This is a genomic window from Bradyrhizobium campsiandrae, from assembly GCF_014529705.1.
Lineage (GTDB): Bacteria > Pseudomonadota > Alphaproteobacteria > Rhizobiales > Xanthobacteraceae > Bradyrhizobium > Bradyrhizobium campsiandrae.
On the sequence record NZ_JAANIH010000014.1, the window covers coordinates 112,272 to 157,352 of the forward strand.

Genomic DNA, 45,081 nt, shown 5'->3' on the forward strand with positions numbered 1-45,081 from the left:
CTACGCCGATCGGACCGATCGCGCCGTCGAGAATGCCAGCGCCTGATTTCCCGGCGCTGGAACGCTTCCTATCGTCTTGATCGTTGCGGCTGCGGAAGATGTATTCCGCAGCCGGATTGCGTCGCTTGCCCACGTGCGTAAGCGCCTGATGGCGCGTGTTTTTCAATGACTTGACACCCCCCCTGTCGATAGCCACCTAATGTCGGCGGCGAGCGAGAATTCCGTTCAAGATTCGCCTCAGTTCCGATCCGGCAAGCCCGGTCCAACCTTTCAATGGTAGGCCGGTTTTGTGGATCACCTCGGCACCTTGTGGCGGTTGCGCACCACGCGGATCGCGTGCGAGGGGGCAAAGCAAAAGGAAAAGGCCATGACTAATCCAAAACCCCGGCCAACCATCGTCCATGGCGAAACGCACGCTTACCCCGTGTTGCCGTTGCGCGATATCGTCGTCTTCCCGCACATGATCGTCCCGCTCTTCGTCGGTCGCGAGAAGTCGATCCGTGCGCTCGAAGAGGTGATGAAGAACGACGCGCTGATCATGCTCGCGACGCAGAAGAACGCGTCCGACGATGATCCGGCGCCCGATGCCATTTACGAGACCGGTACGCTTGCCAGCGTGCTGCAGCTCTTGAAGCTTCCTGATGGCACCGTGAAGGTGCTGGTCGAGGGGCTCGAGCGCGCGCGCGTGTCGAAATACACCGATCGCGCCGACTATTATGAAGCGACCGCCGTCGCGCTCGCCGACACCGATGCGAAGTCGGTCGAAGCGGAAGCGCTGGCGCGCTCGGTCGTGTCCGACTTCGAGAGCTATGTGAAGCTCAACAAGAAGATCTCGGCCGAGGTCGTCGGCGTCGTGCAGGCGATCACCGATTTCGCCAAGCTCGCCGACACGGTCGCTTCGCATCTCGCGGTCAAGATCGCCGATCGCCAGGGCATCCTGGAGACGCTGTCCGTCACCACGCGCCTGGAGAAGGTGCTGGGCCTGATGGAGAGCGAGATCTCGGTGCTGCAGGTCGAGAAGCGCATCCGTTCACGCGTCAAGCGCCAGATGGAGAAGACCCAGCGCGAGTATTACCTCAACGAGCAGATGAAGGCGATCCAGAAGGAACTCGGCGACGACGACGGTCGTGACGAGCTCGCCGATCTCGAAGAGAAGATCTCCAAGACCAAGCTCTCCAAGGAAGCGCGCGACAAGGCGCAGCATGAATTGAAGAAGCTGCGCCAGATGTCGCCGATGTCCGCGGAAGCGACCGTCGTGCGCAACTACCTGGATTGGCTGCTGTCGATCCCGTGGAACAAGAAGTCCAAGGTGAAGAAGGATCTGGAGCAGGCGCAGGCCATCCTGGATTCCGATCACTACGGGCTGGAGAAGGTCAAGGAACGCATCGTCGAGTATCTGGCGGTGCAGTCGCGCGCCAACAAGCTGACGGGCCCGATCCTGTGCCTCGTCGGACCTCCCGGCGTCGGCAAGACCTCGCTCGGCAAGTCGATCGCGAAGGCCACGGGCCGCGAGTTCGTGCGCGTCTCGCTCGGCGGCGTGCGCGACGAGGCCGAGATCCGCGGTCACCGCCGCACCTATATCGGCTCGATGCCTGGCAAGATCATCCAGTCGATGCGGAAGGCGAAGTCGTCCAATCCGCTGTTCCTGCTGGACGAGATCGACAAGATGGGCGCCGATTTCCGCGGTGATCCGTCCTCGGCCCTGCTCGAGGTCCTGGACCCCGAGCAGAACGGGACGTTTGCCGACCACTATCTGGAGGTCGACTACGATCTGTCGAACGTCATGTTCATCACGACCGCGAATACGCTCAATATTCCGGGCCCGCTGATGGACCGCATGGAGATCATCCGGATCGCCGGCTACACCGAGAACGAGAAGGTCGAGATCGCGCGCAAGCATCTGATCCCGAACGCGGTGTCCAAGCATGGCCTGGACTCCAAGGAGTTCTCGATCGACGACGACGCGCTGCTGCTTCTGATCCGCCGCTACACCCGCGAAGCGGGCGTGCGCAATCTGGAGCGTGAGCTCTCCACACTCGCCCGCAAGGCGGTGAAGGAGCTGATGATCTCCAAGAAGAAGTCGGTCAAGGTCACCGAGAAGACTCTGGAAGAGTTGCTCGGCGTGCCGAAGTACCGCTTCGGCGAGATCGAGAGCGAGCCGCAGGTCGGCATCGTCACCGGCCTTGCCTGGACCGATGTCGGCGGCGAGCTGCTGACCATCGAAGGCGTCATGATGCCCGGCAAGGGCAAGATGACGGTCACGGGCAATCTGCGCGACGTGATGAAGGAATCGATCTCGGCGGCGGCGTCCTATGTCCGCTCGCGGGCGATCAATTACGGCATCGAGCCGCCGATGTTCGACAAGCGCGACATCCACGTGCACGTGCCGGAGGGCGCGACGCCGAAGGACGGCCCGTCCGCGGGCGTCGCCATGGCCACCGCGATCATCTCGGTCATGACCGGCATCCCGGTCCGCCACGATGTCGCGATGACCGGCGAGATCACGCTGCGCGGCCGCGTGCTGCCGATCGGCGGCCTGAAGGAGAAGCTGCTGGCTGCGGCCCGTGGCGGCATCAAGACGGTGCTGATCCCCGAGGACAACGCCAAGGATCTCACGGAGATTTCCGATGCGATCAAGGGCGGCATGGAGATCATCCCGGTCTCTCGTCTCGACGACGTCATCGCCAAGGCGCTGGTGAAGAAGCCCGTGCCGATCGTCTGGGAAGAGGACACCAAGGTGACCGTGAAGCCCGACGGCGACGAAGCCGCCGGCGGCCTGACCGCTCACTGAGATCGCAGCTTGAAAAGATGATAGAACGGCGCCTTCGGGCGCCGTTTTTGTTTTGGGAAGGGGACGCGATGCAGGTCGACGGACAGTGCCATTGCGGCAAGATCGCTTTCGAAGCCGAGGTCGACCCCGAGGCGGTCTCGGTGTGCCACTGCACCGACTGCCAGACGCTCACCGGCTCGCCGTTCCGCGTGACGGCTGCCTGCTCCGGGGCGGATGTGCGCCTGACCAGCGGCACGCCCAAAATCTACGGCAAGCGCGGCGATAACGGTCGGATGCGCTTCCAGCATTTCTGTGCCGATTGCGGTTCCCCGCTGTTCACCAGCGGCGAGGGCGGGGAGGCCGACGATTGGGGCATCCGCTGGGGTTCGATCCGCCAACGCGACAAATTGCGCCCGGTCAGGCAGATCTGGTGCCAGTCCGCCGCCGTCTGGATCGATGCGGTGCCGCTGCTGCCAGGGCGGCCGGGAGATTGAAGGCGGGAGGGCCGTTCCGTACTTGCCCCTACGGGGCGGGTGGGGATAAAGAAGCGCCGTGGGGCGGTTAGCTCAGCTGGTTAGAGCATCTCGTTTACACCGAGAGGGTCCGCGGTTCGAATCCGTGACCGCCCACCAGCCTTCGCTCGCTTCGCGAGCTTCGGCTGGGCAGGCCAGCCTCCGAATTTATCGACGCGAAGCGAGCGAAGGCGGGCGATATCGAGCGACAGAGGCGCCTATGCAACAGCTCAGCGGACACGAGCAGAACGCCGACCAGATCGCCTATTGGAATGGCCCGAGCGGACAGCGCTGGGCCGATCGTCATACTGCGCAGGAGAGCCTGCTCGGGCCCATCGCGGACGTGCTGATCGACCGCGCCCGGCCGAAGCGAGGCGAGCGCGTTCTCGATGTCGGCTGCGGCTCGGGGGCGACGACCTTTGCGTTCGCAAAGGCCGTTGCGCCTGATGGCCTTGCGCTCGGCCTCGACGTGTCCGAGCCGATGCTGTCGCAGGCCCGCGCGTTTGCGCCGAAGGGCCTGCCGCTCAATTTCGTGCTGGCCGATGCGACGGTCTATCCGTTCGAGCCGGCGAGTTTCGATCTGCTGGCCTCGCGCTTCGGCGTGATGTTCTTTGCCGATCCGATTGCATCCTTCACCAATCTTCGCCGCGCCCTGAAGCCGACGGGACGGCTCGCTTTCGTCTGCTGGCGTGAGCCGAAGGAAAATCCGTGGATGATGGCGCCGCTGATGGCGGTCTACAAACACGTGCCGAAGATGCCGCCGGTCGGGCCGGAGGAGCCGGGCCCGTTCGCGTTTGCGTCCGAGGAACGCGTCACGCGGATTCTGGAAGGTGCAGGCTTCGTGGATGTGGCAATGGAGCCGCACAATCTGCCGATGGACATCGCCATCGGCGGCGGTCTCGATGCCGCCGTCGACGGCTCGCTGCAGATCGGCCCCGCCAGCCGCGCGCTGCAGGGCTATCCGCCCGAGACAGTCGTGGCGGCCAAGGCGTCGATCCGCGAGGCGCTCGCGCCGTTCGTGAAGGGGCAGAGCGTAGCGCTGCCGGGCGCGATTTGGATCGTGACCGCGAAGGCGGGGTGAGGCGGCCGCCGCTCTCGCCGCCGTCATTGCGAGCGTAGCGAAGCGATCCAGACAGTCTCCGCGGAGGCACTCTGGATTGCTTCGTCGCTTCGCTCCTCGCAATGACGATGTGGAGGCAAAGTGCCTAGACCACATCGTCCGGTGCCAGCGCACAGCCATTATCCGGATGCGTCTCGACCTGGAGCGTGGTGTGGCCGATGCGGAACGTTGCCTTCAGCATCTGCGCGGTCTCCACCAGGAACGCATCCGCGGTGCCTGACGGCATCACGAGATGACAGGTCAGCGCGGTCTCGGTGGTCGAGATCGGCCAGACGTGGAGATCGTGGATCGCTGACACCCCGGGGCGTGCCAGCAGGAACGCCTTGATGGCGGCGAGATCGGTGCCCTTCGGCGCTGCCGCCATCGACATATCGATGGAGCCGCGCAGCAGACTGGTCGTGCTCCACAAAATGCTCGCACAGATGACGAGGCTGGTGACGGGATCGAGCCAGAGCCAGCCGGTCCAGAGGATCAACGCCGCCGAGATCACGACGCCGAGCGAGACCGCGGCATCGGCGGCCATGTGCAGATAGGCGCCCTCGATGTTGATGTCGTCCTTGCGGCCGCTCGCGAAAAGCAGCGCCGTGAAGCCGTTGATGAGGATGCCGATGCCGGCGACCACCATCACGGTGACGCCCGCGACGGGCTCGGGTTCGCGCAGGCGCAGGATCGCCTCCCAGCCGATCGCGCCGGTGGCGACCAGCAGGAACACGGCATTTGCCAGCGCGGCCAGAATCGTGGAGGCGCGAAAGCCATAGGTGAAGCGGCCGCTCGGCGCACGCCGCGCCGCGACCGAGGCGCCCCAGGCCACGACCAGGCCGAGCACGTCGGAGAGATTATGGCCGGCATCGGCGAGCAGGGCGGTGGAATTGCCGAGATAGCCGTAGATGGCCTCGGCCACGACCAGCGCGGTGTTGAGCGTGATGCCGATCGCGAACGCCTTGCCGAAATTGGCGGGCGCGTGGACATGCGCGTGACCGTGGCCGTGACCATGGGAATGGTCGTGGTCATGCCCATGATCATGCGTGTGGCCGTGGCCATGGTGGTGATGACCGTGATGGTTGTGGTTGCCCAAACCTAGCGCTCCCCGGCTTCAGCCAAATCAGGCGACATTGTAGGCGTTCCGTCCGCGCCGTCACGCCGGAACAGCACGTAGAGCGCCGGCAGCACCAGCAATGTCAGCACGGTCGAAGAGATGATGCCGCCGATCACGACGGTCGCGAGCGGCCGCTGCACCTCGGCACCGGCGCCAGTCGCCAGAGCCATCGGCACGAAGCCGAGGGAAGCGACCAGGGCCGTCATCAGCACCGGGCGCAGCCGCGTCAGCGCGCCCTCGCGCACGGCCTCCGCGATGGGGCGTCCCTCGCGTCGCAGACGCTCGATGAAGGCGATGATGACGAGCCCGTTGAGCACGGCCACCCCCGACAGCGCAATGAAGCCGACGCCGGCGCTGATCGACAGCGGAATGCCCCGCAGCAAGAGCGCCGCGACGCCGCCGGTGAGCGCCAGCGGCACGCCGGAGAACACCAGCGCGGCGTCCGCGGCCGACCCCATGCTCATGAACAGCAGCAGGAATACCAGCGCGAGCGCGACCGGCACGACGACGGTCAGCCGCTTGCTGGCGGAGACCAGCTGCTCGAACTGGCCGCCCCAGCCGATCCAGTAGCCCGGCGGCAGTTTCACTTTCTCGGCGATGGCGGCTTGCGCCTCCGTGACGAAGGAACGCAAATCGCGCCCGCGAACGTTGGCCATGACGACCACGCGACGCTTGCCGTTCTCGCGACTGATCTGGTTGGGGCCCGGCGCGATCTCGATCGCGGCGACCGACGACAGCGGAACGTAGCGGAGCGCCGCACCCGATGGGCCGGACCAGGCGGTCCTGGTGGGCGTCGTTGCATCCTCGGCCGGCGGCAAGGGGATCGGCAGCGATTTGATCGCGTCAGGGTCGGCGCGCAGGCCCTCCGGCAGGCGGACCACGATGTCGAAGCGGCGGTCGCCCTCGAACAGCTTTCCGGCCGGCTTGCCGCCGATCGCGATCTCGACGAGGTTTTGCACCTCGCTGAGGCTGAGGCCGTAACGCGACAGCGCCTGGCGGTCGAGCTTGACGGTGAGGATCGGCAGGCCGGCGACCTGCTCGGTCTTGACGTCGGCAGCGCCCCCGATGCCGCGAATGACGCCGTTGACCTGTTGGGCAACGCCCGCGAGCACGTCGAGGTCGTCGCCGAAAATCTTGACGCCGACGTCGCTGCGGATGCCGGCGATGAGCTCGTTGAAGCGCATCTGGATCGGCTGGGTCATGCCGTAGGCGGTGCCGGGCAGGGTGTTGGCGGCGCGTTCGATCGTCTCGATCACCTCGTTCTTCGGCTTGGCCGGATCGGGCCATTCCGCGCGCGGCTTCAGCGTGACATAAGTGTCGGCCGCATTCGGCGGCATCGGGTCGTTGGCGATCTCGGCGGTGCCGATCTTGGAGAAGATGGTCGCGACCTCCGGGACTTGCTTGACCGCCTTCTCCAGGCGAAGCTGCATGTCGACGCTCTGGGTCAGGCTGGTGCCGGGAATCCGGATGGCTTCGATGGTGATGTCGCCCTCATCGAGGCTCGGGATGAATTCGCCGCCCATGCGCGTTGCGGCAAACAGGCTGCCGGCGACGATCAGGACGGCCCCCAATGCAACGGTGCGGCGATAGCGGATGGCGCGGTCCAGCAGCGGCACATACACCCGCTTGGCCGCGCGCATGAAGATGTTTTCGGTTTCAGAGACCTTGCCGGTGACGAAGATCGCCACCGCGGCCGGAACGAAGGTCACCGACAGCAGCGCGGCGCCGGCGAGCGCCATCAGCACGGTCAGCGCCATCGGCGTGAACATCTTGCCCTCGGTCCCCGTCAGGGTCAGGACCGGGAGATAGACGACGGCGATGATCAGCGTGCCGAACAGGCTCGGCTTGATCACCTCGCTGCTGCCGTCGCGGATGGTCTGGAGGCGTTCGTCCAGCGTCAGCAGGCGGCCACGGCGATGCTGCTCGGCCGCCAGCAACCGCAGGCAGTTTTCGACGATGATGACGGCACCGTCGACGACGATGCCGAAATCGATGGCGCCGAGACTCATCAGATTGGCGCTGACCTTGCTCTCCACCATGCCCGTGATCGTGAACAGCATCGAGAGGGGGATGACGCAGGCCGTGATCAGCGCGGCGCGGATGTTGCCGAGGATCAGGAACAGCACCGCGATCACCAGGGCCGCACCCTCGACGAGGTTTTTCTCGACGGTCTGGATGGTGGCTTCCACCAGATGGGTGCGGTCGTAGACCACGCGCGCGATCACGCCGTCGGGCAGCGATTTCGCGATGTCATTGAGCTTTGTTGCGACGCGCTGGGCCACCGTGCGGCTGTTCTCGCCGATCAGCAGCATGGCCGTGCCGAGCACCGTCTCGCTGCCGTTCGCCGTTGCCGCACCGGTGCGGAGGTCCTGGCCTTCGCTGACGTCGGCGACATCGCGAATGCGAACCGGCACGCCGCCGCGTGAACCGATCACGATGTCCTTGATATCGGCGATGTCAGCGACCTGGCCCGGCGCCCGTACCAGATATTGCTCGCCATTGCGCTCGATATAGCCGGCGCCGACATTGGCATTGTTGGCGGCAAGCGCGGTCATGATGTCGCGGAAGCCGAGCTTGTAGGCCATCAGCCGGCCGGGGATCGGCAGCACGTGGAATTGTCGCTCATAGCCGCCGATCGAATTGATCTCGATCACGCCGGGAATGGTGCGCAGCTGCGGCTTGATGATCCAGTCCTGGATCGTGCGGAGTTCCGTCGACGTGAAATCAGCGCCATCAGGGGATTTTGCGCCGGCCCTGGCTTCGACCGAATAGACATAGATCTCGCCGAGCCCGGTCGAGATCGGTCCCATCGTCACCTCGGTACCGGCCGGCAACTGATCCTTCGCCTGCTGGATACGCTCGCTCACGAGCTGCCGCGCGAAATAGATGTCGGTGCCGTCCTGGAACACGACGGTGACCTGGCTCAGGCCGTAGCGCGAGATCGAGCGGGTGTAATCGAGCCTGGGCAGGCCGCTCATCGCGGTCTCGATCGGGAAGGTGATGCGCTGCTCGGCCTCGAGCGGCGACAGGCCCGGTGCGCGCGTGTTGATCTGGACCTGAACATTGGTGACGTCAGGCACGGCGTCGATTGGAAGGCGGGTGAAATTCCAGGCGCCGAGGGCGCTGGCCGCAAGCGCGAGCAGCACCACCAACCAGCGCTGGCGGACCGAGAAGGCGAGCAGCGCGTCAATCATGATCGGCATCCCCCTTGCCCATCTCCGCCTTCACCACAAAACTGTTTTCGGCGACATAGCGCTCGCCGGCGGAGAGGCCGGCGCGGATCTCGACGAAGCCGGGATCGGAGTCGCCAAGCTCGACCGGGCGCGCCTCGATCTTGTCGTTGTCCTCGCGGACGAACACGATGGTCTTGTTCTCCAGCGTCTGGATCGCACTTCTGCGTACGGCGACTGCGACATTGCGAGCGGCAAGAATGAGCCGCGCGGTGACGAACAGGCCGGGTCGCAAGCGCCCCTCGGAGTTTGGCAGCACCACGCGCGCGAGCGCGGTCTGGGTCTCGCTCGAGCCGATCGGCGCGATGTAGGAGATTTTGCCCTTGATCTCGCCGCGGCCATCATCGGGATCGATCAGCACGGCGTCGTCGAGGCGGACGCGTTTGAGGTCCTGTCGGTAGATCGAGAGGTCGACCCAGATGGTGGAGAGGTCGGCGACGACGAAGGCCGGCTTCTGCTCGGAGGCATATTCGCCAAGCGAGATCTGCCGCTCGATGATGGTGCCCGCGATCGGCGCCTTCAGCTCATAGACGGTCAGGCTCTGGTTGCTCTCGATGGCGGCGAGCAGATCGTCCTTGCCGACCTTGTCGCCGATCCGCTTCTGGATCGATTTTGCCACCCCCGGAAAGCGCGGTGTGACCTGCACCACGGTTTCCTGGTTGGCGCGCAAGATGCCGTTGAAGGACAGCGTATCGGTCAGCGTGGCGCTCGCAGCTTCCGCCAGCGTCACGCCGGCAGCGGCCAGCTTGACGTCGGAGATGCGGATGCGGTCGGCGCCGTGCTCGTCCTGCTCGACGTGGTCGTTCGGCTTTTCCGGCTTCTTGTCCGCGGCCTGCTCGGTTGACGCGACCTTGACCGGCGCGAGCATGGAATAGCCGTAGGCGCCGAGCGCGGCAGCAATGACGGCAATGATAAGGGTCGACGATGTCTTCATCGCGCGCTCTCCCGGGCCAGCGCAAAGGGATTGCCGACGAGGCCTTCGATGGTGGCAACGCCGGCATGGAAGTTCTGCAGCGCCTCCTGCTCGCGCAGCCGCGCTTGCGTCACGCTGGCCTGGGCGTCGAGCACTTCGAGCAGGGTGAAGCGTCCCTGGCCGTAGCCTTGCGCGATCGCCTCGGAAGCTTCGGTGGCCTTCGGGATCGCGGTTTCGCGCAGCACGGCCAGCTCGCGCAGCGAGCCCTGGAGGGAGTCGTAAGCGCGGCCGGCGACGACGATCAGCGTGTTGCGATTGGCCTCGCGCTCGGCCGTCGTCTTGGCGAGGCTCTCTTGCGCCGAGAGGATGTTGCCCTGGTTCTGGTCGAACACGGGGATCGGCACTGAGACCGACAGACGTACCGCATCGTCATTGGTCTCGTTGAAATGACGCCAGCCGGCGGCGATCCGCACGTCCGGATAAGGCTTGAGCCGCGCCATCAGCAGCTCGGCGTTGCGCTGGGCGTACACGGCGGTCCAGCGCACCAGTTGGGGATTGGCATCGATCGCAGCGACCACCGACTGGAAGGTCGGCGGTCGTCCGGTGGTGTCGAGCCGGCCGGAGACCTCGCCGAACTTCGCCGAGGCATCGCCCATCAGCACCGCAAGCTCGCGCCTTGCGCTCGCCAGCGTCGCCTTGAAACGCTCTCGGTCGGCCTTCACCAGGGCGGAGGCGACCTCGGCGCGGCCGGTTTCGGCCGGCGAGGAAGCCCCGGCCTCGACGCGGCGGCGCAGCAGCGGCGTCAGTCTGTCGATGGCCGCGATCTGCTCGTCGAGGATCTGGATGCGCCGCTGCGCGCCGAGCACGCCGAGGAAGGCGATCGCGGTCTCCGACAGCACTTCCAGTCTAGTCGCCTTGCGCTGGATCGCCGCAACCTCGATGCCGGCCGCTCCAGCCGCGATCCGCGCCTCGCGCTTGCCTGATAGCTCGAAGGCCTGGCTGATTTGCAGTGTGGTCTCGGCCGATCTGGTGCCGCGATAGATGCCCGACCCGAACGAATTGTCCTGCTCGTAGGACAGTTCGGGATTGAGCAGGGCGCCGGCCTGGATGCGCTGGCCGGTGGCGATGCCGACATCGCGTTCCGCCGCCGTCAGGCGCGGGCTCGCGGCAAGCGCGCGCGAGAGCGCGGCGCGCATCGTCAGGGTCTGGGCGTGTGCGTGCTGCGCCAGCCAGGGGCTGGCGATAACAGCCATCGCGCACGCAAAGCGCGCGGCAGTCGATTTGAAAGGCATAGGGGGTGACCTGTGAACAATAGCGTCGAAGGCGCAAGGCAGCGCCCGGCTGATCGGTTCAGGTCAGGTGTTTGGGCGGCGGGGAGTCAGTATCGGGTGCAATTCCGATCAGCGCAGGCGCGCGCTGCCGGACCGGCGCGGCAACGATGTCGGCGATGGCCTCGGAGTGAAGCGGTTGCGCGACGGCGACCGAGAAACAGCCATGGCAATGATGGCCCCCCAGCGCCTTGTGATCGCCGTGGCCATCAAAACCATGGTCGAGCACCGATGCGATCTCCGATCCGCCCGTGGGGCTGGTGACATCGATGTCGTGCGCGCCATGCAGCATGCCCGAGAGCAGATACATGGCTGCCACCAGCACAGCCACGAGCCCGCGCCAGTTGCGCAGCGTGCGAAAGCTGTAAGGGCGGTGGATCGCGGTCACTGTTGAGGCTCGGTTCCTGATCCGCTCCCGGTAGCACGACGGCCGGAACAGTGTCGACCCGCAACATTGTTACGTGTGGGGAACTCGATGTCGCACCGTCGATACGGAAAGGCCCCAGCCGGGCTGGCGGCTGAGGCCTTTGTGCTCACAATCTCTATCCTTGGGACTCGAACAGACAATTCGCATCCCTCGGATTCGTTCCCGCCCATCGCTGAATTTTGGAACGTTCGCCGGCCCTTCTCATTACCGCCCCGGAGCATTTGAGGAGGACGGACTATGGACGGACTGATCTATCTGATCGGCCTGATCGTCGTGATCATGGCGATCTTGTCGTTTTTCGGCCTGCGCTAGCGAGGCCGCAATGACCATCGAAACTCTCGTGCAGGAAGAGGACGTCATGGCGGGCGGCGTCGTGGCCGCGGAGGATCGCCGGATCCTCCAATGGAGCTCCGTCATCGCCGGTGCTTTCGCCGCCGGCGCGATGTCATTCATCCTGGTCAGCTTTGGCGTCGCGATCGGCCTTGGCGTCAGCTCGGCCTCGCCGACCTGGCGCGATGCCTCCTCGGCGCTGGCGCTGTTGTCGGGGCTGTATCTGATCATCCAGGCGATCGTCAGCTTCGGCTTCGGCGGCTACATTGCCGGCCGGACCGCGCAGCCGGCGCCCGCCCTGACGACGGTGGAGGATGACGACGAACGGCGCGACGGGCTACATGGGCTGACGTCCTGGGCACTCGCCGTGCTGATCGGTGCTGCGCTGCTGGCGATCATCGGTGCATCGGCGATCGAACGCTCGCCGATGCGAAGCTCGAGCGGCAATGCGACCTCGGCCGAGCCGCTGCTCAGCTATGAGCTGGACAAGCTGTTCCGCGCACCGCGGCGGCCTGTTAACACCGATATGCGGGAAGCCCGTGCAGAAGCGGGCCGCATCCTGATGACGACATCGAGCCACAGCGGCATCAGTGTCGACGATCGCAACTATCTCGTGCAGCAGGTCGCTGCGCTGACGGGATTGGGCGCGCCCGACGCCGAGAAGCGTGTCGACGCATCGATCGTCGACGCCCATGCCGCGATCAATCGCGCCAGGCGCAATTCGGTGATCGTCGCCTTCTCGGTGGCAGCAGCGGCCTTGATCGGCGCCGCCGTGGCTTGGGCTGCGGCTGTCGCCGGCGGACGTCATCGCGATGGCGAGCCGCTGCCGAACTGGATGGCGAGCTCCAACCGATTCCATCGGAGCCGGCGCGCGATGCCGGTGCCGTAAAGGGAGAAGGCTTTAAGCCTTCTCCTCCCAGATCATCGCGAGATGCACGATGGTCTGCACCGCCTTTTCCATGTCCTGCCGGCTCACCCATTCCAGCCGCGAATGGAAGGCGTGCTCGCCGGCGAAGATGTTGGGGCAGGGCAGGCCCATGAAAGAGAGGCGCGAACCGTCGGTGCCGCCGCGGATCGCGGTGCGCATCGGCCGCAGGCCGGCACGGCGGATCGCCTCGATGGCGTATTCGAGAATGTGCGGGTGGCGGTCGATCACCTGCTTCATGTTGCGATATTGCTCCCGCACCTCGAATTTGTAGGTCGAGCGCGGGTATTGCTTCATCACGTCCTTGACGATGTCCTCGAGCAGGACCTCCTTCTCCTTCAGCCCTTCCTCGGTGAAATCGCGCACGATGAAGGAGAGCGTCGCCTGCTCCAGCGCGCCTTCGATCCCGACCGGATGCAGAAAACCCTGCTTGCCCGACGTCGTCTCCGGCGAGCAACCTTCCTTGGGCAGGCGCTCGACGATGGCGGCCGCGATCTTGATCGCGTGCTCCATCTTGCCCTTGGCATAACCGGGGTGGGCGCTGACGCCGGTGATGGTGATGGTGGCGCCATCGGCCGAGAAGGTCTCGTCCTCGACGCTGCCGGCGCTCTCGCCGTCCATCGTGTAGCCGAAATCGGCGCCGAGCTTCTTGATGTCGACATTGTCGACGCCGCGGCCGATCTCTTCGTCCGGCGTGAACAGGATCTTGATGGTGCCGTGTTTCACATCGGGGTTGTTGATGAAGAAATGCGCGGCATCCATGATCTCGGCGACGCCGGCCTTGTTGTCGGCGCCCAGCAGCGTGGTGCCGTCGGTGGTGATGATGTCGTTGCCGATCTGGTTCTTCAGCGCGGGATGCTCGTTGAAGCGGATCACCTGGCTAGTGTCGCCCGGCAGCGTGATGTCGCTGCCGCGATAGTTCTTCACGACCTGCGGCTTGACGTCCTTGCCGGTGACGTCGGGCGAGGTGTCCATGTGCGAGCAGAAGCAGATCACCGGCACCTTCTTGTCGGTGTTGGCCGGGATCGTTGCGTAGACATAGCCGAAATCGTCGAGATGGGCGTCCGCGACGCCCATGGCCTTGAGCTCGGTGACGAGCACGCGGCCGAGATCCTTCTGCTTTTCTGTCGACGGCGAGGCCGGCGAATTCGGATCGGACTGGGTGTCGATGGTGACGTAGCGCAGGAAGCGCTCGGTCACGGTATGCGCGAAGGTCAGGGACATGTCTGGTCAAACCGCCGGGTCTTTGGGGGAGGCTGTCAGTATATCAGAAAAGCGGGCCGGGTTGCGGCGGGGCCGGCGCGGATCAGGCTTAACGAAGCGTAAGTGCTCAGATCGCCTCTTTCAGCTCCTTGACCGGGCGGAACGCGACCTTCTTGCTGGCCTTGATGTGGATGGCCTCGCCGGTCGCGGGATTGCGGCCGGTGCGGGCGGCGCGCTTGCGGACCTGGAGGATGCCGAGCCCGACGATGCGGACGCGGTCGCCTTTCTTGAGGTGCTTGGTGATCAGGTCGACCATGTCGGTGAGGACCGCCTCGGCACGCTTTTTCGACAGATCCTGGCTTTCGGCGATGTCGGCCGCGAGGTGCTTGAGCGTGATCGTGGCTGGAGCAGCCGTCTTTTTCGCCGAATCCTTCTTAGCCATGTCTGGCCTCCTCATGCAGGGGAAACCGAAGCAAAAGCATGGGGTTCCCGCCAAGCCGCTGCAGACCTAGACGATTCGGGGGCAGGCTGACTATGCCATGAGTTCCCGCCGGACGCCGGCGTCAAAGGCATCGAAGTCTGGGCTAAGGCTATGGAGGGATTGCCAAAAATGGCGCGAGAGACGGGGCTCGAACCCGCGACCTCCGGCGTGACAGGCCGGCGCTCTAACCAACTGAGCTACTCCCGCGTGACGCGTTGATGTCCGCGCGGAACGAGGGGGGACTTAAAGGGGGGACATGGTGAAGTCAAGGACGTTGCGTTCACGGGAAGCAAACGCCTGGGCGAGCCTGTGGAGCGTGTCGTCGGCAGCCAAACGCTGCCGCTTCGTCCCCGAATCAAGCATTGGTGCTACAAGCTCGACAGGCAATTTCCGGGGACAATTGGCTTGACCGTCGGCTCGCGCGCCTTCCAGAGGGAAAGACTCCAAAAGAAATTCAAGAAGGAGGCGGAGGCCCTGCTGGCGGCGGCCTGCCAGGCCTATGGCAAGGGACAGCATGCCGAGGTCGAGGCGATTTGCCGGCGGATCCTCGAGGTCCTTCCCGATCATTTCGATACGCTGCATCTGTTCGGGGTCTTTCTCAGCGACGTCAAGCGACCCGAAGAGGCCGAACGGGTGCTTCGCGCCGCGGTGGCCGCCAGCCCGCGCTCGGCCAACGCATATTGCGATCTCGGCACCGTGCTGTTCGAGCTCAAGCGCTACGAGGATGCGCGTCCCATCCAGGAGAAGGCCGTCGCGCTCAATCCGAATTTTCCGATGGCGCTCACCAATCTCGGCAACACCCTGATGCATCTCGGGCGGCACCAGGAGGCGATTGAGCTGCACGACCGGGCCATCAAGCTGAAGCCGGACTATGCCGACGCCTATTGCAATCGCGGTATGGCGCAGTTGGCGCTCGATCAGGCGGAGCAAGCCTTGCAGAGCTTCGAACGGGCCCTGTCGCTCCAGCCGACGCATCAGGAGGCGATGGCTGGCCGCGGCATGGCCTGGGTTGAACTGCGAAACTATCCGGCCGCCGAAACAGCCTTGAACACGGCGCTCGCACTCAGGCCGGGCAATGAGAGGGTGCTGGCCCATCGCGGGCGGCTCAATCTGATGCTTCGGCGGCTCGACCAGGCCAACGCCGACGTCGACGCCGCGCTGGCCGTCACCCCCACGCTTGCCCTCGCATTGCGGACCAAGGCGGCCACCAGCCTTCTTCTGCACAACCCAACGCAGGCGATGTTGGCGAGCAAGAAGCTGCTCGAACAAAATCCGAACTCCATGATCGCCATCAACCTGATCGGGGTGTGCTTTGCGAGCTATGGCGATGCTGCGAGCGCCATCGAATACTATGACCGGGCTCTGCAGATCTATCCGGCTTACGAGGACGCCATCGGCAACAAGATCTTCGCGCTGGACTTCCTGCCGGGCGCGGATTTCGCCATGCAGCAGGCGGCCCGCAAGGATTGGTGGGATGCGATCGGAGCGGTGCAGCCGCGGCAAAGCCTCGCGCCGCGGTCACTCGATCCGGACCGGCGGCTGGTGGTCGGCTATGTCTCCGCGGATTTCCGGCGGCATTCGGCCGCCTTCATCTTCATGCCCGTCTTCCGCCATCGCAATCGCGCCGATTTCGAGATCGTCTGCTACTCCAACTCGCCGTTGCAGGACGAGGTCACGGGCGAGCTTCGCACCTTTGCGGATCGCTGGGTCGACGTGGTGGCGCTGACCGACGAGGAGTTGGCGGATCGCATCGCGGCCGACCAAGTCGACATCCTCGTCGACCTGTCCGGCCATTCGTCTGGCAATCGCCTCAGGGTGTTTGCACGCAAGCCTGCCCCGATCCAGGTGTCGGCCTGGGGCGCGCCGACCGGCACGGGTCTCAGGACCATGGATTACGTCCTGGCCGACCCGGTCGCGATTCCGGAATCGGTGCGGCACGTCTTCGCCGAAAAGATCCACGACCTGCCTTGCGTGCTGACCATGACCGAACCCGCGCCGGGCTTGTACCGGCCGGACTTGCCGATGCTGCGCAACGGCTATGTCACCTTCGGCAGCTTCAACCGGATCGACAAGATGTCCGATGACGTGCTGGCGGTGTGGTCGAGGCTGCTGCAGGCCTTGCCCGGATCGAAGATCGTCCTCAAGCACACCGCGCTTGCGGATGCCGGATTGCGCGATGCCCTGGTCGCCCGTTTCGTGGAGCGAGGCGTCGCCCAGGAGAGCGTGGTTTGCCTGGGGCCGAGCGTGCGCGAACAACATATCGCCGAGTACGCGAACATCGACATCTCGCTCGATCCGTTCCCGCAGAACGGCGGCGCCGGCACCTGGGAATCCCTCCACATGGGCGTCCCGGTGGTGACCAAGCTCGGCCTCACGACGTCGGGGCGGGCTGCCGGCAGCATCCTGAAGTCGATCGGGCTCGACGACTGGGTGGTGGAGGACGATGAAGCCTACATCGCGGTCGCCAAGCGGTTCGTGGCGGACCCGGCCGGGCTGGCCGCATTGCGCCGGGAGCTTCCGGACAGGATCGCCGCTTCGGAGGCCGGGAACGGCGCGAGCTATACGCGCCAGGTGGAAGCAGCCTACCGCCGGTTCTGGCGGGAGTACTGCGCAGCCCAAACCCGCTGACTTAAGAGCTTAGATTCAAAGGACTTGGCTGGATGTCTTTCAGCTCTGCCAAAAGCAAAAGGCCGCCCCAGGGCGGCCGTTGCGTCTCAAACCGGTCCTTTTCCCGTGCTTAGCGGATCTCCGAGGCCCCCGAGCTTGTGATCGCCACCGGCTTGCCGGCCTTGATCACATGGGTCGATTGGGCGGTCTGGCTGTAATCGGCATTGGTGCGGGCTGCGATCCCAAAGGCGGCGACTGCGATGCCGGCCACCAGCGCCACCACCACGATCTTCAGGTGGGTCCCCCGATCAGCAGAGTGAATTGAGTGGTTCATCGAAGCCTCCCGACGGGCTTTGGCGCCGTCTGTAGGCTGATGTCTTAAGGAACATCTGTTTCCGGATCGTTTCGCCGGTTCCGCAAAATGGTTTCATCTGGCGGTTTGGCTGGCTTCGCCACGAGTCCCGGCACGGATGCTGGGAAACCCGGCCTGCCGCGGATTTGGCAGTCCGCTTGATTGGCAGTGGTGGCACCATGAACCTGGATATCTCCAGGTGCATTGGAGCGCTTCTAAGAGCTGCTCTAAGAGTCCTTCTAAGAGCCTTTCAATTAGGGATATCGCGCGCGCTCCCCTAAGCGTCGCCCCATCGCATGCCGTGCAGGGACCAGCGGCATGACGAAGCAGATGCACATCGGGGTGGCGCGTTGAACAGTCTTGGAATGCTGCGGTCGGCCGTGTTGGCGACCGCGTCCGCTTGGGTTTTGATGCCGCAGGCATCGCTTGCACAATCCTCGGCACAAGGGGGCGCGCAGAGCCTGCCGCCGGTGACGGTTGCCGCGCCGGAACAACGCCGCCGCGCAGCAGCACCTGCACCGCGCCGGGCGCAGCGCGAGGCTCAGACCGCCAACAGCCGGACGCCGCAGCCGCAGCGCAATGTCGGTGTCGTCGAGAGCCCGCGCGGCCCGGTGCAGGGCTATGTCGCCAGGCGCAGCTCGTCCGGCACCAAGACCAACACGCCGATCATGGAGACGCCGCAGGCGGTGTCGGTGATCGGTGCGGATCAGATCCGCGACCAGAAGCCGAACAAACTCGACGAAGTGCTGCGCTACACCGCCGGTGTGCGTGCCGGCACCTTCGGCGCCGATACCCGTAACGACTGGTGGCTGATCCGCGGCTTCAAGTCCGACGATGTCGGGCTGTTCCTGGACGGCATGCAGCTATTCTACACGTCCTATGCGAGCTGGAAGCTGCAGCCCTCCAACATGGAGCGGGTCGAGGTGCTGCGCGGCCCGTCGGCCGTGCTCTATGGCGGATCGAGCCCGAGCGGCATCGTCAACGCCATCAGCAAGACGCCGCCGGCCGAGCCGGTGCGCTATATTGAGACCGGAATCAACAATTTCGGCAACGCCTATGTCGGCTTCGATGTCGGCGGTCCCGTCGCCATGCAGCCCCAGGACGGCAAGAAGGATGGCAAACAGGACGGCGAGCTGTTCTACCGCGTGGTCGGCCAGGTCCAGAATGGCGGCACGCAGGTCAACTTCACGCCCGACAACAATTACTTCATCGCACCGTCCGTCACCTGGAAGCCGGATGCCGACACGACCCTCACGGTGCTGGCCTCGGCCTCGAAGCAGGACACGCGCGGCATCAACTTCCTGCCTTATCAGGGCACGGTGACCAACGCACCGTTCGGCAAAATTCCGACCAGCTTCTTCGCCGGCGATCCCAGCGTCGACAAGTTCACGCGCGAGCAGGAGATGCTCGGCTACCAGTTCGAGCGCAATCTCACCGACGAGCTGACGTTCCGGCAGAATGCGCGCTTCGCGCATATCGACCTGACCTATCGCGGCTTCGTCGGCAATGGATGGGACAACATCAACACGGCCATGATGGGCCGCTACAATTGGTATGCGAAGAACACTGCCAACCAGGCCAATCTCGACAACCAGTTGGAGTACCGCTTCGGCACCGGTCCGGTGCGCCACACCATGCTGTTCGGGGTTGATCTGAAGGGTTATCAGATCGACGACTATCAGGCGTTCAACTTCGGCACCGTGCCGTCCATCAACGTCTTCAACCCCGCCTATGGCCTCGACATCCCGCTCACCGGCGCGCCGTTCCGCAACTTCCTGATCACGCAGAAACAGGCCGGTACCTATCTCCAGGACCAGATGAAGCTCGGCAATTTCACGCTGGTGCTGAGCGGCCGCAATGACTGGGTCGAGACGACGCAGGCCGCGCGCGACACCGGCGCAAATGTCGCCAGCCGTGACGACAGCAGGTTCAGCGGGCGCGCCGGGCTGATCTATAATCTCGACAACGGCATTGCGCCCTATGTCTCCTATGCGACGAGTTACAATCCGATCATCGGCCTCAATGCGTCGAACCAGCTGTTCCTGCCGGAGACAGGCCGGCAGGCCGAAATCGGCGTGAAAGTCGCGCCCCAGGGATTTGACGGCTATTTCACCGCTTCGCTGTTCGACCTGAAGCGACAGAATGTGGCGACGACCGATCCTACCAATGTCCTGCTGCAGAACCAGACCGGCGAGGTGACCTCGCGCGGCATCGAGCTCGAAGCTGTGGCCAATGCCACCAAGGAACTGAAGCTGATCGGCGCCTTCACCGCGTATCATCTGTTCACCAGCAAGGATCTCGATCCGACGCTGATCGGCAAGACACCGACCAACACGCCGGAGCTGCTGGTCTCGGGCTGGGCGGACTACACGTTCAAGGACGGACCGCTGGAGGGTTTAGGTTTCGGGGGCGGCGTACGTTATGTCGGCTCATCCTGGGCCGACACTGCCAACACGCTGGAGGTTCCCGCCGTCGTGCTCGGCGACCTCGCGGTTCACTACGAACGGCAGAACTGGCGCACCGCCATCAACGTGATCAACCTGACCGACAAGATCTACGTCGCGAGCTGCGCCTCGGCCTCGTCCTGCTTCTACGGCGATCGCCGCCGCGTCACCGCCAGTGTCTCGTACAAATGGTGAGGCAAGTGAAAAGGCGCGGCGGGGGGAGGGGTTTGTGAAGGCGCGCACGGTCAGGCTCTGGTCGGTGGTCCACACCTGGACCAGTCTGGTCTCGACCCTGTTTCTGCTCTTGCTCTGCCTGACCGGCCTGCCGCTGATCTTTCATCACGAGATCGATGAGCTCCTGGGCTACGCCCCCCAGCCCGAAGCTCATCCGAGCGCGGCGCGCGCGACGCCCCAAGTCGTCGCAGACGCCGCGCTCGCCGCCGATCCCGGCAGGGTTCTGCAATATGTTTCCTGGGACAAGGACGAGCCCGGTATCGTGATGGCCTTCACCAACAGCGCCCCTGATGGTGCGCCCGACAATGCGACCGTGCGTGCCTTCGATGCGCTCTCGGCAAAACTGCTCGGGCCGGTTGGCGTCGGGCCGATGCTGATCGTGCTCAAGCTGCACACGGACATGTTCGCCGGCCAGGCCGGAAAGCTGTTTCTCGGCGCGATGGGGTTGTTGTTTGCCGTCGCGATCGTCTCCGGCGTGGTGCTGTACTGGCCGTTCACCCGCCGCCTGCGCTTTGCCACCATCCGCGACGGCGCCTCGCGCCGCGTCCGCTGGCTCGACTGGCACAATCTGGTCGGTGTGGTGACGGTGGCCTGGGCGCTGGTGGTGGGCTTGACCGGCGTCGTCAATACCTGGGCCGAGCTGATGCTGAGCCAGTGGAAGGCGACCGAACTCGCCAGCATGGTTGCGCCCTATGCCAGCAAGCCGCCGCCGGCCCATCTTGCCTCGCTCGACGATGTCGTCGCGCGCGCGAAGCGGGCCGCGCCCGGCATGGAGGTTGCCTTCGTCGCCTTTCCGGGGACGCCGTTCACGTCCTCGCACCATTTTGCCGCCTTCATGCGCGGCGACACGGCTTTGACCGCGCGGCTGCTGAAGCCGGTCCTGCTCGACGGCGAAACCGGGGAGGTGACCGACGCCCGCGCGCTGCCGCTCTATCTCCAGGCGCTGCTGATCTCGCAGCCGCTGCATTTCGGCGATTATGGCGGGATGCCGCTCAAAGTGATCTGGGCGGCGCTTGACGGGCTCACCATCGTCGTGATCGGCAGCGGGCTCTATCTCTGGTGGGCACGGCGGCGGAAACGGGCACCTCTCCGCGGCGGCCCATTCGCCGGACGGGCCCGGGTCCCGTCGTGATGCATGGCTCCTCTGACCGTGCGTATCTGTGGATCCGTGTCTTTGCGGCACCTGGCCTGCTCGCGGCCGCGACCATCACCGGCCTATTGGCTGCGCTGCTTTGGGGAAATGTGGGCCAGCATGTCGCCTGGGTGACAGTGGGGGCCCCGGTCGCGGTCGTTGCCTGGGTTTGGGTGCGTCGCCGCACCGGAAAAACCGGGCCATTTTTGCCGCCGATCGGCGGCAAAAAGCGCCCGTAGCAGCTTGGCTGCGATCTCAGAACTGCTGCCCTGCAAAACCATGGCCGCCCTTGTCGGGTCAGGCGATCTGCTTCATACCAGCCGCGGGGTGATTCCGGGATTTCCATCGGTCTGGGAGCAGCAAAGGGCCTGAAAAGAGCGTGTCTTGCGCCCATTGGTGCACTGCGCTAAGGCTCAGAATAATTCCAAATCGGACGAATCCGTGGCTGTCCCGAGGCTGCGGGAAAAAGGGCTCGTCAATGAGCGGCATTCTACAGAACTATCTTCCACTCGTCGTATTCATAGGGGTAGCTGCCATCATCGGCCTGGTGCTGCTGATCGCGCCCTTCATTGTGGCGTTCCAGCAGCCGGACCCGGAGAAGCTGTCGGCGTATGAGTGCGGTTTCAACGCCTTCGACGACGCCCGCATGAAGTTCGATGTCCGCTTCTATCTGGTCGCCATCCTCTTCATCATCTTCGACCTCGAGGTGGCGTTCCTGTTCCCCTGGGCGGTGGCATTCGGCAAGCTTGGCGCGACGGGCTTCTGGTCCATGCTGGTGTTCCTCGCCGTGCTGACGGTGGGCTTCGCCTATGAATGGAAGAAAGGCGCACTCGAATGGGATTGAACCCTGCAACGTCCTCCGGCCCGGCCATCGCGCCGGCCCCCAAGGGCATCCTGGATCCCTCGACTGGCAAGCCGGTCGGGGCCAATGATCCGTTCTTCCTCGAGGTCAATCACGAGCTGTCCGACAAGGGCTTCTTCGTCGCCGCGACCGACGACCTCATCACCTGGGCCCGCACCGGCTCCTTGATGTGGATGACCTTCGGTCTCGCCTGCTGCGCGGTCGAGATGATGCAGGTGTCGATGCCGCGCTACGACGTCGAGCGCTTCGGCTTCGCGCCGCGTGCCTCGCCGCGCCAGTCCGACGTGATGATCGTCGCCGGCACGCTGACCAACAAGATGGCGCCGGCGCTGCGCAAGGTCTACGACCAGATGCCGGAGCCGCGCTACGTCATCTCGATGGGCTCCTGCGCCAATGGTGGCGGCTACTATCACTATTCCTACTCGGTCGTGCGCGGCTGCGACCGCATCGTGCCGATCGACATCTACGTGCCGGGCTGTCCGCCCACGGCGGAAGCGCTGCTGTACGGCGTGCTGCTGCTGCAGAAGAAGATCCGCCGCACCGGCACCATCGAACGCTAAGGTTTTACGTCATGGACGACGCCAAGCTCGACGCCCTGGGGCAGACGATCGTGAGCGCGCTTCCGGGCGCGGCGACAGGTTATCGGGTGGCCTTCAACCAGCTCACGGTTGATGTCGAGGCCAGCAAGATCGTCGAGGTGGTCAAGTACCTCCGCGACGATCCGAACTGCCGTTTCGTCAACTTCACCGACATCACGGCGGCCGACTATCCGTCGCGCGAAAAGCGCTTCGACGTGATCTATCACTTCCTGTCACCGACCCTGAACACCCGCATCCGCCTCAAGGCCCAGGCCGACGAGACCACGCAGGTGCCGTCGCTGATCGAGGTGTTCCCGGGCGCCGACTGGTTCGAGCGCGAGGCGTACGACCTCTATGGCGTGTTCTTCGTCGGTCATCCCGACATGCGCCGCATCCTCACCGATTACGGTTTCGAGGGGCATCCGCTGCGCAAGGATTTCCCGCTGACCGGCTTCCTCGAGGTTCGCTACGACGACCAGGAGAAGCGGGTGGTGTACGAGCCCGTCCGGCTCAACCAGGAATTCCGCAAGTTCGATTTCCTCTCGCCATGGGAAGGGGCGGACTATCCGCTTCCCGGTGATGAAAAGGCGGGGCCGAAGGTCTGATCATGAACGAGCAACCTGAAAACCTTCGCAATTTCACCATCAACTTCGGGCCGCAGCATCCGGCCGCGCACGGCGTGCTGCGTCTCGTGCTGGAACTTGACGGCGAAGTCGTCGCCCGCGTCGATCCCCATATCGGCCTGCTTCACCGCGGCACCGAGAAGCTGATCGAGCAGAAGACGTACTTGCAGGCGATCCCGTATTTCGATCGGCTCGACTATGTCGCGCCGATGAACCAGGAGCACGCCTTCTGCCTCGCCGCCGAGAAGCTGCTCGGCATCGAGGTGCCGCGCCGCGGCCAGCTGATCCGCGTGCTCTATTGCGAGATCGGCCGCATCCTGTCGCATCTGCTCAACGTCACGACGCAGGCGATGGACGTCGGCGCGCTGACCCCGCCGCTGTGGGGCTTCGAAGAGCGCGAGAAGCTGATGGTGTTCTACGAGCGCGCCTCGGGCAGCCGTATGCACGCTGCGTTTTTCCGCGTCGGCGGCGTGCATCAGGACCTGCCGCAGAAGCTGATCGACGATATCGAGGCCTGGTGCGATCCGTTCCTGAAGGTCGTCGACGACCTCGACCGCCTGCTCACGGCGAACCGCATCTTCAAGCAGCGCAACGTCGACATCGGCGTCGTGCCGCTGAAGGAAGCCTGGGAGTGGGGCTTTTCGGGCGTGATGGTGCGCGGCTCGGGCGCGGCCTGGGACCTGCGCAAGTCGCAGCCCTACGAGTGCTACGCCGAGATGGATTTCGACATTCCGATCGGCAAGAACGGCGACTGCTACGACCGCTATTTGATCCGCATGGAAGAGATGCGCCAGTCCGTGCGCATCATGAAGCAGTGCATCCAGAAGCTGAATGCGCCCGACGGAAAGGGACCCGTCGTCGTCGAGGACAACAAGGTCGCACCGCCCCGTCGTGGCGAGATGAAGCGTTCGATGGAAGCGCTGATCCACCACTTCAAGCTCTACACTGAAGGCGTGCACGTGCCGGAAGGCGAAGTCTACGCCGCGGTCGAAGCGCCCAAGGGCGAGTTCGGCGTCTATCTGATCTCCGACGGCACCAACAAGCCCTACAAGTGCAAGATCCGCGCGCCGGGCTTTGCCCATCTGCAGGCGATGGACCACATCTGCCGCGGCCATCTGCTCGCCGACGTCTCGGCCATTCTCGGCTCGCTCGACATCGTGTTCGGAGAGGTCGATCGGTGATGGCGCAGGCGCCAATCCAGTTTGACCGTGCCTCGGGGGCCCTTGAAGGGGCCAACCTGTGGGAGCGGACGGCTGCCTTGGCGCTGGTAACGGGATCGAAGATCTCCTCGCACTTCTCGCATATGGGCTACATCGCCTGCGCCAATCTGCTGCGCAAGACGCTCCCCGAGCGCAACATCGCGATCAAGCTCAACCCGGACGCCGTGTTCGAATTCCCTTACGGCGACGGCTATTGGAGCAAGCTGCTCAACCGTTCCTATTGCTACGAGGACGAGCTGGAGCTGCTGTTCGCGGACTCCATCGACGTCGATTACACGCTGATCGATTGCGGCGCCAATTACGGCTACTGGTCGGTGCTGGTCTCGAGCAAGCCGTTCGGTTCGCACAAGGCGATCGCGATCGAGCCGTCGGGCCAGAACTATCCGAAGCTGGCCAACAATGCGCGCATCAACGGTGGCCGTTTCGAGACCATGAAATGCGCCATCGGCGCGGCCCGCGGCACCGCGCGTCTGTCGGGCACCAAGCACGAGGCCTTCAGCATTGCCGGCGACGCATCGGCGGGCGGTGAAGAAGTGCCCGTTCTTGCGCTCGACAATCTGATCGATGACGGCAAGGTCGCCAGCACCGGCAAATACCTGATCAAGCTCGACGTCGAGGGCGTCGAGATCGAGGCGATCAAGGGCGGCGCCCGGCTGCTTCAGACCGACAGCGTCATCCTGTGCGAGGAGCACGGCAGCGACCGCTCGCATGCGGTGTCGCGCTTCATCCTCGAACAGACCCCCTTGAGGCTGATCGTGCTCGATCCGCGCACCAATCGCCTGGAGACCGTGACCGAGCTGTCGATCCTCGATCGCATCAAGGTCTCGACCCACGTCGGCTACAATGTTTTCGGCACCGCAAGCGCATTCTGGCAGGACAGGATCGATGCCCTGAATGCGAAAACCGCGCGCCGCATGCAGTGAGAGATTGAAGACATGTCCGTCCGCCGATTAGCACCGAAGGAAGTCCAGCCCGCGAGCTTTGCGTTCACGGAGGAAAACCTCGCGTTCGCCAAGCAGCAGATCGCGAAATATCCGGCCGGACGCCAGGCTTCGGCCGTCATCGCCATCCTCTGGCGCGCGCAGGAGCAGCACGACGGCTGGGTGTCGGAAGCCGCGATCCGCGTCATCGCCGACATGCTCGACATGCCCTATATCCGCGTGCTCGAGGTCGCGACCTTCTACACGATGTTCCAGCTCGCCCCCGTCGGCAAGAAGGCCCACGTCCAGGTCTGCGGCACCACGCCGTGCCGCCTGCGCGGCGCCGAAGACCTCATCCATGTCTGCGAGAGCCGGATCCATCACGAGCCCTTTCACCTCTCCAAGGACGGCAATTTCAGCTGGGAAGAGGTGGAGTGCCTGGGCGCCTGCGTGAATGCGCCGATGGTGCTGATCGGCAAGGACACCTATGAGGACCTGACCACGGAGAGCTTCGGCAAGGTGCTCGACGGTTATGCATCCGGCAATCCGCCGAAGCCCGGTCCGCAGAACGGCCGCCAATTCTCCGCACCGATGGGCGGCCCGACCACGCTGAAGGAGACCTCCTGATGGGTCTTCCGTCCAAGGCGAACGAGGGGAGCGGAGCCGTGAACAAATGGGGCTTCGTCGCCATGCACGCCGCGCTTGCGGCCGCCTTCATGTTCCTGCTGCAGCGCTTCGTGATGAACGCGACGCAGGAATCCAGTCTGCTCTGGGCGCTGACCTTCGCCGTCTGCGCCGCCGGGCTTGCCTACAAGCAGGCCAACCGTTGATCGGAAAGCACTGATATGCTCGAGGACAAGGACCGCATCTTCAAGAACCTCTACGGCCTCCAGGATTGGGGGCTCGAGGGCGCGCGGCGCCGTGGCGCCTGGGATGGCACCAAGGCCATCATCGACAAGGGCCGCGACTGGATCATCAACGAGATGAAGGCCTCAGGGCTGCGCGGCCGCGGCGGCGCCGGCTTCCCGACCGGGTTGAAGTGGTCCTTCATGCCGAAGGAATCCACCGACGGCCGTCCCAGCTATCTCGTCGTCAATGCCGACGAATCCGAGCCCGGCACCTGCAAGGACCGCGAGATCATGCGGCATGATCCGCATCTGCTCATCGAGGGCTGCCTGATCGCCAGCTGCGCGATGGGGGCGCACACCTGCTATATCTATGTCCGCGGCGAGTTCATCCGGGAGCGCGAGCACCTGCAGGCCGCGATCGACCAGGCCTATGACGCCAAGCTGGTCGGCAAGGACAACGTCAACGGCTGGCCGTTCGACATCTACGTCGCGCATGGCGCCGGCGCCTATATCTGCGGCGAAGAGACCGCGCTGCTCGAGAGCCTCGAAGGCAAGAAGGGCCAGCCGCGCCTGAAGCCGCCGTTCCCGGCCAATGTCGGCCTGTTCGGCTGCCCGACCACCGTCAATAACGTCGAGTCCATCGCGGTGGCGCCCGACATCCTGCGCCGCGGTGCCGCCTGGTTCGCCGGCATCGGCCGTCCGAACAATGTCGGCACCAAGCTCTTCTGCATCTCCGGCCATGTCGAGCGGCCGTGCAACGTCGAAGAGGCCATGGGCATTCCGTTCCGTGAGCTGATCGAGAAGCATTGCGGCGGCATCCGCGGCGGCTGGGACAATCTCAAGGCCGTGATCCCCGGCGGCTCGTCGGTGCGCATGGTGCCGGCCGAGCAGATCATCGACACGCCGATGGATTTCGACAGTTTGAGCAAGCTGCGCTCGGGCCTCGGCACCGCGGCCGTGATCGTGATGGACAAGTCGACCGATTTGATCCGCGCCATCGCCCGCATCTCCTATTTCTACAAGCACGAGAGCTGCGGCCAGTGCACGCCGTGCCGCGAGGGCACGGGGTGGATGTGGCGCGTGCTCTCCCGCATGGCCGAGGGCCGCGCCCACAAGCGCGAAATCGACATGCTGCTGGAAGTCACCAAGCAGATCGAGGGCCACACCATCTGCGCGCTCGGCGATGCGGCCGCCTGGCCGATCCAGGGCCTGATCACGCATTTCCGTCACGAGATCGAAGCGCGCATCGACCAGTATTCGCACAAGGCCGATGTCGACGACATCGGTGTCCGCGATCCCGTGAACATGGTCGCGGCGGAGTAAGAGACATGACCAAGCTCATCATCGACGGCAAAGAGATCGATGTTCCCGCCGACTACACGCTGCTGCAGGCGTGCGAGGCGGCCGGCGCCGAGATTCCGCGCTTCTGCTACCACGAGCGGCTGTCGATCGCCGGCAATTGCCGGATGTGCCTCGTCGAGGTGAAGGGCGGCCCGAAGCCGGTCGCGTCCTGTGCCTGGGGCGTGCGCGACTGCCGTCCGGGCCCCAAGGGCGAGCCGCCGGAAATCTCGACGCGTTCGCCGATGGTGAAGAAGGCCCGCGAAGGCGTGATGGAATTCCTCCTGATCAACCATCCGCTGGACTGCCCGATCTGCGACCAGGGCGGCGAGTGCGATCTGCAGGATCAGGCGATGGGCTATGGTGTCGACACCAGCCGCTTTGCCGAGAACAAGCGCGCGGTCGAGGACAAATATCTCGGCGCGCTGGTCAAGACCTCGATGAACCGCTGCATCCAGTGCACGCGCTGCGTCCGCTTCTCGGCGGAAGTCGCCGGCGCACCGGAGATGGGCGCGACCGGGCGCGGCGAGGACATGGAGATCACGACCTATCTCCAGCACGCGCTGACCTCGGAGCTGCAGGGCAATCTCGTCGACATCTGCCCGGTCGGCGCCCTGACCTCGAAGCCTTATGCGTTCGCGGCGCGTCCGTGGGAGCTCGGCAAGACCCAGTCGATCGACGTCATGGATGGCGTGGGATCTGCGATCCGCGTCGACACGCGGGGTCGTGAGGTGATGCGCGTGCTGCCGCGTATCAACGAGGCGGTCAACGAGGAGTGGATCTCGGACAAGACCCGCCACATCGTCGATGGCCTGCGCACCCAACGCCTGGATCGTCCGTACATCCGCGAGGCCGGCAAGCTGCGCGCTGCGACCTGGCCCGAGGCCTTCGCCGCGATCGCGGCCAAGGCGGCCCGCACCGACGGCAAGCGCATCGGCGCGATCGCCGGCGACCTCGCCGGTGTCGAGGAGATGTTCGCGCTGAAGGACCTCTTGTCCAAATACGGTTCCGGCAATCTGGCGGTGCAGGGCGGCGACGCCTTCGATCCCGCGCTCGGCCGCGGCTCCTACATCTTCAATCCGACGCTGGCGGGCGTCGAGCAGGCCGATGCGCTGCTCATCATCGGCGCCAATCCGCGGAAAGAGGCGGCGGTGTTCAACGCCCGCATCCGCAAGCGCTGGCGCGCCGGCGGCTTCAAGGTCGGCGTGATCGGCGCCAAGGCCGATCTGACTTATGATTACGACCACCTCGGTGCCGGCACCGAGACGCTCGGCGAGCTCGCTGCCGGCAAGCACTCCTTCATGGACGTGCTGAAGAACGCCAAGAACCCTGTCATCCTGGTCGGCGCGGGCGCAACCTCGCGTCACGACGGCGCCGCCATTCTCGCAAGCGCCGCCAAGCTCGCGCTCGACGTCGGCGCGCTCAAGGACGGCTGGAACGGCTTTGGCGTGCTGCACGAGACCGCTTCGCGCGTCGGCGCGCTCGACATCGGCTTCGTGGCCGGACAGGCCGGGCTGAACGCTGCGCAGATGACGACCTTCGGCACGCTGGACTTGCTGTTCCTGCTCGGGGCGGACGAGATCAAGGCGCCTGACGGCACCTTCGTCGTCTATATCGGCACCCATGGCGACCGTGGCGCGCATCGCGCCGACGTCATCCTGCCGGCGGCGGCCTACACCGAGAAATCAGCGATCTACGTCAACACCGAAGGCCGCGTGCAGATGACCGGCCGTGCCGCGTTCCCGCCGGGCGAGGCCCGCGAGGACTGGGCGATCATCCGCGCATTGTCGGAAGCGCTCGGCAAGAAGCTCGGCTATGACTCGCTTGCCGCCCTGCGCCAGGTGATCTTCAAGGCCGTGCCGCACCTGATCCGTCTCGACCAGATCGAGGCCGGCTCCGCCGACCAGATCAAGAAGCTGGCCGGGAAGGGCGGTTCGCCCGAGAAGGCACCGTTCAAGCCTCTGGTCGAGGACTTCTATTTGACCAACCCGATCGCGCGTGCGTCCGCCGTGATGGCGGAATGCTCGCGGCTTGCCTCCGGGCAGATGCTGACCGCAGCGGAGTGAGCAGAATGGAATTCTTCGAAAGCGCATTCTGGACCGGTTTCCTCTGGCCGCTGATCATCATGATCGCGGAGAGCGTGCTGGTGCTCGTCGTCCTCCTGGTGGCGATCGCCTACATCCTGCTCGCCGACCGCAAGATCTGGGCGGCGGTGCAGATCCGCCGCGGTCCGAACGTGGTCGGTCCCTGGGGCCTGTTCCAGTCCTTCGCCGACCTGCTCAAGTTCGTGCTGAAGGAGCCGATCATTCCGGCCGGCGCCAACAAGGGCGTGTTCCTGCTGGCGCCTTTGGTGTCCTGCGTGCTCGCGCTCGCTGCCTGGGCGGTGATCCCGACCAATCTCGGCTGGGTGATCTCCGACATCAATGTCGGCATCCTCTTCATCTTCGCGATCTCGTCGCTGTCGATCTACGGCATCATCATGGCCGGCTGGTCGTCGAACTCTAAATATCCGTTCCTGGCCGCGCTCCGCTCGGCGGCGCAGATGGTGTCGTACGAGGTCTCGATCGGCTTCGTCATCATCACCGTGCTGCTCTGCGCCGGCACGTTGAACCTGTCGGCGGTGGTGGAGGCCCAGCATGCCCGCGGCCTTGCCAGCCTGATCGGGCTGCCGCAGCTCACCATCCTGAACTGGTACGTCTGGCCGCTATTCCCGATGTTCGTGGTGTTCTACGTCTCGGCGCTGGCGGAAACCAACCGTCCGCCCTTCGACCTGGTCGAAGCGGAGTCCGAGCTGGTCGCCGGCTTCATGGTCGAATACGGCTCGACGCCGTATTTGCTGTTCATGCTCGGCGAATACGTCGCGATCGTCACGATGTGCGCGATGGCCACGATCCTGTTCCTCGGAGGCTGGCTGCCGCCGGTGGACCTGCCGCCCTTCAACTGGGTGCCGGGGATCATCTGGTTCGCGCTGAAGCTGTTCTTCATGTTCTTCCTGTTCGCGATGGCAAAGGCGATCGTGCCGCGCTACCGCTACGACCAACTGATGCGTCTCGGCTGGAAGGTGTTCCTGCCGCTGTCGCTGGCGATGGTGATCGTGGTGGCCGGCGTGCTGCAATTCGCCGGCATCGCGCCGAAGTGAGGGCCGTCATGGGTATCAACGTCAACGCCACTGCACGCTCGCTTCTGCTGTCGGAATTCGTCTCGGCGTTCTTCCTCGCCATGCGCTATTTCTTCCAGCCGAAGCCGACGCTGAACTATCCGTTCGAGAAGGGGCCGATCTCGCCGCGTTTCCGCGGCGAGCATGCGCTGCGCCGCTATCCGAACGGCGAAGAGCGCTGTATCGCCTGCAAGCTGTGCGAGGCGGTCTGCCCGGCGCAGGCCATCACCATCGAAGCCGGCCCGCGCCGCAACGACGGCACCCGCCGCACCGTGCGCTACGACATCGACATGGTGAAGTGCATCTATTGCGGCCTCTGCCAGGAGGCCTGTCCGGTCGACGCCATCGTCGAAGGTCCGAACTTCGAGTTCGCGACCGAGACCCGCGAGGAACTGTTCTATGACAAGGCCAAGCTGCTCGCCAACGGCGATCGCTGGGAACGCGAGATCGCGAAAGCGATCGAGCTCGACGCGCCGTACCGGTGAGGTGAGGGCATGATCCTTCCCGCGCTGTTCTTTTATCTCTTCGCCGGCGTCTGCGTCGCCTCGGCCGTGATGGTGATTGTCTCGCGCAATCCCGTGCACTCCGTGCTGTACCTGATCCTGGCCTTCGTCAACGCCTCCGGCCTGTTCGTGCTGATGGGCGCCGAGTTCCTCGGCATGATGCTGATCGTCGTCTATGTCGGCGCGGTCGCGGTGCTGTTCCTGTTCGTGATCATGATGCTCGATGTCGACTTCCTCGAGCTGCGCGAAGGCTTCATCCAGTACCTGCCGGTGGGCGTCGTGATCGGCGGCATCTTCCTGTTCGAGCTGCTCCTGACCGTCGGCGCCTGGGTCATCAACCCCGGCCTCAGCAAGACCATCACGGCGCCGATCCCCGCCAACGTGTCGAACACCGAGGCGCTGGGCCTCGTGCTCTATACGAAGTACGTCCACTATTTCCAGCTCTCGGGCATGGTGCTGCTGGTCGCCATGATCGGCGCGATCGTGCTGACGCTGCGCCACAAGGCGAGCGTGAAGCGGCAGGACATCAACGTTCAGAACGCACGCACGCCCGAGATGGCGATGGCGATGCGCAAGGTGGCGCCGGGGCAGGGACTCCAGGACGCTGACGCGGCGGAGTGGGTGAAATGACGATCGGGCTCGGACACTACCTGGCGGTCGGCGCGATCCTGTTCACGCTCGGCATCCTCGGCATCTTCCTGAACCGCAAGAACATCATCGTCATCCTGATGTCGATCGAGCTGATCCTGCTCTCGGTCAACATCAACCTGGTGGCATTCTCGACCTTCCTCGGCGACATCGTCGGTCAGGTCTTCGCACTGCTGGTCCTGACCGTCGCAGCCGCCGAAGCCGCGATCGGTCTTGCCATCCTGGTGGTCTATTTCCGCAACCGCGGCTCGATCGCGGTTGAGGACGTCAATCTGATGAAGGGCTGAGCTCTCAAATGGTCCAGGCAATTGTCTTTCTGCCGCTGCTGGGCGCCATTCTGGCCGGCCTGATCGCGCTGGTCGGCGCCCATGGCCGCAATCCCTCGGGCGACGAGCTCGAGCATCACGGCGATCACGGCCATGGTCATGGTGCTGGCGCGCACGCCCATGCGTCCGATACGATCAGCGAGGATGCCTCGGTCATTCACGAGACGCATCACGAGCCCGGCGACGGTCACGACGATCACGGCCATGGTCCGGTCGAGCCGCCGGCGGCGGGCTCGCGCGGCGCCGAGCTGATCACCACGGCGCTGCTGTTCGTCTCGGCGGCGCTGTCCTGGATGACGCTGGTCGATGTCGGCTTCAAGGGCCATGACCTCAGGATCCAGCTGCTGCCCTGGATCTTCTCCGGCGACCTCCAGGTCTGGTGGACGCTGCGCGTGGACACGCTCACCGCCGTGATGCTGGTGGTGGTCACGACCGTGTCCTCGCTCGTGCACCTCTATTCCATCGGTTACATGGACGAGGATCCGAACCGGCCGCGCTTCTTCGGCTATCTCTCGCTGTTCACCTTCGCCATGCTGATGCTGGTGACCGCCGACAACCTTGTGCAGATGTTCTTCGGCTGGGAAGGCGTCGGCCTCGCGAGCTATCTCCTGATCGGCTTCTGGTATCAGAAGCCCTCGGCGAACGCCGCCGCCATCAAGGCCTTCGTGGTCAACCGCGTCGGCGATTTCGGCTTCGCGCTCGGCATCTTCGCGATCTTCATGCTGACGAGCTCGACCGATTTCGAGACCATCTTCCATGCCGCGCCCGGCCTGACCGGCAAGACCATCGACTTCCTCGGCTGGCATGCCGATGCGCTGACGCTCACCTGCCTCCTGCTGTTCATGGGCGCGATGGGCAAGTCGGCGCAGTTCCTGCTGCACACCTGGTTGCCGGACGCGATGGAAGGCCCGACGCCGGTGTCGGCGCTGATCCACGCCGCGACCATGGTCACCGCCGGCGTCTTCATGGTGGCGCGCCTGTCGCCGCTGTTCGAACTCGCCCCGAACGCCCAGGCTGTCGTGATGTTCTTCGGTGCGACCACCGCGTTCTTCGCGGCGACCATTGGTCTCGTCCAGAACGACATCAAGCGCATCGTGGCGTATTCGACCTGTTCGCAGCTCGGCTACATGTTCGTGGCGATGGGGGCAGGGGCCTACTCGGTCGGCATGTTCCATCTGTTCACGCACGCCTTCTTCAAGGCGCTGCTGTTCTTAGGTTCCGGCTCGGTGATCTACGCGATGCACCACGAGCAGGACATCCGCAACATGGGCGGCCTGTGGCGCAAGATCCCGTACACGTTCGCGGTGATGACCGTCGGCACGCTGGCGCTCACAGGCTTCCCGCTATTCGCCGGTTACTTCTCCAAGGACGCGATCATCGAGGCGGCCTATGCGTCGCATAACGCGTTCTCGACCTACGCCTATCTGCTGACGATCGTGGCCGCCGGCCTGACCTCGTTCTACTCCTGGCGTCTGGTGTTCAAGACCTTCTTCGGCGAGCCCCACGACCAGGCGCACTACGAAGCCGCGCATGAAAGCCCGATCTGGATGCTGATCCCGATTGGCGTGCTGGCCGTCGGCTCGGTGCTGGCCGGCTTCCCGTTCAAGGAGCTGTTCACCGGGCCGCATGGCGTCGAGGAATTCTTCCGCGAGTCCGTGAAGATGAACCCGCATATCCTCGAGGATATGGAGCACATGCCGCATCTCTTGGGCTGGTTGCCCTTCGTGATGATGGTTGGCGGCTTCCTGGTGTCTTACACCTTCTACATCCGCAAGCCCTATTTGCCGGTCGAGCTCGCGAACACCCAGCCGATGCTGTACCAGTTCCTGCTCAACAAATGGTACTTCGACGAGCTGTACGACCTCATCTTCGTCCGCCCGGCGAAGTGGATCGGCTACCAGCTCTGGAAGAAGGGCGACGGCTTCATCATCGACGGCTTCGGCCCCGACGGTGTCTCGGCCCGCGTGCTGGACGTCACCCGCAACGTCGTGAAGATCCAGACCGGTTATCTCTATCACTATGCATTCGCCATGCTGATCGGCGCCGCCGGCCTGATCACCTGGTTCATGTTCGGCTTTGGAGGCCAGTAAATGACAACCTGGCCCATCCTTTCGGTCACGACGTTCCTGCCGCTGGTCGGCGCGATCATCGTTTATCTAAGCCGCGGTGACGACGAGGCGGCGAGGCGCAATTCGCGCTGGATCGCGCTGTGGACCACGATCATCACCTTCGCCGTGTCGGTGATCCTGGTGATGCGCTTCGATCCCAGCAATGCCGACTTCCAGTTCGTCGAGAAGTCGGCCTGGCTTGCCACCGGCATCACCTATCACATGGGTGTCGACGGCATTTCGCTGCCGCTGGTGATCCTCACCACGGCCGTGATGCCGTTCTGCATCATCGCCAGCTGGAAGGCGATCACGAGCCGCGTCCGCGAATATATGATGGCGTTCCTGATCCTGGAAACGCTGATGATCGGCACGTTCTCGGCGCTCGATCTCGTGCTGTTCTATTTGTTCTTCGAGGGCGGCCTGATCCCGATGTTCCTGATCATCGGCGTCTGGGGCGGCCCGCGCCGGGTCTATGCGTCGTTCAAGTTCTTCCTCTACACGCTGCTCGGCTCGGTCTTGATGCTGCTCGCCATCATGGCGCTGTACTGGAACGGCGGCACCACCGACATCCCGACCCTGATGCACACCGCCGTGCCGCGGTCCTTGCAGACCTGGGCCTGGCTCGCCTTCTTCGCCTCGTTCGCGGTGAAGATGCCGATGTGGCCGGTGCACACCTGGCTTCCCGACGCTCACGTCGAGGCGCCGACCGCGGGCTCCGTGGTGCTCGCCGCGATCCTCCTGAAGATGGGCGGCTACGGCTTCTTGCGCTTCTCGCTGCCGATGTTCCCGCTGGCCTCGCACGACTTCGCGCCGGTGGTCTTCACGCTCTCCGCCATCGCCATCATCTACACCTCGCTGGTGGCCTTGATGCAGGAGGACATGAAGAAGCTGATCGCGTACTCGTCGGTCGCGCATATGGGCTTCGTCACCATGGGCATCTTTGCCGGCACCATGCAGGGCGTCGCCGGCGGCGTGTTCCAGATGATCTCGCACGGCATCGTCTCCGGCGCGCTGTTCCTCTGCGTCGGCGTCGTCTATGACCGCCTGCACACCCGCGAGATCGCGGCCTATGGTGGCCTCGTCAACCGGATGCCGCTCTACGCGATGACCTTCATGGTCTTCACCATGGCCAATGTCGGCCTGCCCGGCACGAGCGGATTCATCGGCGAGTTCATGACGCTGCTCGGCACCTTCAAGGTCTCGATCCCGACCGCGTTCTTCGCCACCTTTGGCGTGATCCTCTCGGCCGGTTACGCGCTGTGGCTCTACCGCAAGGTGGTGTTCGGCGCGCTGGTCAAGCCGTCGCTGGCGAGCATCAAGGATCTCACCTTGCGCGAATGCGTGACGTTGTTCCCGATGATCGCGCTGACGATCCTGTTCGGCGTCTATCCGAAGCCGGTGCTCGACATGTCGGCCGCTTCGGTCCAGCAACTCGTCAATAATTACAACACCGCTGTGACGGCCGTGAAGGCCGCCGCACTGCTCCATTGATCGGGCAGGTCAGGATATCGCCATGAGCTTTACGACTGCAGGTTATCAACTGGCGCCGGTGCTGCCCGAGCTCGTGCTCGCGATCGGCGCCATGGCGCTTCTGATGCTTGGCGCCTATCGCGGGCAGGGGACCACGAGCACGGTCACCACGCTGGCGGTGCTGCTGCTGATCGTGGTCGGCGTGCTCGAGTTCACGCTGCCTGCGGGCAAGCAGGTCACGTTCGGCGGCAGCTTCATCGTCGACGATTTCGCCCGCTTCATGAAGATCCTGGCGCTGCTCGGCTCGGCGGTGACGCTGATCCTGTCGACCGAGTTCCTGTCCGACCCGTCGCGCCGCATCTTCGAATACGCCATCCTGGTGCTGCTCTCGACGCTCGGCATGATGGTGCTGATTTCGGCGGGCGATTTGATCTCGCTCTATCTCGGCCTCGAATTGATGTCGCTCGCGCTCTATGTCGTGGCGGCCTCGAACCGCGACAACGCCAAGTCGACCGAAGCCGGCCTGAAGTATTTCGTGCTCGGCGCGCTGTCGTCGGGCATGCTGCTGTACGGCTCCTCGCTGGTCTATGGCTTCACCGGCACCGTCAGCTTCTCCGGCATCGCCACTGCTGCGACGATCTCGAACACCGGCCTCGTGTTCGGCCTCGTCTTCCTGCTCGCCGGTCTCTGCTTCAAGGTCTCGGCCGTGCCGTTCCACATGTGGACGCCCGACGTGTATGAGGGCGCGCCGACGCCGGTCACCGCCTTCTTCGCCTCGGCGCCGAAGGTCGCCGCGCTCGCGGTGTTCACCCGCGTCACGCTGACCGCATTCCCCGGCATCGTCTCGCAGTGGCAGCAGATCCTGGTGTTCGTCGCGATCGCCTCGATGGCGCTGGGTTCGTTCGCCGCGATCGGCCAGAGCAATATCAAGCGCCTGATGGCCTATTCCTCGATCGGCCATATGGGCTTTGCGCTGGTTGGCCTTGCCTCCGGCACCGTCGAGGGCGCGCAGGGCGTCTTGATGTACATCGTGATCTATGTCGCGATGACGTTCGGCTCGTTCTCCATCATCCTCGCCATGAAGCGCAACGGCCAGGCCGTCGAGCAGATCAGCGATTTCGCAGGGCTCTCGCGCACCAACCCGTTGCTCGCCTTCATGTTCGCGATGCTGCTGTTCTCGCTCGCCGGCATTCCGCCGCTCGCCGGCTTCTTCGCCAAGTGGTACGTTTTCGTCGCCGCCATCAAGGCGAATTTGTTCACGCTGGCGGTGATCGGCGTGCTGACGAGCGTCGTGGGCGCCTACTACTATCTCGCCATCGTCAAGACGATGTATTTCGACGAGCCGGCCGGGCAGGTCGATCCTGTCCGAGTCGAGGTGAAGACGGTGCTGGCGGTCGCGGGCCTGTTCAACATCCTATTCGCATTGTTCGCAGGGCCGGTGGTGAGCGTCGCTTCCGCCGCCGCCAAGTCGCTGTTCTAGGATGGCATTCGCGCTCGGTCCTCGCGCGTCAGCGGCGGGCTACAAGCTCGCCGCCCTGGAACGGACCGGCTCGACCAATGCCGACGCCATCGAGGCGGCCCGCGCCGGCGAGCGCGGCCCGATCTGGTTCGTGACATCGGAGCAGACCGCCGGCCGCGGCCGCCGCCAGCGCCCTTGGATCGCACCCAAGGGCAATCTTGCCGCCAGCGTGCTCGAAGTCCTCGATGTCGCTCCTGCGGTGGCTGCCACGATCGGTTTTGCCGCCGGGTTGGCGGAGGATGCTGCCCTTGAGAGAGTCAGCCTGGAGGCAGCGCTCCGGCTTGGCCCAGACCGACCCCGGTATGCCCTGAAATGGCCCAACGACATCCTCGCCAACGGCAAGAAGCTGGTCGGCATTGGCCTTGAAGCCGAAGCCATCGGCGATCGTCTTGCCATCGTGGTCGGGATCGGCACCAACATCGTGGCGGCCCCGGAGGGCACGCCGACGCCGGCGGTATCGCTCGCAGCCCTCGGCGTCCAGATCAGCGCCGAGGAGCTGTTCTCGGCCCTGTCGGACGCCTGGGTCGAGTTCCGCGGCATTTGGGACAATGGCCGCGGCTTTGCCGAGATACGTAAGCTGTGGCTGGAGCGCGCCGCCCGCCTGGGTGAGCCGATCGCGATCCATACGGGGACCACGGTCTTGGAAGGCGTTTTCGACACGATCGACGACACCGGCTGCCTGATCGTCCGCACCGCGGAGGGGCGCCTTGTGCCCGTGGCGGCGGGCGAAGTGTTCTTCGGCCCGGTCCGCTCGGTGGGAGCTGCGTGATGGCGAGGCCCGACGAACTGGTGTTTGCCCCGCTCGGCGGTGTCGGCGAGATCGGCATGAATCTGTCGATCTACGGCCTCGGCAACCGCCATCAGCGTTCTTGGTTGGCGGTCGACCTCGGCGTCTCCTTCGGCGACGAGGAGCATCTGCCGGGCATCGACCTGATCATGCCCGACATCAGCTTCCTGGAGAAGGAACGCAAGAACCTGATGGGGCTGGTGCTGACCCACGCCCACGAGGATCATTTCGGCGCCATCATCGACCTCTGGCCCAAGCTGAAATGCCCGATCTATGCGACGCAGTTCAGCGCGGCATTGTTCGAGGCCAAATGCGCCGCCGAGCGCAACGCACCCGTGATCCCCGTCACCGTGGTCCCCTCGGGGGGGCGCATCGATGTCGGCCCGTTCAACGTCGAGTTCATCCCGGTCGCGCATTCGATCCCGGAAGCGCATGCGCTGGCGATCCACACGGACGCCGGCACCGTGCTGCACACCGGCGACTGGAAGATCGACCCGACCCCGACGCTGGGACGTCCGACCGACGAGAAGCGCCTGCGCGAGCTCGGCGAGGAGGGTGTGCTCGCCTTGATCGGCGACTCCACCAATGCGGTGCGCGACGGCCGCTCGCCGTCGGAGGCTGAAGTCGCCCGCACCATCATCGATCTCGTGAAATCCGCCAAAGGCCGCGTCGCCGTCACGACCTTTGCCTCCAACGTCGCGCGCATCAAGGCCGTCGCCGACGCTGCGAAGGCCGCCGACCGCGAGGTCGTCGTGGTCGGCCGTGCCATGGAGCGCGTGGTGCAGGTCGCGCGCGAGACTGGCTATCTCGACGGCGTGCAGAACTTCCGCTCGCCCGAGGTCTACGGCCATCTGCCGCAGGACAAGGTGCTGGCGCTCTGCACCGGCAGCCAAGGCGAACCCCGCGCCGCGCTGGCGCGCATCGCCAATGACGACCATCCTGAAATCACGCTCAACCGCGGCGACAGCGTGATCTTCTCCTCGCGCACGATCCCCGGCAACGAGAAGGCGGTCGGCTCGATCATCAACAATCTGGTGCTGCAAGGCGTCGAGGTGCTGACCGACCGCGACCATCTGGTCCACGTCTCGGGCCATCCGCGCCGCGACGAGCTGCGTGACATGATCTCCTGGGTGAAGCCGCAGCTCTTGATCCCTGTCCATGGCGAAGCGCTGCATCTGAACGAGCATGCCAAGCTCGCGCGCGCCGCCGGCGTGCCGCGCGTCCTGGTCATTCGCAATGGCGACCTGGTCAAGCTCGGCCCCGGCGATCCCGGCGTGGTCGGCGAGGTGCCGTCGGGCCGGCTCTACAAGGACGGCACCATCCTGGAGGATTCGAAATCCCGCGCCGTCGTCGAGCGCCGCCGCATGGCGTTCTCCGGCTGCGCCTTCGTCGCCATCGCCATGACTGCGCAGGGCGAGCTCGCCGACGAGCCCGAGGTCGATCTGGTCGGCATTCCCGAGAAGAACCGGGCAGGCGAGCCGTTCGACGACATCGTCTTCGATGCCGTGATGTCCACGGTCGAGGGCCTGCCGAAGGCGCGCCGGCGGGATCCGGATGCGCTGGCGGAATCGGTGCGACGCGCCGTCCGGGCCGTCATCAACGAACATTGGGGCAAGAAGCCCCCCTGTCTGGTCCACGTCCTGACGGTGTAGATTGGGCGCGATCTTTCGGATCATGCCTTAAAGGGAGAAGAAACATGCTGGGTCGCCTCAACCACGTCGCGATCGCCACCAAGGACGCCGTCAACGCCGCCAGGATCTACGGCGCGGCCTTCGGGGCGCAGATTTCCGAGGCCGTGCCGCTGCCGGAGCATGGCGTCATCACCGTGTTCGCCACGCTCCCCAACACCAAGATCGAGTTCATCGAGCCGCTCGGCGAGGCCTCACCGATCGCAAAATTCGTCGAACGCAACCCCGACGGCGGCATCCACCATGTCTGCTACGAGGTCGTCGACATCATCGCCTCGCGCGATACGCTGGTGAAGGAGGGCGCGCGCGTGCTCGGCGACGGTGTGCCCAAGATCGGTGCCCACGGCAAGCCGGTGCTGTTCCTGCATCCCAAGGACTTTTCCGGCGCATTGGTCGAAATCGAGCAGGCATAAGCCGGATCATGGCCGTCCAGCTCTCAACCGCGCTCGCGATCTACTTCGTGATCTGGTGGGTCTCGCTGTTCCTGACGTTGCCGTTCGGCGTGCGCAGCCAGCACGAGGAGGGCGGCGGCGCGCCCGGCACCGACCCCGGCGCGCCCGTGCTGACCGGCATGAAGCGCAAGCTGGTCTGGACCACGATCATCTCGGCGATCATCTACGGCCTCGGTCTTGCCGCCTATCACGCCGGCTACCTTTCGCTGGAGCGTCTGTCGAGATTGATGGGAATGCCGTTCTAGCGATTTTGCATTGCGTCGTTGTTGGGGGAACGAATGACTTTTCAGAGGATCGTCGTTGCGCTTCTGGTGTTGATCGTCGCGGGCCTCGGGGCCGTCGGCTATGTCGAGTGGAAGATGGCCGTGCAGGTGCGGACGCTGAAGGCGTTCGTGGAAGGTTACGTCTTCAACGAGGCGGTGCTGGCCTGCGAGCAGGCCAAGAGCTCGACCCCGTTCAAATGGAACGGCGGCAAGAGCACCTCGGTGATCGGCCTGAACTCGGTCAAGCTCGATAAATACACCGTCAGCGCCAGCTACACGCTGGTGGCGGACAGCGTCTATTGTGATTACGATCCCATCAAAAGAAAGGCCGAGATCGGCTCGAGCTTCCTGGAGCGGGAGTAACGATCCGGCCCGAACAGTTGGGAGGGCCTCGTGATGGGGCAGGGGGATTACCGGATTCTGCAGGAAGCGGCCCTGCGAGATTACCTTGCGGGCCTGCCTGACATCACGGCGCTGCTCGGCGGCGAGCCGGCCGCCTGGTCCATCACCGAGGTCGGCGACGGCAATCTCAATCTCGTCTTCATCGTGAAAGGGGCACGCGGCGGCATCGCCGTGAAGCAGGCGCTGCCTTATGTCCGCCTCGTCGGCGAGAGCTGGCCGCTGCCGCTGTCGCGGGCCCATTACGAATATCTCGCTCTGTCCCGGCAGGCCCGGCTCGCGCCCGGCCTCGTGCCGGCGCTGCTGCACCACAACGAGACGCTGGCGCTGACCGTGATGGAGCTGCTGGAGCCGCACATCATCATGCGCAAGGGGCTGGTCGCCGGCACGCGCTATCCGCGTTTCGTCGATGACATCACGACCTTCATGGCGCGGACGCTGTTCTTCACCTCCGACCTCGCGCTCATTGCCGCCGAGAAGAAGGAGGCGATCGCGGCCTTCGCCGGCAATCATGCGCTGTGCAAGATCACCGAGGACCTGATCTTCACCGATCCCTATCGCATCGCCGAGCAGAACCGCTGGACCGCGCCTTATCTCGACGGCCTCGCCGCAACCTTGCGCGAGGACATGGAGCTGCATGTCGCAATCAGCAGGCTGAAGCTTAAATTCATGGCCAGTCCCGAAGCGCTGCTCCATGGCGATCTCCACACCGGTTCGATCATGGTGACGGCGTCGGAGACGCGGGTGATCGATCCCGAATTCGCCTTCTACGGCCCGATGGGGTTTGACGTCGGCGCGGTGCTCGCCAATCTGCTGATGGCCTATTTCGCCTCCGCCGGCCACGAGCGCGCGGGCGGCGAGCGGCGCGAATTCGAGAGCTGGGTGCTGGCGACGGTCGAGCAGGTCTGGAGCGAATTTTCGCGAAAATTCCTCGATCTCTGGCGATCGGAGGCGCGCGGCGATGCCTATCCGCTCTCGCTCTTCGCCGGCGAGAAGGGCGCCGCGCGGCTCGAGGCCGAGCGGCTGGCCTACATGCAGCGCCTGTTCACCGACACCGTCGGCTTCGCCGCCGCCAAGATCATCCGCCGCATCTTCGGCCTTGCCCACAACATCGATTTCGAGCTGATCGAGGAGCCCAGAAAGCGCGCGATCAGCGAAGCCCGCGCCATCAGGCTGGCGCGGGGGATGATGGTGGAGGCGGCGGCGTTCCGAACCATCGCCGACGTCACCGGCGCTGCGCGGAAATTGCGGGAGTGGCAGCCGGAGCTATCTGGCTGAGGGCCCCTGCGCGGGCTGGGTCTGATGACCGCGAAGCGCGCGCCCTTTCATCGAGGATTCATTATTCCGCGATCCCTGGGCTGAGAGAACGATCCTGGTCCGATCTCGTCGATCACGAATGGATTTTTGCTGATCCGATCGATCGATGACGCACTGCGTCATCAGGCGCGCTTGCGTCGCGCGGGAATGCAACCACCGCGGGGTCTTCGCGCCCGCCTCAGGAACCGGCACCGGTTGCCATCAAAACGAAGCTTGCATTCGACGGGTGACGGATGATCAAATCCCCGATCGGATGACCTGCGTTGCTTGGGGGACACATGACGTTCAGGATGATGGCGATCGTCGCGGCGGCGGGACTGGCGCTCGCCGGGGCAGCGGAGGGCCAGACCCCACGCAAGGGCGGAACCATCCGCATGACCGCGCCCTATGGTTCGAGCTTCACCAGCCTCGACATCCACACCACCCAGCGCGCCCAGGACGAAATCTACGCCAAGGCCCTGCATCGCTCGCTCTACACCTGGGACTCCGCGGAGGGAAAACCGGTTCCTGAGCTTGCGAAGGAGGTCGTCGTCTCGGGCGGCGGTCTCGTTCAAACCTTCAAGCTGCGCGACGATGCCTATTTCCACAACGGCCGCAAGATGACGGCCGATGACATCATCTGGTCCTTCAACCGCATCATGGACGGCACCAAGGCCTATCCCGGCGCGCGCTTCGTCCGCATCATCGAGGGCGCGGCCGCGGTCGAGAAGGGGCAGGCCAAGGAGATCTCCGGCCTGAAGAAGATCGACGACTTCACCCTCGAAATGAAGCTGACCGAGAAGGTCGATCCCGGCTTCTATTTCTTCACCGCGCTGACGTCGATTTATCCTGCGGAGGAGGGCGCCAAGGAGAGCTTCATCCAGCACCCGATCGGTCTTGGCCCGTTCAAGTTCGTCGAGCATGTGCCGGGATCTCGCATCGTCCTGGAGCGGTGGGACCGGTTCTACAAGCCCGGCAAGCCCTACGCCGACAAGCTCATCGTGTCGATCATGGCGGAGGCCGCGGCGCGCGACGTCGCCTTCCGCAACAAGGAGATCGACACCTCGGTGCTCGGGCCGGCGCAGTACGTCGCCTACCAGAGCGACGCCGACCTCAAGGGCACCATCGTCGAGGTCGCCGAGGTCTTCACGCGCTACATGGGCATGAATCCCGCATTCAAGCCGTTCGCCGACAAGCGCGTGCGGCAGGCGATCAACTACGCGATCGATTCCGATTTGATCATCAGCAAGCTGGTCAAGAACAAGGCCTATCGCGCCACCAGCTGGCTGCCTTTGACCTCGCCGGCCTACGACAAGACCATGAAGCCGTACCCGTACGACCCCGCCAAGGCCAAGCAGCTGCTTGCCGAAGCAGGCTATCCCCAAGGTTTCGAGTTCGAATGGACCACCAGCCAGAATGAAAGCTGGGGCCTGCCGATCGTCTCGGCCGTCATTCCGATGCTGGACAAGGTCGGCATCAAGGCAAAGGTCAAGCAGGTCGAGACCGCGGTGCTGTCGGAGGTGGTGCGCACCGGCGACTACCAGGCCTTCATCTATTCCCAGCAGAGCGGCCCCGATCCGCTGGCCGCACTCAAATGCTTCCACTCCTCGACGCCGCAACCGGCCTGCAACTACATGAACTACAGGAATGCCGAGTTCGACAAGATCCTCGACGAGGCGGGGCAGGCCGACGACGCCGGCAAGCGCACCCAGCTGCTGCAAAAGGCCAATGCGCTGCTCTATGACGAGGCGCCGGTGTGGTTCTTCAACTACAACAAGGCCGTCATGGCGGTGCAGCCCTGGCTCCACGGCATTCAGAAGAACCCGACCGAGCTGACCCACCAGAACGCCGAGGAGCTCTGGGTCGACGAGACCTCGCCCGCGAAGTGACGTCAGCTTTCGCGCTCCCTCCATCGTGACACCAGGTGGTGGGAGAGAGGAACAGTCGAGATGCTCTCCTTTCTGATCCGTCGTCTGCTGCAAACCATCCCGACCGTGCTCGCCGTGGTGCTGCTGGTGTTCGTGCTGTTCAGCGTCGTTCCCGGCAGCATCGCCTCGACCATGAGCGAGGATGCCGATCCCCAGGTCGAGCTGCGCCTGAAGCAGCAGCTCGGCCTCAACGACCCCGTCCATGTGCGCTTCGGCAATTACATCGCAAAGCTCGCCACCGGTGATTTCGGGACCTCGTTCCGGACCCGCGAGCCGGTCACCACCATGATCGCCAAAAGGGCCTGGCCGACGCTGCAGCTGATCGTCACGTCGATGGCGTTTGCGGTCCTGCTCGGCGTGCCGCTCGGCTTCGTCGCCGCCTTGCGGCCGGGCGGCCTCGTCGACAGCGCGGCGATGGTGCTGGCGGTGTCGGGCCTGTCCATCGCCAAATTCTGGCTCGGGCTGGTGTTGATGTATCTCTTTGCCTTGAAGCTCGGCTGGCTGCCGAGCTTTGGCTATGGCGATGGCGGCTTGAAATATCTGCTGCTGCCGGCCGTGACGCTCGGCGTCTCGCCGATGGCGCTGTTCGCGCGGACGACGCGCGCCGCGGTGCTCGAGATCATGACCGCCGATTTCGTCCGCACCGCGCGCTCCAAGGGCATGAGCGAGACCCGTGTGGTGAAATGGCACGTGATGCGCAATGCGCTCGTCATCATCCTCACCACCGTCGGCCTGCAGTTCGGTGGGTTGATGGGGCAGGCGGTCGTGGTCGAAAAGCTGTTCTCCTGGCCCGGCATCGGCTCGCTGCTGGTCGACAGCGTCCTGCAGCGCGACATCCCGGCCGTGCAGGGCTCCATTCTCGTGGTGGTGCTGGCCTTTCTCGCGATCAACCTGCTGGTCGATGTGCTCTACGGCGTGATCGATCCGAGGATCCGATACGCATGAACGCGAGCCGGCTTCGTCACGGGTACTGCGCTCCCTCTCCCGCTTGCGGGGGAGGGTTGGGGAGAGGGTATCTCCGCGTTGGGGCTATCGAGAATTCGC

40 protein-coding genes and 2 tRNA genes (1 of these 42 cut by a window edge) are annotated in these 45,081 nt (G+C 64.6%); 33 read left to right on the top strand and 9 right to left on the bottom strand.

Annotated features, from left to right (window positions below):
- The 5 genes from clpX to G8O24_RS13040 all read left to right on the top strand — a co-directional run.
- On the top strand, positions 1 to 46 hold the final stretch of the coding sequence (clpX, locus tag G8O24_RS13020; RefSeq protein WP_018642420.1) for an ATP-dependent Clp protease ATP-binding subunit ClpX. Its footprint begins 1,226 nt before the window's first position; 46 of the gene's 1,272 nt are visible here — the last part of the coding sequence; its start codon lies beyond the left edge, outside the window; its stop codon occupies positions 44 to 46.
- Positions 47 to 367: 321 nt separating this feature from the next.
- Entirely contained in the window at positions 368 to 2,791 is a 2,424-nt protein-coding gene (gene lon, locus G8O24_RS13025; RefSeq protein ID WP_188099788.1) for an endopeptidase La, read from the top strand.
- Between the two features lie 68 nt (positions 2,792 to 2,859).
- Entirely contained in the window at positions 2,860 to 3,264 is a 405-nt protein-coding gene (locus G8O24_RS13030; RefSeq protein WP_188099789.1) for a GFA family protein, read from the top strand.
- 61 nt (positions 3,265 to 3,325) lie between these two features.
- Positions 3,326 to 3,402 (top strand) — tRNA-Val (locus G8O24_RS13035).
- 100 nt (positions 3,403 to 3,502) lie between these two features.
- On the top strand, positions 3,503 to 4,363 hold the full coding sequence (locus G8O24_RS13040; RefSeq protein WP_188099790.1) for a class I SAM-dependent methyltransferase: 861 nt from the start codon (positions 3,503 to 3,505) through the stop codon (positions 4,361 to 4,363).
- Between the two features lie 124 nt (positions 4,364 to 4,487).
- Here G8O24_RS13040 and G8O24_RS13045 read toward each other — a convergent pair whose 3' ends face one another.
- Genes G8O24_RS13045 through G8O24_RS13065 form a run of 5 tightly spaced genes read right to left on the bottom strand, consistent with a single transcriptional unit; the run spans position 4,488 to position 11,279 of the window.
- Positions 4,488 to 5,477, bottom strand: a complete 990-nt coding sequence (locus G8O24_RS13045) for a cation diffusion facilitator family transporter (protein WP_188099791.1) — start codon at positions 5,475 to 5,477, stop codon at positions 4,488 to 4,490.
- 2 nt (positions 5,478 to 5,479) lie between these two features.
- Positions 5,480 to 8,692 (bottom strand): efflux RND transporter permease subunit, encoded by a 3,213-nt coding sequence (locus tag G8O24_RS13050; protein ID WP_188099792.1) that lies wholly within the window; start codon positions 8,690 to 8,692, stop codon positions 5,480 to 5,482.
- Positions 8,685 to 9,662, bottom strand: coding sequence for a divalent metal ion exporter adaptor subunit IhpB (gene ihpB / locus G8O24_RS13055; RefSeq protein ID WP_188099793.1), 978 nt, complete (start codon positions 9,660 to 9,662; stop codon positions 8,685 to 8,687). Before ihpB ends, G8O24_RS13050 begins: the two co-directional genes overlap by 8 nt.
- Positions 9,659 to 10,933 carry a divalent metal ion exporter subunit IhpA gene (gene ihpA, locus G8O24_RS13060; protein WP_188099794.1) on the bottom strand — a complete coding sequence of 425 codons (1,275 nt, stop codon included), beginning with the start codon at positions 10,931 to 10,933 and terminating at the stop codon, positions 9,659 to 9,661. The genes ihpB and ihpA overlap by 4 nt, the downstream gene beginning before the upstream one ends.
- 58 nt (positions 10,934 to 10,991) lie before the next feature.
- Positions 10,992 to 11,279 carry a hypothetical protein gene (locus tag G8O24_RS13065; RefSeq protein WP_244645839.1) on the bottom strand — a complete coding sequence of 96 codons (288 nt, stop codon included), beginning with the start codon at positions 11,277 to 11,279 and terminating at the stop codon, positions 10,992 to 10,994.
- Positions 11,280 to 11,718: 439 nt separating this feature from the next.
- On the opposite strand from G8O24_RS13065, the gene G8O24_RS13070 reads away from it, so the two are divergent.
- Complete coding sequence (locus G8O24_RS13070) at positions 11,719 to 12,615, top strand: hypothetical protein (protein WP_188099795.1); 897 nt, start codon at positions 11,719 to 11,721, stop codon at positions 12,613 to 12,615.
- Positions 12,616 to 12,627: 12 nt separating this feature from the next.
- Here G8O24_RS13070 and pepT read toward each other — a convergent pair whose 3' ends face one another.
- The 3 genes from pepT to G8O24_RS13085 all read right to left on the bottom strand — a co-directional run bounded on the left by pepT (position 12,628) and on the right by G8O24_RS13085 (position 14,542).
- Positions 12,628 to 13,875 carry a peptidase T gene (pepT, locus tag G8O24_RS13075; protein WP_188099796.1) on the bottom strand — a complete coding sequence of 416 codons (1,248 nt, stop codon included), beginning with the start codon at positions 13,873 to 13,875 and terminating at the stop codon, positions 12,628 to 12,630.
- 106 nt (positions 13,876 to 13,981) lie between these two features.
- Positions 13,982 to 14,296, bottom strand: coding sequence for an HU family DNA-binding protein (locus G8O24_RS13080; RefSeq protein ID WP_188099798.1), 315 nt, complete (start codon positions 14,294 to 14,296; stop codon positions 13,982 to 13,984).
- Positions 14,297 to 14,465: 169 nt separating this feature from the next.
- Positions 14,466 to 14,542: transfer RNA gene (locus G8O24_RS13085), tRNA-Asp, on the bottom strand.
- Positions 14,543 to 14,740: 198 nt separating this feature from the next.
- Here G8O24_RS13085 and G8O24_RS13090 point away from each other — a divergent pair.
- Positions 14,741 to 16,963, top strand: a complete 2,223-nt coding sequence (locus G8O24_RS13090; protein WP_191093170.1) for an O-linked N-acetylglucosamine transferase family protein — start codon at positions 14,741 to 14,743, stop codon at positions 16,961 to 16,963.
- Positions 16,964 to 17,072: 109 nt separating this feature from the next.
- Here the strand turns inward: G8O24_RS13090 and G8O24_RS13095 are convergent, their stop codons facing one another.
- The gene (locus G8O24_RS13095) at positions 17,073 to 17,276 is read right to left on the bottom strand and encodes a hypothetical protein (RefSeq protein WP_188099800.1); all 204 of its coding nucleotides are present in this window, start codon (positions 17,274 to 17,276) and stop codon (positions 17,073 to 17,075) included.
- Positions 17,277 to 17,659: 383 nt separating this feature from the next.
- Here G8O24_RS13095 and G8O24_RS13100 point away from each other — a divergent pair, with 383 nt between their 5' ends.
- The 26 genes from G8O24_RS13100 to G8O24_RS13225 all read left to right on the top strand — a co-directional run bounded on the left by G8O24_RS13100 (position 17,660) and on the right by G8O24_RS13225 (position 44,982).
- Complete coding sequence (locus tag G8O24_RS13100; protein ID WP_188099802.1) at positions 17,660 to 19,933, top strand: TonB-dependent siderophore receptor; 2,274 nt, start codon at positions 17,660 to 17,662, stop codon at positions 19,931 to 19,933.
- Between the two features lie 34 nt (positions 19,934 to 19,967).
- A complete protein-coding gene (locus G8O24_RS13105; RefSeq protein ID WP_188099804.1) occupies positions 19,968 to 21,104 on the top strand; it encodes a PepSY-associated TM helix domain-containing protein in 1,137 nt (378 codons plus the stop codon).
- A 478-nt stretch (positions 21,105 to 21,582) separates the two neighbouring features.
- On the top strand, positions 21,583 to 21,948 hold the full coding sequence (locus G8O24_RS13110; protein ID WP_092290902.1) for an NADH-quinone oxidoreductase subunit A: 366 nt from the start codon (positions 21,583 to 21,585) through the stop codon (positions 21,946 to 21,948).
- On the top strand, positions 21,939 to 22,526 hold the full coding sequence (locus tag G8O24_RS13115) for a NuoB/complex I 20 kDa subunit family protein (RefSeq protein WP_188099806.1): 588 nt from the start codon (positions 21,939 to 21,941) through the stop codon (positions 22,524 to 22,526). Before G8O24_RS13110 ends, G8O24_RS13115 begins: the two co-directional genes overlap by 10 nt.
- An 11-nt stretch (positions 22,527 to 22,537) precedes the next feature.
- The gene (locus G8O24_RS13120; RefSeq protein WP_188099808.1) at positions 22,538 to 23,149 is read left to right on the top strand and encodes an NADH-quinone oxidoreductase subunit C; all 612 of its coding nucleotides are present in this window, start codon (positions 22,538 to 22,540) and stop codon (positions 23,147 to 23,149) included.
- A 2-nt stretch (positions 23,150 to 23,151) separates the two neighbouring features.
- Positions 23,152 to 24,348: an NADH-quinone oxidoreductase subunit D gene (locus G8O24_RS13125; RefSeq protein WP_188099810.1), complete on the top strand. Its 1,197-nt coding sequence runs from the start codon at positions 23,152 to 23,154 to the stop codon at positions 24,346 to 24,348.
- A complete protein-coding gene (locus G8O24_RS13130) occupies positions 24,348 to 25,310 on the top strand; it encodes an FkbM family methyltransferase (RefSeq protein ID WP_188099812.1) in 963 nt (320 codons plus the stop codon). Before G8O24_RS13125 ends, G8O24_RS13130 begins: the two co-directional genes overlap by 1 nt.
- A 12-nt stretch (positions 25,311 to 25,322) precedes the next feature.
- On the top strand, positions 25,323 to 25,934 hold the full coding sequence (nuoE, locus tag G8O24_RS13135; RefSeq protein WP_188099814.1) for an NADH-quinone oxidoreductase subunit NuoE: 612 nt from the start codon (positions 25,323 to 25,325) through the stop codon (positions 25,932 to 25,934).
- Positions 25,934 to 26,137, top strand: coding sequence for a hypothetical protein (locus tag G8O24_RS13140; protein ID WP_188099816.1), 204 nt, complete (start codon positions 25,934 to 25,936; stop codon positions 26,135 to 26,137). The genes nuoE and G8O24_RS13140 overlap by 1 nt, the downstream gene beginning before the upstream one ends.
- Before the next feature lie 15 nt (positions 26,138 to 26,152).
- A complete protein-coding gene (gene nuoF, locus G8O24_RS13145) occupies positions 26,153 to 27,478 on the top strand; it encodes an NADH-quinone oxidoreductase subunit NuoF (RefSeq protein WP_188099818.1) in 1,326 nt (441 codons plus the stop codon).
- A gap of 5 nt (positions 27,479 to 27,483) precedes the next feature.
- Positions 27,484 to 29,559, top strand: coding sequence for an NADH-quinone oxidoreductase subunit NuoG (nuoG, locus tag G8O24_RS13150; protein WP_188099820.1), 2,076 nt, complete (start codon positions 27,484 to 27,486; stop codon positions 29,557 to 29,559).
- 5 nt (positions 29,560 to 29,564) lie between these two features.
- On the top strand, positions 29,565 to 30,632 hold the full coding sequence (gene nuoH / locus G8O24_RS13155; protein ID WP_188099822.1) for an NADH-quinone oxidoreductase subunit NuoH: 1,068 nt from the start codon (positions 29,565 to 29,567) through the stop codon (positions 30,630 to 30,632).
- An 8-nt stretch (positions 30,633 to 30,640) separates the two neighbouring features.
- Positions 30,641 to 31,135, top strand: a complete 495-nt coding sequence (nuoI, locus tag G8O24_RS13160) for an NADH-quinone oxidoreductase subunit NuoI (protein ID WP_191093171.1) — start codon at positions 30,641 to 30,643, stop codon at positions 31,133 to 31,135.
- Positions 31,136 to 31,144: 9 nt separating this feature from the next.
- Positions 31,145 to 31,783, top strand: a complete 639-nt coding sequence (locus G8O24_RS13165) for an NADH-quinone oxidoreductase subunit J (RefSeq protein ID WP_188099824.1) — start codon at positions 31,145 to 31,147, stop codon at positions 31,781 to 31,783.
- Positions 31,780 to 32,088, top strand: coding sequence for an NADH-quinone oxidoreductase subunit NuoK (gene nuoK / locus G8O24_RS13170; protein ID WP_008547737.1), 309 nt, complete (start codon positions 31,780 to 31,782; stop codon positions 32,086 to 32,088). Before G8O24_RS13165 ends, nuoK begins: the two co-directional genes overlap by 4 nt.
- An 8-nt stretch (positions 32,089 to 32,096) precedes the next feature.
- A complete protein-coding gene (nuoL, locus tag G8O24_RS13175; protein ID WP_188099826.1) occupies positions 32,097 to 34,217 on the top strand; it encodes an NADH-quinone oxidoreductase subunit L in 2,121 nt (706 codons plus the stop codon).
- Complete coding sequence (locus tag G8O24_RS13180; RefSeq protein ID WP_188099828.1) at positions 34,218 to 35,726, top strand: NADH-quinone oxidoreductase subunit M; 1,509 nt, start codon at positions 34,218 to 34,220, stop codon at positions 35,724 to 35,726.
- Between the two features lie 22 nt (positions 35,727 to 35,748).
- On the top strand, positions 35,749 to 37,185 hold the full coding sequence (nuoN, locus tag G8O24_RS13185) for an NADH-quinone oxidoreductase subunit NuoN (protein WP_188099830.1): 1,437 nt from the start codon (positions 35,749 to 35,751) through the stop codon (positions 37,183 to 37,185).
- 1 nt (position 37,186) lies between these two features.
- Complete coding sequence (locus G8O24_RS13190) at positions 37,187 to 37,993, top strand: biotin--[acetyl-CoA-carboxylase] ligase (RefSeq protein ID WP_188099832.1); 807 nt, start codon at positions 37,187 to 37,189, stop codon at positions 37,991 to 37,993.
- Positions 37,993 to 39,663 carry a ribonuclease J gene (locus G8O24_RS13195; protein ID WP_188099834.1) on the top strand — a complete coding sequence of 557 codons (1,671 nt, stop codon included), beginning with the start codon at positions 37,993 to 37,995 and terminating at the stop codon, positions 39,661 to 39,663. The genes G8O24_RS13190 and G8O24_RS13195 overlap by 1 nt, the downstream gene beginning before the upstream one ends.
- A 44-nt stretch (positions 39,664 to 39,707) precedes the next feature.
- Positions 39,708 to 40,112: a methylmalonyl-CoA epimerase gene (mce, locus tag G8O24_RS13200; protein ID WP_188099835.1), complete on the top strand. Its 405-nt coding sequence runs from the start codon at positions 39,708 to 39,710 to the stop codon at positions 40,110 to 40,112.
- A gap of 8 nt (positions 40,113 to 40,120) precedes the next feature.
- Entirely contained in the window at positions 40,121 to 40,396 is a 276-nt protein-coding gene (locus tag G8O24_RS13205; RefSeq protein WP_188099837.1) for a DUF1467 family protein, read from the top strand.
- A gap of 33 nt (positions 40,397 to 40,429) precedes the next feature.
- Positions 40,430 to 40,777 carry a hypothetical protein gene (locus G8O24_RS13210; RefSeq protein ID WP_188099838.1) on the top strand — a complete coding sequence of 116 codons (348 nt, stop codon included), beginning with the start codon at positions 40,430 to 40,432 and terminating at the stop codon, positions 40,775 to 40,777.
- A 33-nt stretch (positions 40,778 to 40,810) separates the two neighbouring features.
- Positions 40,811 to 42,091 (top strand): S-methyl-5-thioribose kinase, encoded by a 1,281-nt coding sequence (gene mtnK / locus G8O24_RS13215; protein WP_188099853.1) that lies wholly within the window; start codon positions 40,811 to 40,813, stop codon positions 42,089 to 42,091.
- A gap of 317 nt (positions 42,092 to 42,408) precedes the next feature.
- The gene (locus G8O24_RS13220) at positions 42,409 to 43,998 is read left to right on the top strand and encodes an ABC transporter substrate-binding protein (protein ID WP_188099840.1); all 1,590 of its coding nucleotides are present in this window, start codon (positions 42,409 to 42,411) and stop codon (positions 43,996 to 43,998) included.
- A gap of 60 nt (positions 43,999 to 44,058) precedes the next feature.
- Complete coding sequence (locus G8O24_RS13225) at positions 44,059 to 44,982, top strand: ABC transporter permease (RefSeq protein ID WP_188099841.1); 924 nt, start codon at positions 44,059 to 44,061, stop codon at positions 44,980 to 44,982.
- The last annotated feature ends 99 nt before the right edge of the window (positions 44,983 to 45,081 follow it).

What these genes read in the sequence shown, in the direction of transcription:
- lon (WP_188099788.1), top strand. Translation starts at nt 368, where the DNA reads ATGACTAATCCAAAACCCCGGCCAACCATCGTCCATGGCGAAACGCAC.
- G8O24_RS13030 (WP_188099789.1), top strand. Translation starts at nt 2,860, where the DNA reads ATGCAGGTCGACGGACAGTGCCATTGCGGCAAGATCGCTTTCGAAGCC.
- G8O24_RS13040 (WP_188099790.1), top strand. Translation starts at nt 3,503, where the DNA reads ATGCAACAGCTCAGCGGACACGAGCAGAACGCCGACCAGATCGCCTAT.
- G8O24_RS13050 (WP_188099792.1), bottom strand. Translation starts at nt 8,692, where the DNA reads ATGATTGACGCGCTGCTCGCCTTCTCGGTCCGCCAGCGCTGGTTGGTG.
- ihpB (WP_188099793.1), bottom strand. Translation starts at nt 9,662, where the DNA reads ATGAAGACATCGTCGACCCTTATCATTGCCGTCATTGCTGCCGCGCTC.
- ihpA (WP_188099794.1), bottom strand. Translation starts at nt 10,933, where the DNA reads ATGCCTTTCAAATCGACTGCCGCGCGCTTTGCGTGCGCGATGGCTGTT.
- G8O24_RS13065 (WP_244645839.1), bottom strand. Translation starts at nt 11,279, where the DNA reads ATGTATCTGCTCTCGGGCATGCTGCATGGCGCGCACGACATCGATGTC.
- G8O24_RS13070 (WP_188099795.1), top strand. Translation starts at nt 11,719, where the DNA reads ATGACCATCGAAACTCTCGTGCAGGAAGAGGACGTCATGGCGGGCGGC.
- pepT (WP_188099796.1), bottom strand. Translation starts at nt 13,875, where the DNA reads ATGTCCCTGACCTTCGCGCATACCGTGACCGAGCGCTTCCTGCGCTAC.
- G8O24_RS13080 (WP_188099798.1), bottom strand. Translation starts at nt 14,296, where the DNA reads ATGGCTAAGAAGGATTCGGCGAAAAAGACGGCTGCTCCAGCCACGATC.
- G8O24_RS13095 (WP_188099800.1), bottom strand. Translation starts at nt 17,276, where the DNA reads ATGAACCACTCAATTCACTCTGCTGATCGGGGGACCCACCTGAAGATC.
- G8O24_RS13100 (WP_188099802.1), top strand. Translation starts at nt 17,660, where the DNA reads ATGCTGCGGTCGGCCGTGTTGGCGACCGCGTCCGCTTGGGTTTTGATG.
- G8O24_RS13110 (WP_092290902.1), top strand. Translation starts at nt 21,583, where the DNA reads ATGAGCGGCATTCTACAGAACTATCTTCCACTCGTCGTATTCATAGGG.
- G8O24_RS13115 (WP_188099806.1), top strand. Translation starts at nt 21,939, where the DNA reads ATGGGATTGAACCCTGCAACGTCCTCCGGCCCGGCCATCGCGCCGGCC.
- G8O24_RS13120 (WP_188099808.1), top strand. Translation starts at nt 22,538, where the DNA reads ATGGACGACGCCAAGCTCGACGCCCTGGGGCAGACGATCGTGAGCGCG.
- G8O24_RS13125 (WP_188099810.1), top strand. Translation starts at nt 23,152, where the DNA reads ATGAACGAGCAACCTGAAAACCTTCGCAATTTCACCATCAACTTCGGG.
- G8O24_RS13130 (WP_188099812.1), top strand. Translation starts at nt 24,348, where the DNA reads ATGGCGCAGGCGCCAATCCAGTTTGACCGTGCCTCGGGGGCCCTTGAA.
- nuoE (WP_188099814.1), top strand. Translation starts at nt 25,323, where the DNA reads ATGTCCGTCCGCCGATTAGCACCGAAGGAAGTCCAGCCCGCGAGCTTT.
- G8O24_RS13140 (WP_188099816.1), top strand. Translation starts at nt 25,934, where the DNA reads ATGGGTCTTCCGTCCAAGGCGAACGAGGGGAGCGGAGCCGTGAACAAA.
- nuoF (WP_188099818.1), top strand. Translation starts at nt 26,153, where the DNA reads ATGCTCGAGGACAAGGACCGCATCTTCAAGAACCTCTACGGCCTCCAG.
- nuoG (WP_188099820.1), top strand. Translation starts at nt 27,484, where the DNA reads ATGACCAAGCTCATCATCGACGGCAAAGAGATCGATGTTCCCGCCGAC.
- nuoH (WP_188099822.1), top strand. Translation starts at nt 29,565, where the DNA reads ATGGAATTCTTCGAAAGCGCATTCTGGACCGGTTTCCTCTGGCCGCTG.
- nuoI (WP_191093171.1), top strand. Translation starts at nt 30,641, where the DNA reads ATGGGTATCAACGTCAACGCCACTGCACGCTCGCTTCTGCTGTCGGAA.
- G8O24_RS13165 (WP_188099824.1), top strand. Translation starts at nt 31,145, where the DNA reads ATGATCCTTCCCGCGCTGTTCTTTTATCTCTTCGCCGGCGTCTGCGTC.
- nuoK (WP_008547737.1), top strand. Translation starts at nt 31,780, where the DNA reads ATGACGATCGGGCTCGGACACTACCTGGCGGTCGGCGCGATCCTGTTC.
- nuoL (WP_188099826.1), top strand. Translation starts at nt 32,097, where the DNA reads ATGGTCCAGGCAATTGTCTTTCTGCCGCTGCTGGGCGCCATTCTGGCC.
- G8O24_RS13180 (WP_188099828.1), top strand. Translation starts at nt 34,218, where the DNA reads ATGACAACCTGGCCCATCCTTTCGGTCACGACGTTCCTGCCGCTGGTC.
- nuoN (WP_188099830.1), top strand. Translation starts at nt 35,749, where the DNA reads ATGAGCTTTACGACTGCAGGTTATCAACTGGCGCCGGTGCTGCCCGAG.
- G8O24_RS13190 (WP_188099832.1), top strand. Translation starts at nt 37,187, where the DNA reads ATGGCATTCGCGCTCGGTCCTCGCGCGTCAGCGGCGGGCTACAAGCTC.
- G8O24_RS13195 (WP_188099834.1), top strand. Translation starts at nt 37,993, where the DNA reads ATGGCGAGGCCCGACGAACTGGTGTTTGCCCCGCTCGGCGGTGTCGGC.
- mce (WP_188099835.1), top strand. Translation starts at nt 39,708, where the DNA reads ATGCTGGGTCGCCTCAACCACGTCGCGATCGCCACCAAGGACGCCGTC.
- G8O24_RS13205 (WP_188099837.1), top strand. Translation starts at nt 40,121, where the DNA reads ATGGCCGTCCAGCTCTCAACCGCGCTCGCGATCTACTTCGTGATCTGG.
- G8O24_RS13210 (WP_188099838.1), top strand. Translation starts at nt 40,430, where the DNA reads ATGACTTTTCAGAGGATCGTCGTTGCGCTTCTGGTGTTGATCGTCGCG.
- mtnK (WP_188099853.1), top strand. Translation starts at nt 40,811, where the DNA reads ATGGGGCAGGGGGATTACCGGATTCTGCAGGAAGCGGCCCTGCGAGAT.
- G8O24_RS13220 (WP_188099840.1), top strand. Translation starts at nt 42,409, where the DNA reads ATGACGTTCAGGATGATGGCGATCGTCGCGGCGGCGGGACTGGCGCTC.
- G8O24_RS13225 (WP_188099841.1), top strand. Translation starts at nt 44,059, where the DNA reads ATGCTCTCCTTTCTGATCCGTCGTCTGCTGCAAACCATCCCGACCGTG.